Here is a 57,671-nt window from a genome sequence, read left to right on the forward strand (position 1 = left end):
ACTTGCGTGCCGGCGAAATCCTCGGCATCGCCGGCTTGATCGGCTCGGGCCGCACGGAATTGCTGCGCCTGATCTTTGGCGCCGACCGCGCCGACGCGGGTGACGTGTTCCTCGGCGACAGCGCAACGCCCGCCGCCTTGCACTCGCCGCAGGCCGCCGTGCAAGCGGGCATCGCCATGATCACGGAAGACCGCAAGGGCCAAGGCTTGCTGCTGCGCCAGTCGATCGCCGTCAACACGACCCTGGCCTCGCTTGACACCGTCAGCGGCGCTGGCTGGCTCAACGACGCGGCCGAAGCGACGGTGGCCGACGACTATATCCAGCGCCTGGGCATTCGCTCGCGCAACAGCGCGCAAACGGTGGCGGAATTGTCCGGCGGTAACCAGCAAAAGGTGGTGATCGCCCGCTGGCTGTACCGCGACTGCCCCGTCATGCTGTTCGACGAGCCCACGCGCGGCATCGATATCGGCGCCAAGTTTGATATTTATCAGGTGCTGGCCGAACAGGCGCGCCAGGGCAAGGGCCTCGTCATCGTGTCGAGCGACTTGCGCGAACTGATGCTGATCTGCGACCGCATCGCCGTCATGAGCGCCGGCAGCATCGTCGACACCTTCGAGCGCGGCGCCTGGAGCCAGGACGCGCTGCTGTCGGCCGCCTTCTCCGGCTATTTGACCCCCACTTCCACTCCAGCTGCGGCCTGATCCGCCGGAAAGATTCCCATGACCACCAACTCCTCTCCTTCGTATCTGCAGCGCAGCCTGGCCGACCTGAAAAACTATGCGGGCCTGATCGGCGCCCTGGTCGCCATGTGCGTACTGTTCTCGTTTGCCAGCGAAAACTTCTTCACGCTCGCCACCCTGAGCACCCTGTCGAACAACATCCCCACCCTGGTGGTGATGGCCGTCGGCATGACGTTTGTGCTGATCATCGGCGGCATCGATTTGTCCGTCGGTTCCGTGATGGCGTTGGCCGCGTCCGTGCTGTCGCTGGCCGTCGTGCACTGGGGCTGGCCCGTGTGGAGCGCGGCCCTGCTGGGCATGTTCGTCGCCGCCCTGTGCGGCGCCACCACGGGCCTCATTTCCGTCGGCTGGCGCATTCCCTCGTTCATCGTCTCGCTGGGCGTGCTGGAAATGGCGCGCGGCATGGCGTATCAAGTGACGAACTCGCGCACGGAATACATCGGCAGCGCCGTTGACGGCATCAGCTCGCCGATCGCGTTCGGCCTGTCGCCCGCCTTCATCGCCTCGATCGCCATCGTCGTCATCGGCCACCTGGTGCTCACGCGCACGGTGCTGGGCCGCCACTGGATCGGCATCGGCACGAATGAGGAAGCCGTACGTTTGTCCGGCATCAATACAAAACCGTCGAAGGTGCTGGTGTTCGCCCTGATGGGCTTTCTGGCCGGCGTGGGCGCGCTGTTCCAGGTGTCGCGCCTGGAAGCGGCCGACCCGAACGGCGGCGTGGGCATGGAATTGCAAGTGATCGCTGCCGTGGTGATCGGCGGCACGAGCCTGATGGGCGGCCGCGGTTCCGTCATCAGCACCTTTATCGGCGTGTTGATCATTTCCGTGCTGGAAGCGGGCCTGGCGCAAGTGGGCGTGTCGGAACCCGTGAAACGCATCGTCACGGGCCTGGTGATCGTCGCCGCCGTGGTGCTCGACACCTACCGCCGCCGCGGCGAACGCGCCTAAGCGCCACATCGCCCATGGCAACCATCAAGCAAGTGGCGCAGGCGGCGGGGGTGTCGTTTACCACCGTGTCGCACGTCCTCAACAATACCCGCCCCGTCAGCGACGAGGCGCGCCGCGCCGTGCTGGCGGCGGCGGAGCAATTGCATTACGTGCCCAGCGCGCTGGCGCGTTCCCTGCGCAGCCGCAGCACGGGCACCATCGGCCTGATCATTCCCAACAATACGAACCCGTATTTTTCGGAAGTGGCGCGCGGCATCGAGGACAGCTGCTACGCGGCCGGCTACAGCGTCATTTTGTGCAATTCCGATGACGACCCCGTCAAGCAGCGCGACTACCTGAACGTGCTGCTGACCAAGCGCTGCGACGGCCTGATCCTGTCCGCGCTGGCCGACAGCGACGGCGAATTGCTGCGCAAGATGAAGGTGCCGGCCGTGCTGCTCGACCGCGCGCCCAGCGACCTGTCCATCGATGCCGTGGCCGTCGACAACCGCGCCGGCGGCGTGCTGGCCGCGCGCCATTTGCTGGGCCTGGGACGCCGGCGCCTCGCCTGCATCGCCGGTCCCCGCGAAGTGAGCATTTCCAACGACCGCATCGCCGGCGTGCGCAGCGCCATGGCGGACGCCGGCGTGGTCCTGGCCGACGCCCTGTGCCGCCACAGCGATTTTACGAGCGCGGGCGGCTATGCGGCCGCGCTGGACTTGCTGGCGCTGCCGCCAGACCAGCGCCCCGATGCCTTGTTCTGCTGCAATGACCTGATGGCCTTCGGCGCCTTGCGCGCCGCCGCCGAGCGCGGCATCGCCGTGCCGTGCGAACTGGCCGTCGTCGGCTTCGACGATATCGACCTGGCCAGCTTCGTGCATCCGGCCCTGACCAGCGTGGCGCAAAATACGCGCGAACTGGGCCGCATCACGGCCGCCTGCCTGCTGGCGCGCATCGCCGACCCCGCCTTGCCGCGCCAGCAGCGCAGCATCGCCCCGGAATTGCACGTGCGCGGCTCCAGCGCGGCCGTCAGTTTACCTTCTTCCGCACCTACTTCTTCACCTGCAACTGAACTGATGGGAATGACATCATGATCGTGGTTATCGGCAGCATCAATATGGACCTGGTCTTGCGCGTGCCGCGCATGCCCCTCCCCGGCGAAACCCTGACGGGCGGCGCCTTTCGCACCATTCCTGGCGGCAAGGGCGCCAACCAGGCCGTGGCCTGCGCGCGCCTGAGCGGCAAAGTGGCGGGCGCCCAGCAAGTGGCCATGGTCGGCTGCGTGGGCGACGACGCGTTCGGTGCGACGTTGCGCGCGGCGCTGGTCGGCGACGGCATCATCGACAGCCACATCACCACCTTGCCGGGCGTGGCGTCCGGCATCGCCTCGATTCTCGTCGACGACAATGGCCAGAACAGCATCGTCATCGCCGGCGGCGCCAACGATCTGTTGAGCCCTGCACACATTGATGCGGCGCAAGGCTTGATCGAACAGGCCGATATCGTCGTGCTGCAGCTGGAAACGCCGATGGCCACCGTCGTGCATGCGATCAAGCTGGCCCGTTCGCTGGGCAAGACCGTGGTGCTGAACCCGGCCCCGGCGGCCAGCCTGCCGGACGGCGTGCTGGAACTGGTCGACTACCTGATACCGAATGAAATCGAAGCGGCCATGCTGGCCGGCGTCAGCCCGGATGGCGCGGATGCCAAGGCGCTGGCCGCCGCACTGCAAAAGCTGGGCAGCGACAACGTCATCATCACCCTCGGTTCCAAGGGCGTGCACGCGGCCCTGTACGGCGGCGACTTCACCTTCCCCGCCGAAGTGGTGCAAGCCGTCGACACGACGGCCGCCGGCGACACCTTCATCGGCGGTTTTGTGGCGGGCCTGGCGTCCGGCATGGACGAGGCGGAAGCGATCCAGCAAGGCCAGCGCGCGGCCGCCTGGAGCGTCACCAAGCCCGGCGCGCAAACCTCGATTCCCCACTTGCACGAGCTGTTCTAACGACACCACGCCCATGAAAAAATCACCGCTGCTCAATATCGCACTGTCGCAACTGATCGCTTCGCTCGGCCATGGCGACATGCTCGTCATCGGCGACGCGGGCTTGCCGTCGCAGCCGGGCGTGCCCCTGATCGACCTGGCCCTGACGCGCGGCATCCCCGGCTTCATCGATACCGTCAACACGGTATTGACTGAAATGCAGGTGGAATACCATTTGCTCGCCAGCGAGTTGCCGCAGCATAATCCGGCCATGGCGGCGCAGGTGGCGGCCTTGTCCCTGCCCGATGCGCGCCAGGTGACGCACGAGGAGTTCAAGCAATTGAGCAAGGGCGCGCGCGCCATCGTGCGCACGGGCGAGTGCAGTCCGTATGCCAACATCATTTTGGTGGCCGGCGTCGTGTTCTAGCGCAAACAATGGCGACATTGTTTGCCAAAAACATCAACGCTATTGTCCTCACTGAAATAGTTATCCATTGGCAAAAGGGGCGGCTACAATAGCCTTACCCCTGCCAGCTCGGCAGCTTCCTGTGGTGTTCCGCCATGCCGATGAAAGCCCGCGACGCTTTCCGCCTTGTCTTGCCGCTCGCCGGCAGGCTGGCGCGCGCCTGGCGTGGCTTTGTCTTCCTGCTGCTGTGCCTGGCCACACCAGCCCGGGCGCTGGAACCCGTTACCCTGCAGCTCAATTTCACGCACCAGTTCCAGTTTGCCGGTTATTACGCGGCCATCGAGCAAGGCTATTACCGCGAGGCGGGGCTGGAAGTCAGGCTGGTCGAAGGCGGCGGCGGGCCGCTGGCCGAGGCGGCCGTGCTGGCGGGCCAGGCCGACTATGGCGTGGGCAACAGCACCTTGTTGCTCAGCCGACTGGCCGGCAAGCCCCTGGTGGTGCTGGCCGTCGTGTTCCAGCATTCGCCCAGCGTGCTGCTGATGCGCCAGCAGGGCGGCGCGCCCGACGTGCGCAAGCTGGTGGGGGCGCCCGTGATGATCGGCGCGGCCGGCGACGTGGCCCTTGCCGCCGATGAAGTGTCGCTGTTCCTGGCGAAAATGGGCGTCGCGCAGCAGCAGATGCGCCACTTGCCGCCCAGCTACCGCATCGAGGATTTGATCGATGGCAAGGTCGACGCCATCGCCGCGTATTCCACCAACGAACCGGACTACCTGGACCGGGCGGGCTTTCCCTATTACCAGTTCACGCCGCGCACGGCCGGCATCGATTTCTACGGCGACAACCTGTTTACCAGCGAGCACGAACTGCGCCGCCATCCCGAGCGCGTGAAAGCGTTCCGCGCGGCCAGCTTGCGCGGCTGGCAATACGCGATGGCGCACCGCGAGGAAATGGCGCAACTGATCCACGTCAAATACAGCCAGCGCCACGACCGCGCGCACCTGCTGTACGAGGCGCAGCAGATGGAATTGCTGCTGCAGCCCGTGCTGGTGGAGCTTGGCTACATGAATCCCCAGCGCTGGCAGCACATCGCCGACACGTATGCCAGCATGGGCGTGCTGCCGCGCAATGCCACGGACAGCCGCGCCTACAAGGGTTTCCTGTATCGCCCCGTGCCGGGCGCCGACCTGGGCTGGCTATACCTGTCGCTGGGCCTGGCGGGCAGCTTGCTGGCCGTGTCGGCGGCCTTTCACTTCAACAACCTGGCCCGCGAGCGCCGCCGCACGGAGGAAACCATCCGCCAGGGGGAATTGCGCTTTCGCACCATGTTCGAGGAAGCGCCCATGGGCATCGCCCTGATCGATACCGTGAGCGGACAGTTTCTCGACATCAATCCGCGCTACCTGGCCATCAGCGGGCGCAGCCTGGAACACATGAAGCAAACGAGCTGGATGGAGATCAGCCATCCCGACGATGTGCCCGGCGAGCAGGAGCAGGTGGCGCAGTTGCTGGCGCGTAGCCTGCAGGGCTTTCGCCACGCCAAGCGGATCGTCCGGCCCGATGGCGGCGTGGTGTGGGTCGACGCCTCGGTGACGGCCATCGCCACGGCGCGCCATGGCGGCCCGCACCACCTGTGCATGCTGGAAGACGTGACGGACAAGCGGCAAACGGAAGCGCTGATCTGGCAGCAAGCCAACTTCGATACCCTGACGCAATTGCCGAACCGGCGCATGTTCCACGAACGCCTGCGCCAGGCGCTGGCTCAGGGGCGGCGCGATGCGAGCCGCGTGGCCATCCTGTTCATTGACCTCGACCATTTCAAGGAAGTCAACGACACCCTCGGCCACCACCAGGGCGATATCCTGCTGATCGAGGCGGCGCGGCGCATCCGCGTGGGCGTGCGCGAGACGGACACGGTGGCGCGCCTGGGCGGCGATGAATTCACGGTGATCCTGTCCGACCTCGATGATCTGCAGCAAGTCGACCGCATCGCGCGGCAGATACTCGACGGCTTGCTGGCGCCATTCCTGCTGGGGCAGGAGCAGGCGTTCGTTTCGGCCTCGATCGGCATCACCCTGTATCCGGACGACGCGGGCACCATCGAGGAATTGCTCAAGCACGCGGACCAGGCCATGTACGTGTCGAAAGGGGCGGGGCGCAATCGCTACAGCTACTTTACGCCCGCCATGCAGGTGGCGGCCGTCAACCGCATGCGCCTGGGGGCGGACTTGCGCACGGCCCTGCGCGAACAGCAGATGCAGCTGTATTACCAGCCCATCGTCGCGCTGCATGGCGGACGCATCGAGAAGGCGGAAGCCTTGCTGCGCTGGCACCATCCGCAGCGGGGCCTCGTGTGTCCGCCGGATTTCCTCGCGCTGGCCGAAAGCAGCGGCCTGATCGTGGAGATCGGCGACTGGGTGCTGTGCACGGCGGCGGCGCAACTGCTGCATTGGCGTGCGCAAGGTCATGCCATCGGCTTGCCGGGGCTGCAACTGTGCCTGAACCAGTCGTCGCTGGAATTGCAGCGCGAAGTCGAGGCGCCCGGCACCTGGCTGCGCCAGCTGGCGGCGCTCGGTGTGCCGGCCTCGGCCATCGTGCTCGACATGCGTGAAGATGTGCTTTTACCTGGCGGCACCAGCATGGCGCCACGCTTGCAGCACTTGCGTGAAGCGGGCTTGCAGATCGCCCTGGACGACTTCGGCAGCGGCCATGCTTCGCTGACGCAATTGCAGCAATGCGGTATCGATTACCTGAAGCTCGACGGCGTGCTGGTGCGCAAGCTGGCGCCCGGCGCCAGCGAGCTGGTGCTGTGCGAAGCCATCGTCACCATGGCCCACAAGCTGGGCTTGCGGGTGATTGCCGAAGGGGTGGAGACCGATGAGCAGCGCGCGCGGCTGCTGGAGATCGGCTGCGATTTTGCGCAAGGCGAGCTGTTTGCGCCGCCGCTGGCCATCGAAGCGTTCGATGCGCTGCTGCGCGCGCAGCGGCCCTTGCACCCTTGAAACAGGCATCGCCTGCCACCAGATGGCATGCACGCCTGCGGGACAGGGCTCCCGGCTTGAACGGGCTTATACTCGACGGGCTGGCGCCTGCGCCCGGCTTTGCTGTCACCGGTACCTACACCGGGAGCGCAGGCAGTATTTCTTCCATTCACTCAACTCGAGGTGACCTCATGGGCATTTTCAGCAATATCTACAACAAGATCTTCCACCATTCGTCCGACGCTGCCCCGGCAGCCACGCCAGCCGCCGCTACCGACGCGCCAGCTGCCGCCGCACCGGCCGCTGCACCAGCGGCTGCCGTGCCGGTGGTGGACGTGGAAGTGGTGCTGGTCGACCTGGCCAGCAAGAACGCGGAAAAACTCAATTGGCGCACGTCCATCGTTGACCTGATGAAACTGCTTCAACTGGACAGCAGCCTGGCTGCGCGCAAGGAACTGGCACAAGAGCTGCATTTCACGGGCGACACCAACGATTCGGCCAGCATGAATATCTGGCTGCACCGCCAGGTGATGATCAAGCTGGCGGAAAACGGCGGCAAGGTACCGGAAGAGCTGAAAAACTAAGAACTGAACACCTGGCGGCGGCAGGGGTATCCACTGTCACCGCTATCCAATCCCGTGGGAACTGCCTATCATGGAGTTCCCATGGCGTCATGATAGCTAAAACTAATTGAAACTATTGTGACAATCAATTTTGCATATGGGTTAAAACCCCTTACACTAGAGTCTTACTGATTCACCACACGAGAGGAAATGACTATGTCGCTGATCAATACCCAAGTTAAACCATTCAAGGCAACCGCTTACCACAATGGCAAATTCGTCGACCTGACGGAAGCGTCGCTGAAAGGCAAGTGGTCGGTATTCGTCTTCTACCCAGCCGACTTCACCTTCGTTTGCCCAACCGAACTGGAAGATCTGGCCGATCACCACGCTGAATTCCAGAAACTGGGCGTCGATGTCTACGGTATCTCGACCGATACCCACTTCGCGCACAAAGCCTGGCACGACACCTCGGACGCGATCAAGAAAGTGCAATACGCACTGATCGGCGACCCAACCGGCGCCCTGTCGCGCAACTTCGAAGTCATGATCGAAGAAGAAGGCCTGGCACTGCGCGGTACCTTCGTCATCAATCCTGACGGCTTCATCAAAGTGCTGGAAGTGCATGACAACGGCATCGGCCGTGACGCAGCGGAACTGTTGCGCAAAGTCAAAGCCGCTCAGTACGTGGCGAACCACCCAGGCGAAGTGTGCCCAGCCAAATGGACGGAAGGCGCAGCGACCCTGACCCCATCGCTGGACCTGGTTGGCAAGATCTAAGTCTTGAAACCTTGCAACATCTAGCAGCAAACAAGTAGTTACCGCGATGCCGGACCGGGTGTCCGGCCCGGCATTCGCCTAAATATTTGTAGAAAAGGAAAACATCATGTTAGACGCCACCCTCAAAACCCAACTGAAATCCTACCTGGAAAAAGTGGTGTATCCGCTTGAGTTGGTCGCTTCTCTCGATGACAGCGCAAAAGCCCGCGAGATGAAAGAATTGCTCCAGGAAATAGTCCTGTTGAGCGACAAGATCACGCTGGTCGAGCGCACTGACGCTGGCGTACGGACCCCGTCGTTCAGCATCAACCGCCCAGGCACCGATATCGGCGTGCGTTTCGCCGGCGTGCCGCTGGGCCATGAATTTACCTCGCTGGTGCTGGCGCTGCTGCAAGTGGGCGGCCACACCATCAAGTTCGACGATGCCGTGATCGAGCAGATCCGCAACCTTGACGGCGATTACGAGTTTGAAACGTTTATTTCGCTCTCCTGCCATAACTGCCCGGAAGTGGTGCAGGCATTGAATGCCATGGCCGTGATCAACCCGCGCATCAAGGTCACCACCATCGATGGCGGCGTGTTCCCGCAAGAAGTGGAAGCGCGCCAGATCATGGCCGTGCCGATGATGTTCCTGAACGGTGAACACTTCGGCCAGGGCCGCACGAATGTCGAGGAAATCCTCGCCAAGCTCGACACCAACGCCGGCGCGCGCCAGGCGGAGGCACTGAACAAGAAAGATGTCTTCGACGTGCTGATCGTCGGCGGCGGCCCTGCCGGCGCGGCAGCGGCCATCTACGCGGCCCGCAAAGGCATCAAGACGGGCGTGCTGGCCGAGCGTTTCGGCGGCCAGGTGCTCGACACCCTTGCCATCGAGAATTTTATTTCCGTCAAGGAAACGGATGGTCCGAAGTTCGCCATGGCGCTGGAACAGCACGTCAAGGAATACGAAGTCGACATCATGAACACCCAGCGCGCCGCGAAATTGACGCCGGGCAAATTGGTGCAGATCGAAACGGCGAATGGCGCGATCCTGAAAGCCAAGACCGTCATCCTGGCCACCGGCGCCCGCTGGCGCGAAATCAACGTGCCGGGCGAGAAGGAATACCGTAACCACGGTGTCGCCTACTGCCCGCACTGCGATGGCCCGCTGTTCAAGGGCAAGCGCGTGGCCGTGATCGGCGGCGGCAACTCGGGCGTGGAAGCGGCGATCGACTTGGCCGGCCTCGTGAAACACGTGACCCTGATCGAGTTCGGCGCGGAATTGCGCGCCGATGCGGTGCTGCAACGCAAGCTGCACAGCTTGCCTAACGTGACCGTGATCACCTCGGCGCAAACCACCGAGATCCACGGCGACGGCAAGATCGTCAATGGCCTGAGCTACACGGACCGGGTCAGCGGCGAATCGAAGAAGGTCGAGCTGGAAGGCGTCTTCGTGCAAATCGGCCTGGTGCCGAACACGGAATGGCTGAAAGGCACGGTAGCGTTGTCGCGCCACGGCGAAATCGAAGTGGACGCCCGCGGCCAGACCTCGATCCCCGGCGTGTTTGCGGCCGGCGACGTCACCACGGTGCCGTACAAGCAGATCATCATCGCCACCGGCGAAGGCGCCAAGGCAGCCCTGTCCGCCTTTGACCACCTGATCCGCTCGGACGACGAGGAAGTGGTCGAAGAGTCTGCCGCCAAGGAAGCACTGACGGCGTAACTATTGAGCCGTATCAAGAAAAAGCCGGAACTGCCGCAAGGGGGGTCCGGTTTTTTTTATGCATAGAAGAAACTTAGCTGCCCGCGTACAGCGGGTTGCCGGCCACATACACTTGAATCCCGTCGACGGGCATGTCCTTCGGCGCGATGTCGGCCAGGGCGAAGACGGTCCTGTTGTTGAAAGTGTGCACGTGCCACGTAAAACGCTGGCCGGCGCGCGCGATGGTGACGGTTTCGCCGTGCGTGACGTTGATGTGGCGGGCGTCGGCCTGCAGCTCGATGGTGCGCTGGGCAGCGGCGTGCGGGGCGCTGCTGCCATAGTCGGCGGCCGTGCCCGTGGGGCCGGCGGCGATGGCCGAGGTGGCGAAGGCGGCGCACAAAATCGCCAGGGCGCGGCGGTGGGTGTTCAACATAGTAATCTCCAAGAATAAGCCAGGCGCGGTGAATAAGCGCGCCGTGTTATGGGTAATGGCTGCACCGGGATCGCCGGTTTTTGCAACACGGCATCGTAAGCTGTCCTTGGTCGATCTGCAAAGCTGTATTTCCTGTCTATATTTCCAGTGTCGCCGCCAGCGGCACGTCCGGCGCCAAATGGCTGGTCAGCACGATGCATTGGCGCGCCAGGCGGGACGGCTCGGCCAGGCGCGCGCGCAGGTACGCCATGGCGGCCGCGTCGAGGCCGTTGAACGGTTCGTCGATCAGCAGCAGGCGCACGGGCAAGGCCAGGGCCAGGGCCAGTTGCAGTTTTTTATGCTGGCCCAGCGAGAGGGCGGTGATGCTTTGCTGCAAGGTTGATGTCATGGCAAAGGCGTGCAGTTCCGCGTTCAGCAGCGACTGGTCGCTGCCTGGGTACAGGGCCAGGTGCAGGTCGAGAAACTCGTGCACTTGCAGCCAGGGCAGGGCGGGCGTGTCGCCGCCGCAATAGAAGGTCTGGGCACGGTAGGCCAGCGGCATGGCGACGCTGTCGATGTCATCGAGGCGGATGGCGCCGCGCGCGGGCAGCAGGGCGCCGCCCGCCAGTTTCAGCAGGGTTGTCTTGCCGGCGCCGTTCGCGCCGCGCAGCCAGGTGACGCCGGGGCCGAATTGCTGGTTGTAGCCCTGGAAGACGCTGTGCGTGGGGAAGTGAAAATCGAGGTGCTCGAGGTGCAGCACGGGAGTGGGCAGGTTCAATTCCATAATTCGCTTCCGATGGCGCTCAAGGCAAGGATGGAGAAAACGACGAGGGCGACGCGCCCGCGCGGCGTGAGGCGGGGCAGGCCGACGATGGCCAGCAGGGCCGCGCTGGCGGTGAGGGCGTAGATGCCGGTCACGCGCCGCTGCAGGGCGGCGGGATCTATGCAATACAGCAAGATGCCAGCGCCCAGCAGCACGGCAAAGGCGGGGAGCAGGCTGGCGGCGCAGGCCAGGCGCGTCAAGGTCGTGCTGGCCAGGGGCCAGGCGTTCAATGCGGGGCGCAGCACGGCGATCTGTTCGCGCACGGCCTTGTCGCCCCGGTCCGTCACGATGACCAGGCTGGCGCTGGCCAACAAACCGAGCAGCGGCGCGGGCACGAGCGGCGCGCGCAGCAGCCAGGCCAGCATGCTGGCGCCAGCAGTGGCCAGCAGCACGCTTTGCTGCAGGCCGATCACGTTTTCATTGCGCCAGAACGGCAGCCAGAACAGCTGGCGCCACAGAAACATCGTGCGCCAGCGGGGCCGTTGCGGCACATACGCCGTCATCGTGGGCGCACGCGCCCTGTGTGCGGGCCGCGGCGCGCGCAGGCGTTGCGCCACGATGCGCGCCGTCAGCAGCCACGCCAGCAGCCAGACGGCGAGGGTGGCGGCCATGCCGGGCGCGGCAATGGGGCGCAGCCAGGGCGGCGACTGCAGCAGCCAGATGGTGGCCGAGACGGCATAGGCGAGGCCCAGCGGCAGCATCAGCAGGCCGGCGACGGCGATGTCGGCTTGCCAGCGCAGGTGGCGCGGCAAGGGCAGCTGGCGCAGCCACGCGGCGGTGGCGGCAGGCAACAATCGCTTGCGCAGCAGCCAGGCGGGCAGGCATGTCAGCAGCATTTGCGCCGCCAGCAAGCTCAGGGCCGCTGGCCAGGGCAGGTTCATGGCGAGAAATCCCGGCAGGGCGATGACGCTGAGCAGGCCCAGCAGGACGGGACCGGCCAGGAACACGAGAATTTCCATGGAACTGGCCAGGCTGGCGGCAAATTGCAGCAAAGCATGATGGGCCAGGCGCAAGCGCAGGGCGAGGTAGGGGGAAAAGCTGCGGGGCAGGCGCATCAGGCAGGAGCGGCGGAGTCGGCAAGAGCGCTGATTCTAGTGCATTTGCGCTCCCACAATGGGAAAAGCCCTTCGGTTCCAGGAACCAAAGGGCTTTTCTTTTATTGGCGGAGCGGACGGGACTCGAACCCGCGACCCCCGACGTGACAGGCCGGTATTCTAACCAACTGAACTACCACTCCAAGCTCGTATGATCTGTGTTGCTGATCCATGAAGCACTGGATAATTTTCTGTTTGGTGGTGGGTGCTGAGAGGCTCGAACTCCCGACCTACGCCTTGTAAGGGCGCCGCTCTACCAACTGAGCTAAGCACCCGCATACCCAGAAAACTATCCCGACGTTTGTCACCACGTCTGGAAGAGGCACTATTATAGGGGGCGCTATCGTGCTTGTGCAACTATTCTTGAGGGGGAATGGCAGTTTTTTTGCTGAAAAGCGCAAAAATGTTCAGGCGAGGGGGGATGGACGTGTTTTTGGCTTCTGAAATGGGAAAAGCCCTTCGGTTCCAGGAACCAAAGGGCTTTTCTTTTATTGGCGGAGCGGACGGGACTCGAACCCGCGACCCCCGACGTGACAGGCCGGTATTCTAACCAACTGAACTACCACTCCAAGCTCGTATGATCTGTATTGCTGATCCATGAAGCACTGGACAGTTTTCTGATTTGGTGGGTGCTGAGAGGCTCGAACTCCCGACCTACGCCTTGTAAGGGCGCCGCTCTACCAACTGAGCTAAGCACCCGTTGCTTGTCTCAGAAAACCATCCCGACGTTTGTCACCACGTCTGGAAGAGGCGCTATTATAGGACGGGTAAAATCCTTGTGCAAGCGCTTTTTTCACTTTACTCTGTAATGCCCCATTGCGACAGCATCCACGCCATATTGAACGCATTCTCGGCGATGGCGTTATAGCGGCCCGACGCGCCGCCGTGGCCGGCACCCATATTCGTTTTCAGCAGCAGGGGATTGCTGTCCGTTTTATAGGCGCGCAGTTTGGCCACATATTTTGCCGGTTCCCAGTACATGACCTGGCTGTCGTTCAGGCCCGTCGTCACCAGCATGGCGGGATAGTTCTTGCGCGCAATGTTGTCATACGGCGAGTAGCTGAGCATGTAGTCGTACGCGGCCTTCTGGTTCGGGTCGCCCCATTCCAGGTACTCGCCCGTGGTCAGGGGCAAGCTGGCGTCCATCATGGTGTTCATCACGTCGACAAACGGCACGGCCGCGTGCACGGCGTGGAACAGGTCGGGGCGCATGTTGACGACGGCGCCCATCAGCAAGCCGCCCGCGCTGCCGCCCTGGATGATGAGGCGGTTCGGGCTGGTCCATTTTTCGCGCACCAGGTAGTCGGCGCTGTCGATGAAGTCATTGAAGGTGTTTTTCTTCTTCATCAGCATGCCGTCTTCATGCCAGGCTTCGCCCATGTCGGTGCCGCCGCGGATATGCGCTTGCGCATAGATGACGCCCCGTTCCAGCAGGCTGATGCGGCTGATGGAAAAAGTGGCTTCCGTGGAAATGCCGTAGGAGCCGTACGAGTACAGCAGCAGCGGCGCTGAACCGTCGAGCTTGACGCCTTTCTTGTAGACGACCCACAGCGGCACTTGCACGCCATCGCGCGCCTTCACCCACAAGCGCTGCGTGGTGTAGCGGCTGCTGTCGAAGCCGCCGACGATTTCCTGCTGTTTCAGCACCGTGCGCTTGCCGTCCTGCATGCTGACGTCGATGACGGTGGGTGGCGTGACGGGCGACTGGTAGGACATGCGAAATTGCGTGGCGGAAAATTCCGGCGTGCCGGCCGCCGTGGCCAGGTAGACGGGGTCGTCGAACTGCACCGCCTTCCAGTTCTTTTGCGCAAAATCAAAGATGCGGGCGCGGTTCAGGGCGCGTGCTTTTTCCATCACCACCAGGTAGCCCTGGAAGACGTCGATGGACTGGATCACGGCATCCTTGTTGTGCGGCACGACCGGCTTCCAGTGCTTCGGCTGCGGCGCCGAGAATGGCGCGCTGACGACACGGAAATTCTTTGCCCCCTTGTTGGTCAGAATATACAGCTGGCCGTCGCGGTGCTCGATGCCGTAGCGGTGGCCTTTTTCACGTTTCAGCACGGATTGGAACGTGCCTTGCGGCTTGCTCGTTGGCAGCAGCAGCACTTCGCTCGTGTCCGTGCTGCCCGAGGTGAGCACGAAGAATTGCTTGTCGCGCGTGCGGCCCACGTTGATGGCGAACTGCTCCACCGGCTCGTGGTAGACCTGTTGCGGCGCACTGCCCAGGGCCAGGCGGAACAAGCGGTCCGAGCGCTTGGTGGTGGCGTCTTCCTGTGCCAGCATCAGGGTGGCGTTATCCGCCGCCCAGGCCAGCGATGTCACGCGCGGCATGCTGTCGCCCAGCAACTTGCCCGTTTTCAAATCCTTGACATGCAGCTCGTACTGGCGGAAACCCGTCGTGTCGGTGGTGTAGGCCAGCAACTGTTCATTCGGGCTGATGCTGAAGGCGCGCACGGCAAAGAATTTGTGGCCTTCGGCCAATTGATTCTGATCCAGCAAGACTTCCTCTGCCGCCTGCGCATCATAGGCGCCACTGGCGCCGACGGGGCGGCGGCAGTGAATCGGATATTGCTTGCCCGCTTCCATGCGCGTGTAATAGTAGAAATTGCCCTGGCGCGCAGGCACGGACAAGTCCACTTCCTGCATGCGTCCCTTGACTTCCGCCGTTACCTTGTCGGCCAGCGGCTGGATCGGCGCCGTGACGGCGGCCGTGTAGGCGTTTTCCGCATTCAGGTAGTCGATCACGGCAGGATCGGCTTTCTTTTGCAGCCAGCGATAGTCGTCCGTGACGACCGTGCCGTGGCGCGTTTCCTGCCAGGCTGTCTTGGCGGCGACGGGGGCGACGGCCGTGGCGATGGTGGTGGTGGCGTCGGCGGCCAGCGCGGATGGCGCCAGCGTGGACAGTAGCAGGGCCGGCAGGATGGATGACCAGACGGACCGGCGGCGCGAAGCATGATGTGCTGTGGACAAGGCAACTCCTTTGAATAGTTGTGTCAGGATTGTAATCTTGCTATTGAGAAAAGCAACCGCTGATCGTCGCCATCGGGTCCCGTGCGTTTCAACTTGCATCCGCGGTCATTTCCGGTAATACTGTATGCATGCACAGTATCTTGCCGCAATGAAGGCAAGCCGATCCGCCGCGAGGTGTTTTTTGATTCCATCTGCCCCCACACTTGCCGAAGCACCCGCCGCGCGCCGCTGGATCGCCCACCTGGACATGGACGCCTTCTTCGCCTCCGTGGAACTGTTGAAATATCCGGAATTGCGCGGCGAAGCCGTCGTCATCGGCGGCGGGCGCTTGCAGCAGCCCGTGCTGCAGATTGACGGCACGCGGCAGTTTGCGCGCATGCGCGATTATGTGGGGCGCGGCGTCGTCACCACGTCGACCTACGCGGCGCGCGCGTTTGGCGTGTTTTCCGCCATGGGCATCATGAAGGCGGCCAGGCTGGCGCCCGACAGCATCCTGCTGCCGGCCGATTTCGAGGCCTACCGCGAGTATTCGGCCCGCTTCAAGCAAGCCGTGGCCCAGTTGTGCCCCATCATCCAGAACGTGGGCATCGATGAAATCTATGTCGACCTGACGGAACACGGCGCGCAGGCGCCGGCCATGGCGGCGCGCCTGAAGGCGGCCGTGTTCGAGGCGACGGGCCTGTCGTGCTCGATTGGCCTGGCGCCTAACAAATTGCTGGCGAAAATCTGTTCCGACCTGGAAAAACCCGACGGACTCACCATTTTGTCGCCCGAGGATATCGCCACGCGCGTGTGGCCCTTGCCGGCGAAAAAGATCAACGGTATCGGCCCGAAGGCGACGGCCAAGCTGGAAGCCCTGGGCATAGTCACCATCGGCGAGCTGGCGCAAGCCGACCTGGCCATGCTGCGCACGCAGTTTGGCGACCTGTACACGGGCTGGCTGCACCAGGCGGCGCTGGGCATCGACGAGCGGCCCGTGCAGACGAGCCGGGAAACCAAGTCCGTCAGCCGCGAAACGACGTTCGAGCGCGACTTGCAGGTGGTGCGCGACCGCGCCACGCTGTCGGAAAAGCTGGAAAGCCTGTGCACGCGGGTGGCGGGCGACCTGGGTAAACAGTCGCTGGCGGGGCGCACGGTGGGCATCAAGCTGCGTTTCGAGGATTTCAGCACCGTCACGCGCGACATCACCTTGCCCAGCGCCACGGCGGACGCCGCCGCCATCCTGCGGGCCAGCCGCGATTGCTTGCGGCGCGTGCCATTTGAAAAGAAAATCCGCCTGCTGGGCGTGCGCATCTCGACCTTGTCCGATCCGGCCATCGTGATGCGGCAGGCGCCGGCCCAGGCGGAACTGTTTCCCGCCCTGTAGCGGCATTCCCCACGCATCAACAACACCGCGCCAGTCCGCGCTTTTGACGGCATTCCCGTGTCGAAAGTGTAGAATGGCGTTCCCCTGGCACTACTGAAACAAACGGAAGACAAAAACTATGTGGTTCAAGAATCTTCAGATTTACCGCCTGCCCGCACCATGGGCCTATACGCCAGAACAACTGGAAGAGGCCTTGTCCTCGAACAAATTTACGCCGGCGACCAGCATGGATCTGATGCGCCAGGGCTGGGATACGCCACGCCCGAACGGCGGCCTGGTCCACGTGGTCAACAAACAGATGCTGATCTTGCTGGGCACGGAAAAGAAACTGTTGCCAGCCACCGTCATCAACCAGGTGGCCAAGGCCCGCGCTGCCGAGATGGAAGAAGCGCAAGGCTTTGCACCAGGCAAGAAAGCCATGAAGGAATTGAAGGAACGCGTGGCCGACGAGCTGTTGCCGCGCGCCTTCAGCATCCGCAGCAATGTCTGGACGTGGATCGACCCCGTCAATGGCTGGCTGGTGGTCGATGCCGCCAGCCCGGCAAAGGCCGATGAAGTCATCAAGCTGCTGCTCAAGGCCGTGGATAAATTGCCGCTGGAAAGCCTGCGCGTGCAGCGCTCGCCCGTGGCGGTGATGACGGAATGGCTGCAGGCGGACGATGCGCCGGCCGGCTTCACGGTCGACATGGATACGGAATTGCGCGCCACGGGCGAGAGCAAGGCCACCGTGCGCTACGTGCGCCACACCCTGGAAGCGGACGACGTGCGCCGCCACATCGCGGCCGGCAAGCAGTGCACGCGCCTGGCCATGACGTGGAACGACAAGATTTCGTTCGTGCTGACGGAATCGCTGGCCATCAAGAGCGTCAAGCCGCTGGACGTGATCAAGGAAACGGAATCGAGCACGAAGAACGACGAAGAGCGTTTCGACGGCGACGTGATGCTGATGACGGGCGAGTTGAGCAAGCTGATGGCCGACGTGGTCGAAGCCCTGGGCGGCGAAGCGACGGCATAAGCGCAGTCATGCCGGTACGAAAAAGGAGCTGCGGCTCCTTTTTTTTCACCTGTGGATTGCGAAAAGATAAAAAAAGCGCCTTGCACGGTGAAGTGCAAGGCGCTTTCGGACAAGCTAATTCACAACGTCAAATTAGAACTTGTAGTTGCCGGTGATGTAGAACGAACGCATCATTGGATCGGCGTAGCGTGGGTCGAAACCAACCTGGTGGCCCGACGAAGCGCGCAGCGACAGCGGCGGTGCACGGTCGAACAGGTTTTTGATGCCTGCGCGGATCGTGGTTTGCTTGTCAAAGGCGAAACGTGCTTGCCAGTCGAACGTCGTGTACGACGGTACTTGCAGGCGGAAGTCGTCTATTTTGGTTTTGGTGTCCTCGTTGTACACGCTTGCTGCCGCATCGGTGTAGCCGTTACGGTAGTTGACCGTTACCGTGTTGCTCAGGCGGCCCGTATCCAGGGTCGTCGTCAGCTTCATCAGGTTGCGGAACGTGACTTCGTTGGTGTCGCCGAAGAAGTTCATGTTGCTGGTGAACACGTTGTTGCTGCCTGCCTTGGTGTAGTTCGCGTGCAACATGTGCGTACCGCTCAATTGGGCGGTCAGCTTACCGAAGGAAAACTTGTGGTTGGCCGACAGATCCCAGTCGATACCACGGTATTCCTTCTTGCCGACGTTGACCGACAGTTTCTTGAACGCGTAGTAGGTATTGCCGGTCGATGGCTCCTTGTAGTAATCGAAGCTTGTCGCATACTTGACCGGATCGCCAAATGCCTGATCTTCGGTGATTTCCGAGACGGCATTGCGCAGTTTCACATCCCACAGGTCGGCGCCGAACGAGAAGGCCGAGCTAGGCTCAACACGGAAGCCCAGGGTGAACTGTTTCGATTTTTCCGACTGCAGTTCTGGATTGCCTTCCGATACGGCGTTGTATTGAATTGGTTCGCCGCGGCAGAACTCGGTACCTGGGTATGGGCAGGTAAATTTCTTGGCGGTAAAGCCGGCATTGACCAGTGGCTGAGCGATGTCCAGCATGCTTGGCGCCTTGAAGCCCGTGCCGTAGGAGCCGCGGATCAGCACGGTTTGTACCGGCTGCCAGCGTGCCGATACCTTGTAGGTATTGGCGCTGTCTTTTTTACCGACAGTTTTGCTGTTCAGCTTGTCATCGATCGCCTTGACAGCATCGTAACGGCCACCGACGGTCATTTCGAACGACTTGGTCAGAGGAGCCAGCAACTCGACGAACGCGCCGTAGGTGTCGCGGCTCATGTCGTAGGCAGCTTTCGTGTTGAAGCTGTAGATATCGTCACCGGTGGCGCCTGGCGACTGCTCATAGCGGTAGGTGCGGTAGTCGCCGCCGATACCCAGGCTGGCCTTGCCGCCTGGCAAGGAGAACAGTTCACGCGAACCGTGCGTGTCGACGCCGCGCATCGTGGTCGATGCGGTACGCACGGAGCCGACGAACTGCGCGCCGGCGACTTGCGCTTGCACGGATGGCTTTTGGCCCAACGCGAACGCATCGAAATCCGGATTGGCCAGGATCGCATTGAAGCCCTGATTTGTCGCGTAGCCGCCCGTGTAACGCTCGTCGATCGAGTTTTGCGACCAGGTCAGGCCGCTTTCGAAGTTCCACGCGCCCAGTTCGCCTTCCACGCCAACCACCATGTGTTTGGTTTGGGTAACGGTCTGGCTTGCGCGCAAACCGAAGTCGGTGCTGCGGTAGTTGGCCGTGACCGATTTGAGATCGCCCTGTTGCGCTGGCGTCAGGTAAGGTTGCACGTATTTCGCGTAGGCAGCTGGATTGTTGAACACCAGCTCGTCAAGGTTGGTTTTAGGGTTCTTTACCGTTTGCGCGATCGAGATGGGGATCGGGTTGGCGGCGATACGCGCCGTCAGGTCGTAGCGCGAATAGGCCAGTTCGGCGAACGCGTTCAGGCTGTCATTGAGCTTGTACGTTGCTTTGGAAAACAGGCTGTCGCGTTTCGATTGTGGCACGATTTCCACGGTGGAACCCGTGTCGAAGCCGCAAGCGCGTGAATTGCCGGTCGTGACGTAGGAATCGTCAGGGCAATTTTGGTTTTGACGCAAGTAAGGCGTGAAGGAAGTCGATGCGCTGTTTTTCGTTTTGTAGGCTACGGTGGCGCCTGCTGGCGATGCCGAGGTGCTGGTGCGGTCCCAGATGTAGTTGTTGCCGCCGCGTTTGAATTTCAGGAAAGAGGTATTGGCGAAATCGCGATCGGTCGCGATCAGTTTCGACTGCTCATCGTGGCGGTACGATACCAGCACGTTGAAACGGTCTTCGTCCAGGTCGCCGAAACCATAGGTGACGCTGGTGTTCCAGGCGTTGCCGCCCTTGTCTTCCGGACCGCCGTAGGTGGCTTCCAGGGTGGCGCCTTGCTGGTTTTTCTTCAGGATGAAGTTCAGTACGCCGGCGATGGCGTCCGAGCCGTACAGGGCCGAAGCGCCGTCGGTCAGGATTTCGACGCGCTCAACGGCGCTCATCGGAATGGCGTTCAGGTTGACCGTGGTGCCGGAGCCTTGTGGCGCGATGCGGCGGCCATTCAGCAGTACCAGGGTGTAGGACTCGCCGATACCGTGCAGCGAAGCACTGGTATTGCCACCCGAGTCGGAACCTGCTGCGACTGCGCCGATGGTGAAGCCTTGCATGGCTGGCAGGGCCTGGATCAGGTCGGCTACCGAAGTGGCGCCCGATTTGGCGATCGCTTCTTGCGTCAGGCGCTGCACAGGCAAGGCGCCTTCGACAGCGATACGCTTGATACTCGAACCGGTAATTTCAACTTTTTGAATTGCTTCGTCCGCCATGGATTGGCCAGAGAACAAGACGCTACCTGCCAGAACGGTCAGGGCCAGGCGTACGCTGCGCACGCCAATTTTTTCTTTAAATGCCATTGTAACAATTACTCCGTAGTAGTTTTAATAACGACAAGCAGTACACGAGCACCGCTCTGGCCATCGGGTAGATGGCCAGCGGTGCTCGTGTACGGTAGGCGGAACCACGTCGGTGGGAGGTGGAAGACTACTTAGCGCAATATTGTTATAAATGCACTTTTGACTTGTCGAGGCGAACATTATGTCGTCTCAGCAAGAAAAAATGCATATCAACCGTGTCGGATTTGGCAATAAATTATGGATACAGAAGAATATTTAATTTAATTGTTAAATTGCAGTTTTATATTTAATAATATCGGTGTTTTTAAAAATGATCAATGGTGTTTTTTTACAACACAAAATTATTATATTGGCAATTTGATGTTTTACCTGCAATAATTCGACGAATTCTGTGGTTTCGCAGAATTTGTGAAAGGCAAAAAAACATAAAAAAAGCCCGTTGAAAACGGGCTGGTCGAATTGTGACAGAGGGCCAGTCAGGCCGTGGGCCGGTCTGCTTTTACCCCCTGTCCGGCCATCGGCTTACAAGGGCTGGAACACGCCGGCGGCGCGGTTCTTTTGCACATTGTCCCAGGCGAAGATCTGGCCATTCATGGCCACGTACACGCCGGTTGGCAAGGTTTGCGCCACGCCGCAGGCAAAGCCCAGGTTGAACAGGGCGTCGGAGTTGTCGATTTCGTAGGGAATCATGGCGCCCGTCAAAATGACCGTTTGCTGCAGGTTCGCCGCGCCCAGCACCTGCGCCGTTTCGCGCATGGTGTCGGTGCCGTGGATGATGACGATGGCTTTTTCCTGTGCCGCGCGGCACGAGGCCAGCACGCGCTGGCGGTCCGCATCCTGCATGTCGAGCGAATCGAGCAGGGGCAATTGCTCCAGCGCCACGGGCGCCGTCATGCGCGCGCGGGCAATCGCTGCCGGCAAATGACTGTCGGAAAAGCCCAGGGTACCGTTCAATTCGTTGTAGTGTTTGTCGAAAGTGCCGCCAGTGGCGAGTATGCGCAAAGTCATGATGTGGTCACGATGTCAGTGGAGAATGACGCGCATGATAGCGTGGATTGGCGGCGTTGCGTGAATGCTGCCGCAGATGGGTCAGCGTGCCTGCCGTCCCGCTACCGCGCCGCATCTGGAAAATTTGGCCATCTGTGAGTACACTGGTTTCTTTGTTTGCCTGCCACCCCGACTCCGTATGAAAGCGCTCGCTCCCGGCACCGTCATTTTTCACCGCCACCGCGGTTACGGGGTGATCACGTCCGTCAATTTGCTGACGGGCTGGATCGCCGCCCGTTTCGGCAGCGAAGCGCGGACCCTGGACCTGAACCTGTCGACCGACGACGTGCAGTTTGCCGATGGCGAAGCGATCCTGTTTCGCCGCGCGCCGCCGGACCGTATGCCGCATGCGCGCCTGATGGCCATGGTGCGCGAGCTGCACCAGGCCGGCTATCAGAAGCTGTATCTGTATTCCTGGCCCAAGCCGTCCGGCCTGCACTGGCGCTGGCATTTGTTTACGGGGCCGCGCGACTGGATGCAGCGGCCCTGGCGCGAAGGCTGGTACGGTTCGGGCGCCGATTACAACGTCAACCCGGTGATGGGCTGGGGCGATACGCCGGGCGCCACCACGGGCGAGCTGATCGATGCCCTGGCCCGTTTCGACCCGCAGGGCCTGGCGCAGGCGCTGGGACGCGACGACGACCATAGCGACTGGTTTGGCCGCGTCTGCGATGCTTTATTACCCAATTACATGTACAGCCTGGACATGCAGCGCACGCCAGGCGAGCCCTTGCCCGACATGCCGCCCGTGCCGGTCGTTGCCGTGCGCGCCGGCGTGGCGCCGTACGCCGGACCGGATATCGCCTGGCCGCCCGGCTGGGCCGGCCTGTGGCGCGGCCGCCACGTGCTGCCGGCACCCGCCATCCGCATCACGGGCGAACCGGACCTGTTGAAGGGCTTTCAGCGTTCCTGAGGAGCTTGCCGCGCATGCGCCAGCGCCTCGGGATTGAGCAGGCGCGTGCATTGACCTTGCGCAAAATCAACGATGTTTTGCAAGGCGTAGCGGAAATACAGTTCATAGCTGTCACGCTCGACGTAGCCCAGGTGTGGCGTGGCCAGCACGTTCGGCAGCGGCAGCAATGGCGAGCCTGGCGGCAGCGGCTCGTCCGTAAATACGTCCAGCGCGGCGGCGCCCGGGCGCCCCTGCGGCAGCGCCGCTTCCAGCGCGCCCTCCATCACCAGCTCGGCGCGGCTCGTGTTGACGAGCAGGGACGTCGGCTTCATGCGCGCTAGGTCCTCGGCTGTTACCAGGCCGCGCGTCGCATCGGATAGGCGCAGGTGCAGGGTCAAGACGTCGGCCTGTTCAAAGAACGCTTCCCGCGATGTGGCGGCCGTATCGCCGGCCGCCACGGCCGCCGCGCGGCTCGCTTCGCTGCCCCACACGAGGATGGTCATGCCGAAGGCGCGGCCATAGCCGGCGATCAATTGCCCGATCTTGCCGTAGCCCCAGATCGCCAGGGTGCGCCCTTTCAATACCGTGCCAAGCGTATTGCGCGCCGGCTCCAGCGACGACGTCTGCCACAGCCCTTCCTGTAAATGTTGCGCGTACGGCACGATCTTGCGCTGCGCCGCCATGATCAGCGCCCACGTCAGTTCGGCCGGCGCCGTGGGCGAGCCGATGCCTTCCGCGATGGCGATGCCCAGCTCGGTGGCGGCCGGCACGTCGATGTGCCCGCTGACCTTGCCCGTTTGCGAAATCAGTTTCAGGTTCGGCAATTTCGACAGCAAGGCGCGGTTGAAACTGCTGCGTTCGCGGATCAGCACCAGCGCGTCGTATGGCGCCAGGCGGATCGCCAGCTGGCCCAGGCCCCGCGCCGTGTTGCTGAAGACCTTGACCTCGTGGCCATCGAGCAACTGGAAGCAATCGAGGCCGCGCACGGCATCCTGGTAATCATCGAGTATGGCAATTTTCATGGTGGATGGCCGATTTGAGTGAGGATTTGGTAGGGAAATAACAGGATACGGGAAATGCTGAATAGCCTACTACATTAGTCAAGCTATTCTCCTACATTTTTGCGAGAATAGCCGTTACGCGGGTGTACAATCGCCGGCACTTTTGAAGCTTCCTGATTATAGTTATAGCGCAAACTGTTCCTGCAGCCTGGGTGCATGATCCAGGTAAACGACACCAGAGCCCTGCCCGCGTGAGCACACCGCCCGCAGTGAGCCGCAGCCACCTCTCAACGATGCTGCCTGTCTTGCCGGAATGACCAGAATTTCTTTTATTGGTATTGGAGGTAATATGAATCAGCCCGTCATGGGTGGCGTCGCCGCACTCAACGTCCCAGCTTATATTAAACAACAGAAACTGATCAACTGGGTGGCCGACATTGCTGCGCTGACCAAGCCAGAGCGTATTTACTGGTGCGATGGTTCGCAAGAAGAGTACGAGCGCTTGTGCGCTGAAATGGTTGCCAGCGGCACCATGAAAAAATTGAATGCGCAAAAGCGCCCGAATTCCTACCTGGCCTGCTCCGATCCGAGCGACGTGGCCCGCGTCGAAGACCGCACGTATATCTGCTCGGCAACGAAAGAAGCGGCCGGCCCGACGAATAACTGGACCGAGCCCGGCGAAATGCGCCATACCTTGAACGGCCTGTTCGATGGCTGCATGCGCGGCCGCACCATGTACGTCGTGCCCTTCTCGATGGGCCCGCTGGGTTCGCCGATCGCGCACATCGGCGTGGAACTGTCCGATTCGCCCTATGTCGCCGTCAACATGAAGATCATGACCCGCATGGGCCGTGCCGTGTACGACGTGCTGGGTACGGATGGCGAGTTCGTGCCGTGCGTACACAGCGTGGGCGCACCGCTGGCCGCCGGCCAGGCCGACGTGAAATGGCCGTGCAACAGCACCAAATACATCGTGCATTTCCCGGAAACGCGCGAAATCTGGTCCTTCGGTTCGGGTTACGGCGGCAACGCCTTGCTGGGCAAGAAATGTTTCGCCCTGCGCATCGCTTCGAACATGGGTTACCAGGAAGCGCAAGCATCGGACAGCAACCCGGGCTGGCTGGCCGAACACATGCTGATCCTCGGCGTGGAATCGCCGGAAGGCAAGAAACACTACGTGGCGGCAGCGTTCCCGTCCGCTTGCGGCAAGACCAACTTCGCCATGCTGATTCCGCCGGCAAGTTTTAACGGCTGGAAAGTGACCACCATCGGCGACGATATCGCCTGGATCAAGCCGGGCGCCGACGGCCGTTTGTACGCCATCAACCCGGAAGCCGGTTATTTTGGCGTGGCGCCGGGCACCAACGAAAAAACCAATTACAACTGCATGGCGTCCATGCGCGACAACACGATCTTCACCAACGTGGCGCTGACGGACGACGGCGACGTCTGGTGGGAAGGCTTGACGAAAGAAGCACCAAGCCACCTGATCGACTGGCAGGGCAAGGACTGGACGCCAGCGTCCGGCACCAAGGCGGCGCACCCGAACGCGCGCTTCACGGTTGCGGCAACGCAAAACCCAGTGATCGACGCTGCCTGGGACGATCCTGCCGGCGTGCCGATCTCGGCCTTCATCTTCGGCGGCCGCCGCTCCACCACCGTGCCGCTCGTCACCGAAGCGCGCAACTGGGTCGAGGGCGTTTACATGGCGGCCACCATGGGCTCGGAAACGACGGCCGCGGCCGTGGGCCAGATGGGCGTCGTGCGCCGCGATCCATTTGCCATGTTGCCGTTTATCGGCTATAACATGAGCGATTACTTCCAGCACTGGCTGGACATGGGCGTCAAGGTGGGCAAGGTCAACCCGGCTGCCCTGCCGAAGATCTATTGCGTCAACTGGTTCCGTACGGACGAGGCTGGCAAATTCGTCTGGCCTGGCTTTGGCGACAACATGCGCGTGCTCAAATGGATGCTCGAGCGTATCGAAGGCAAGGCGGGCGGCGTGGAAAACCTGTTCGGCACGACGCCGCAGTATGGCGACCTGAACTGGGATGGCTTGCCATTCACGCAAGAACAGTTCGACACCATCACCTCGATCGACAAGGCCGCGTGGGTGGAAGAATTGAAATTGCATACGGAGTTGTTTGAAAAACTCGCGTATCATCTGCCGCAGGAATTGGCAGGTCACAAGGCGGCGCTGGAAAAGCGGCTGGGTGCGTAAGTTAGCGTCAAGCGGCACCTGACAAGCTTGTCAGGTGTGAAGAGTTGTAGTGGGGGAGAAACACGCTGGCAAAGACTGGCGTGAGATAAATGACACGCCGGCAATGACTGGGGTGCTAGCAAAAAGAGAAACGGCGCGGATTGCATGAGCAATCCGCGCCGTTTTTTATGGCGCGTTCGAGGCGTCTAGCCTGTCTGGGCCGGCACGAAATAAATCGGATAGACCTCGTCCATCATTGCTGGACATTCATCCGGCTTTGCCCTTGGAAATGTGACGGACAGGGGCGCTGTCTCATGCAAGCGGTCCTCCACTTCCAGCACGCCTGCGTAGGCCTTGACCTCGCGTGCGGCAGGCGCCTGGCAATCGCCGACCGCCAGTTCGCGGCCATTGCCATGAAAGCTGCTGCCATGGGCGATGTCGGTACACAGGGACGGCCAGTATTGGAATGAAAAAAAGCGTCCTGGCGGCGCGGTTTGCTGCCTGTCTTCCTGATGTAATTTGTGCCGCATGAAGTACATCACAAGCGACTCATACGCGTCGTAGGCTGGTGGCCAAGCCAGTTGCAAGGGCTGGCTGGCCAGCTTGGCGGTCCTGGAGCAAGTGCCACCCTGCGCCATCTGCAAACGCTCACGCCGCGGTGCGCCGTCTGTGCGAATGGAAAACTGGCCTGGGGCATTGATGCGCAAGGGCGTGGTGCCCATGCGCAGCACCGCTGTTAGCTTGCGCTCTGTAGAGCGATAGCTGATGTCGTACAGCTTGCCAGGCTTGAAGCCTTCGCGCGCCTCGATCCTGTATAAGCCATAGGAGGCATCGATTTCCTCGCTGACCTCACGCAAGCCCTGCTGCATGGCGAAGCGCTTGACGGCATCGCTCGGCCCCTCCGGTTCCGGTTTGTCCCAGCTCCGTTCCATGGCTTTCACTCTGCGGCATATCGGCATGGACGCGTTCTTCTCTTCGGCGCATTGCTGCATTTCCGGGCTGGCCAGATAGTAAATGTAGGGCTGTACTCCCACCTGTTTTTCCACGCGCAATCGTACCGCCACCGGTGTCAGCTTGCGCCCCGTACCGCGCTCGATAATACGAAACCGCTTGCTGGAAAGGGGGACTGGCGGGCCGACAAGGATATGGCCATCCTGATCCCTGAGCAGGAAATCGGGAGATTGATTTGGAAGAAACAGGATGCCGCGTGCATTGGCAGGCACCGTGACCACGGCCGGCTTGCCGGATGCGGCCGGTGCCGCATGGAGGAACTCGCCGGATATCCCCTGCATGCAGGAACACGCCACCGCCACGCTGGACGACAGCAACCATGACGTGGTTATGCAATGGCGAACCCAGCTGGATAAACGTGAAGGGAAGTGCGGCATGTTTTCTCTGAAAGCCGGTGCTGTGACCAGAGAAAATAGTTTCCCATAGAAAAATCCCCCGGGCAAGATCATTCGCCGGGGGATCGAGCGGGAGGCGCGGCTTATTGCTTGAGCAGCGGCCCCAGGTATTTACCCGTCACGCTGGCCGGATTCAGGGCCACGTCTTCCGGCGTGCCCGTGGCGATGATCTGGCCGCCGCCGGCGCCGCCTTCCGGGCCCAGGTCGACGATCCAGTCGGCCGTCTTGATGACGTCCAGGTTGTGCTCGATGATGACGAGGGTGTTGCCCTGGTCGCGCAGGCGGTGGATGACCTTTAACAGTAAATCGATGTCGTGGAAGTGCAAGCCCGTCGTCGGTTCATCGAGGATGTACAGGGTGCGGCCCGTGTCGCGCTTGGACAATTCCAGCGACAGTTTCACGCGCTGCGCCTCGCCGCCGGACAGGGTGGTGGCGCTTTGTCCCAGCTTGATGTAGCCCAGGCCCACGTCGAGCAGGGTTTGCAGCTTGCGCGCGATCAAGGGGACCGGTTTGAAGAATTCATGCGCCTCTTCCACCGTCATGCCCAGCACTTCGGTGATGTTCTTGCCCTTGTATTGCACTTCCAGCGTTTCGCGGTTGTAGCGCTTGCCGTGGCACACGTCGCATGGCACGTAGACGTCGGGCAAGAAATGCATTTCGACCTTGATGACGCCATCGCCCTGGCACGCTTCGCAGCGTCCGCCCTTCACGTTGAACGAGAAGCGGCCCGCGCTGTAACCGCGTTCCTTGGCCGTCGGCACGGTGGAGAACAGGTCGCGGATCGGCGTAAACAAGCCCGTGTAGGTGGCGGGATTCGAGCGCGGCGTGCGGCCGATCGGCGCCTGGTCGACGGAAATGACCTTGTCGAAGTGTTCCAGGCCGCTGATCGAGTCGTGCGGCGCCGGTTCCGTCTGCGAACCATACAAATGGCGCGACAGGGCAGGATACAAGGTATCGTTGACGAGCGACGACTTGCCCGAGCCGGACACGCCCGTGACGCACGTCATCAAGCCCACCGGCAAGCTCAGCGACACTTTCTTCAGGTTGTTGCCCGTTGCGCCAGTAATGAGCAACTGCTTTTCCGGATTGCTGGCGTGGCGCTTGGCCGGCACGGCGATTTTCAGCTTGCCGTTCAGGTACTGCGCCGTCAGCGATTTCTTGTTCTTCAGAATCTCGGGCAAGGTGCCTTCGGCGATGATTTCGCCGCCGTGTACGCCCGCGCCGATGCCCATGTCGACGATGTAGTCGGCCGTGCGGATGGCGTCTTCGTCATGCTCGACCACCAGCACGCTGTTGCCGATGTCGCGCAAGTGTTTCAAGGTTTCGATCAAGCGGTCATTATCGCGCTGATGCAAGCCGATCGACGGTTCATCGAGCACATACATGACGCCCGTCAAACCGGAGCCGATCTGCGACGCCAGGCGGATGCGTTGTGCTTCGCCGCCGGACAGCGTGTCGGCGCTGCGGTCCAGCGACAGGTAATCGAGGCCCACATTGTTGAGGAATTTCAGGCGAGAAATGATTTCCTTGACCACGCGGTCGGCGATCTCTTTCTTGGCGCCCGTCAGTTTCAGTTTTTCAAAGAATTCCAGCGTCTCGCGCAGCGGTTTTTCCGCCACTTCATAGATGGCGCGCTGCTGCTTGCCCGTGCCGACCTTGACGAAGCGGGCCTCCACGCGCAGACGCGCGCCATCGCATGAGGGGCAGCATTTTTCATTGATGAACTTGGCCAGCTCTTCCTTGACGGCCATCGAATCCGTTTCGCGGTAGCGGCGCTGCAGATTGTTGACCACGCCTTCGAACGTGTGTTCCTTGATGACGGTGCGGCCCCGTTCATTGACATAGGTAAACGGAATCACTTGCTTGCCGGAACCGTACAGCACGGCTTGCTGGGCATTCAGTGCCAGCTGTTCGAACGGCATGTCCAGGTCGAACTCGTAATACGCGGCCAGGTTCGACAACATCTGGAAGTAAAACTGGTTGCGGCGGTCCCAGCCCTTGACGGCGCCCGAGGCGAGCGACAGGTTCGGGAACGCGACGATGCGTTTCGGGTCAAAGAATTCAATGTGTCCCAGGCCGTCGCATTCGGGGCAGGCGCCCATGGGGTTGTTGAACGAGAACAGCCGCGGTTCCAGTTCCTGCAGGGAATAGCCACACACATTGCAGGCGAACTTGTTGGAGTACACGTGTTCCTGGGCCGTATCCATTTCGTAGGCAATGGCGCGGCCGTCGGCCAGGCGCAGGGCTGTTTCGAAACTTTCTGCCAGGCGTTGCTTGATCTCCTGGTTCACCTTGACGCGGTCGATGACGACGTCGATCGTGTGTTTTTCCGTTTTCTTTAATTTCGGGAGGTCATCGACTTCATAGATCTTGGCCGCGTGCGTGCCGCTTTGCACGCGAAAACGCACGAAGCCCTGCGCCTGCATCTGCTCGAACAGGTCCACGTGTTCGCCCTTGCGGTTGGCGACGACGGGCGCCAGGATCATCAGCTTGGTGTCTTCCGGCATGGCCAGCACGGCGTCGACCATTTGCGAGACGGACTGGGCGGCCAGCGCGTTTTCCGGGTGGTCGGGGCAGTAGGGCGTGCCGACGCGCGCATACAGCAGGCGCAAATAATCGTGGATTTCCGTCACGGTACCCACCGTCGAGCGCGGATTGTGCGACGTTGCCTTCTGTTCGATGGAGATGGCGGGAGATAATCCCTCGATCAGGTCGACGTCCGGTTTTTCCATCAGCTGCAGGAACTGGCGCGCATACGCCGACAGCGACTCGACATAGCGGCGCTGGCCTTCTGCGTACAGGGTGTCGAAGGCCAGCGAAGACTTGCCGGAGCCGGACAGGCCGGTAATCACGATCAGTTTATTGCGCGGCAAATCGAGATTGATATTCTTGAGGTTATGCGTGCGAGCGCCGCGAATGCGGATCTGTTCCATGTGATTGCCTTGCTTTCAGTGAGTGGTGCGGCCGGCGCATTGTGCCTGGGTGCAGATGAGGAGCCACAACGGGTCAACCTGTTACTATAGCCGGGTTTTGCTCTGCATGCCTGAGGCAGCCACGGGCGGATTGCGCCGCCAGGCGAACGTGCCCTGACAAAGTTTGATACAGATGCGTGCAGACGTTCAAACACTGTATATAATACCAGTATTCAAGTTTCTTGTTTTCACCTGCCGTGAAAAAAACGTGCTGCCGCACGGGAGAGTGCGTCCGCCAGAAAGCGGGTGCTTTGCGCCGCGTGGTCGCTTATAATCCTCGTTTAGTACACTAAACTAACGCGCGGGACACCGGCTCCCGCTGCAGTTCATCAGGAGTTATTCATGGCATCAGTCAACAAAGTCATCATCGTCGGCAATCTGGGCCGTGACCCGGAAATCCGCTACATGCCTAGCGGCGACGCGATCGCCAACATCGCCGTGGCCACTTCGTACAAATCGAAGGACCGCAACACGGGCGAACAAAAAGAATTGACAGAGTGGCACCGTATCTCGTTCTTCGGCCGCCTGGCGGAAATCGTCGGCCAATACCTGAAAAAAGGTTCGTCCGTCTACGTGGAAGGCCGTCTGCAAACCCGTAAATACACGGACAAGGACGGCGTCGAGAAGTACGCAACCGACATCATCGCGGAACAGATGCAAATGCTGGGCGGCCGTTCCGGCATGGGCGGCGACGCCGGCGGTGGCGATGACAGCTACGGCGGTGGCGGCGGCTACGAAGCCCCGGCCCCACGCCAGGCACCGGCCCCGCGTCCGGCACCAGCCCCGGCGCCACGTCCGGCACCGAAGCCGGCGCCGAACTTCTCGGACATGGATGACGATATTCCGTTCTAGGTCTTACCATCGTTGTTTTTTGTTGATACAAGCCCGCTCTCCAATAGGAGAGCGGGCTTTTTTCTTTACCAACATCTCGTTTTGTGATCTAGTTGATATTAATTCAATCCATTACTACGAAGAGGTCTGGTATATGGCAGAATTCCTGGCTCAGCGCATCCGCTTTCAGAATGGTGAGCGCCATTCTGTTCTGCAGGTTCCTTATGGGCTTCCGGTGCATGAGGTTACGGTGTACCTCGACAAGTACCGAAAAAAAGGGCGTGCGGCGAATACGATCCATGTTGTTTGCAGCGCCATAGCACTGTTGTATCGAGAGCTAGCCCTAGCGAAGGTGGATTTGCTTGACCGACTTTCCAAAGGTCAATTCCTCTCAATCGCTGAGCTTGACCGTTTGGTGTCGGCGACTCAATATCGAGTCCAAGACTTAGACGAAGTAGCTAGTGACGGAAGCAAGTCAAAAGTCATCAGCTTCAACCGGATCGTTATGCGTAGAAGAAAAACGCAGCCGGAGCGTCGGCCCGTCGATGTGCAAACTCATGCCTCGCGGTTGCGTTACATCGCGGACTACCTTGACTTCATTTCTAATTACTTTGGAGAGGGCCTTGCTCGCACTGATCGGCTGTACCTTAAAGCTGAGGCAGAGCGCGCTCTCACAGCGTTTCGAGAACACATTCCCGCAGTATCCAAACGAGCTAAGCTTGGCGCAAGGATAGGGCTCAGCCTGGAAGAACAGGGGCGTGTAGTAGCTGCAGTGCACCCTGACTCCCCAAACAACCCCTGGAAGCGCCGAGTGATCCGGCAGCGTAATTGGCTCATCATCGTTCTTCTGTTGGCTACAGGTATCCGGCGTGGCGAACTTCTCGGCTTGCAGATCGGCGATATTTCCTCGAATCAGCCGAAGCTGCGCATTGTGCGTCGTGCTGATGCAAAAGACGACACCCGTACGAATCAGCCGAACACGAAGACACATGACCGGGAAATAGAACTACTGCCTACCATCTTGCGCGCGCTGCAGGCATATCTGGTTGAGCGCAGAAACATCAAAGCTGCGCGGAGTATTCCGCAGATCTTTGTTTCGGAGGACGGAAATGCTTTGTCGACCCAGAGCATTGATAAGCTATTTAGACAATTGAGGGAAGCCTGTCCTGGTTTGCCGGTGTCACTGACTAGCCATGTGATGCGTCATACCTGGAACGAGAGATTCTCCGAAGCCGCGGAGGCGATGCAATTGCCTGAGATTGCCGAGGAACGAGCCCGGAATAGTCAACAAGGCTGGAGTGACAATTCCAAGACTTCGGTTATTTACACCAGGCGTTACACCTCAAAAAAAGGGAATGAAATCTCAATGAAACTGCAGGAAAAACTCGATGAACAAATCGCCAAAACTAGATGATAAAGTGGCGCTTAATTCTGAGCACCGTTTGCCGGATCTAGCCTTTACGCTTAGCGGTGTGGGGTTTCGACCCAACGATGACGTATGGCTTTGGCTAGATGGTCCTTTTAAAGTGAAGTTGGACTTCTGCCGATTTGATTTACCAACGACGATTCCAGTTTTCTCTCTCAAGTATACATTGTATGTTTTCGCGAAGACAAATGCACCGAGTTACGTCTGTAATCTGTTCGCAGCATTTGTGCATTTTCTAGCGCAACGCGGAGGCACTGCAGCCTTGACGAGCATCACTGCGATGGAGGTTTCAAACTATTTTGCACGACTTGGAGAGCATGAGAAATGGCGCATTGGTACCTTAAATGTACTACTCCAGAAGTGGCAGGCACTAGGCCTTGTTGGCGTTGATTCTGAGTGTACTCAATACCTGAGAGAGCGGCGTAAGCCGGGGAATACCAAAGGAGCTGCTGTCCGACAGCGAGACCCTTTCGCAGGCCCGTTCTGTGAGGAGGAATATACCGCGCTTTATAAAGCTGTGGATACCGCGTATGGTACGGGTGACATCCCACGGTGGGCCGCAGTTTTAGTACGTCTATTGTTCGCTTGCGGTGGGCGAATCTCACAGTATGCTTCACTTAAGGGGAGCGACTTTAACGTTAAGGAAAGCACATTCGTTCTCAATCTTCCACAAGCCAAGACAGGTTCGGTGCACGGGCGAGTTTCCTTCATTGAATTTTTTCTAAGTCCGCAAACTGGTCGGCTGGTTCTGGAGCACATTGATAGTCACCGGGCTCAGGGGCTTGGCGACGAAGCTCCGTTGTTTCTTGAAAGTGAGGTTATGGCACGAGGCCCGCGCGAGCAACTACGTGCTAAGGAGGACTTGTTTTTCGGTCATTGTACGCAATTGGTATTGTCTAAAGCATTGACTTCAGTGGTAAGCGCAATTGCACCACCGACTTCGCGCTTGGACTTTGCTCCTATCCCGGTTAACGCAAAGCGGTTCCGCTCGACATTTGGTACTCGTCTTGCGGAGGAGGGGGCGAGCAGGGCGCAAATCGCTGAAAGACTTGGACATGCGGACTTACAAAACGTGGACGTCTACTTTGAAGGATCGCCTACTATTATTGAGAATATTGATAATGCCCTTAGCCATCAATTAGCACCGTTAGCTCGAGCATTCAAGGGACGGGTGGTCGAGGACGAGGAGCACTCTACACACAAGGGTGCGTCTGGAAGCAGGATCATTGATTTTCGAATTTCGGCCAAGCCGCTTGCAAGCTGCGCTGGCAAAGGCAAAGAATGTTTTTTCGATAAACCCGTTGCTTGTTACACCTGCTTTAGATTCGAGCCGTGGCTTGATGGTCCTCACGAGCAGGTACTTGAACGTCTTCAGAAAGAGCGCGAGAAGTGGATCGCAGACGAGCGTATAGCAGCCATTAACGATGATGCCATAGTAGCTATACGCGAGGTAATGGCTGAGTGTGATCAGATAAATGCGCAACAGAAGACCGGAGGAATTGCGTGAGCGAAAACATTTTTCACTTTACGCCAAAGGCGGAACTTACTCCTCAAGCGAACCTCGAAGCTTTTATCGACGTTTGTCGGAAGTCCGAGGTCCTGAATGCGTTTCGTCAGTTTGAAGCGAACGTTTGGGATATTGGTCACTTGAAAGGGCAAAACAAGATGCATCGAGCGGTGTTTAGCACGATGGAGGCCGCATGTGAAAACTCCCAAGAGCCGTGTCTACCGCAACCTTTCTTGAATTTCAGCAAATCCATCCTCGTTTATCTCCATGACCGTCGACCAGTGATCTCTCAGGCGCCGCGCATCTCCGCCCTTCGATATCTTGAGGCAGCATTGCGTGAATGGAGCAAGGGGCCGCGACCAACGGCTGTAAATGTTGAAGTCCTGGATACCGCAGTTGAGCTGGCTCGGAACGGTGTCTCCGCTGGAGTCGCTTACCGCATTGCAGGTCAGCTTGAACTTATTGCCGAACTGATGCATACGAAAGGCCTTATCTCGCTTCGGCAGAAGTGGCTTCACGGCATGACGAAGCCTCAAGAGCTTGGCTCCAGAATTTCGGCGGCAGCGCTGAACGCAAGACAGGAGAAGCTGCCCTCAGCTGCTGCATTGCGTGCACTCGCTGGTATTTTTCAGGAGGCTATCAAACCTGCTGACGTCTTGGTTTCAAGCTATGCGGCAATCATGGCATGCGCGCCTGAGCGTATCAACGAGGTACTAAGGCTCAAACGAAACTGCATTATCAAAGGTGACGGGCGCTTTCTTGCTTCTGTTGGACTCAGGTGGGCAGGGTCAAAAGGAGCTGACGACACAGTTAAGTGGCTTCCTACGGAGATGGTTCCAGTTGCCGAACAAGCCATTGCGCAATTGCTGGATATTACTGCGCCTGCCCAAGAACTTGCCGCTTGGTATACCCAGAACCCAACCAAGTTATACCTGCATCAGGCTGCTGTTCATCTACGAGATAACGCTGTTTTAACCCTTGCGGAAATAGGGCTTATCCTTTGGGGGGATGAGATGGCAAGGACAAGCGCGAATGTATGGGCTCAGCAGACTAACAAGCTGAAGAAGGTCTCTTTAGGTGGGAGAAATATTGGTTTTCGGTACAAGGACGTGGAGGCTGCAATCTTGTCCATGCTGCCTCCTTGCTTTCCCCATATGCTTGGTGCTCCAAACTTACTCTGCAACGAGGCGATTGCGGTCGCCAGGGTCAACGAGATGCACGCTACACGTGCAACATACCTCTGCATGTTTACCTGCGTTGACTACAGCAGTATTACAACCCTCTTGTCGCGCCACAGCGGAAATCCAAGTATTTTCGACCGTTTCAGCTATACCGAGGATGATGGTTCGCCAATCGAGATGAATACTCATAGCCTGCGTCACTACCTCAATATGCTTGCGCAGATGGGTGGAATGAGCAGTGCTGAGATAGCTATCTTTTCTGGACGGAAGGACGCTTCACAGAACCGTGCCTATGACCATATGACGTCTAATCAGGTGCAGGAGCCAATTAGTCGAGCCCTGAAGACAGGTATGACTGTCGGATTGGTTGAGAAGGTTCCGCGGTCATTAATCTGTCGGAACGATTTTCCTCTGGCAAAGCCACTGGCAGCTCATTCAACTGAGTATGGGTGGTGCAGGCATGATTTTGCGAGTGAGCCTTGTCAGATATATCGCGATTGCATCAACTGCGAAGAGCAGGACTGCATCAAGGGTGATGAGCATAAGGAGCGCAACCTACGTAGTCTGAAGTCCGAGACCGTATTGCTCCTCAGTGTAGCAAAGGATGCCCTCAGTGAACAAGAATATGGGGCGGACACTTGGGTTGCCCATCAAACCAAGACACTTGAGCGCACTAATGCTTTACTTAAGATTTTGGAGGACCCGACGATTCCTGCCGGAGCACGGGTCCGCCTAAACGTAACCAATGCGGCGCTCATCGTTGATGAGGGGAACCGACCTATCTACCTAACAACGTCCGCTCATTAAAAACTGCCAATATGAAGAAGACACGTGCTCCTGATCTTACCACTGAGCGAATCCAGGTTGTACTGGAAACGCTCGATGGTTGGAAGGGTAAGTTGACATGGGATATGCTGATAACAGTAGTTGAGAAGAACTTGGGTATTGTGTATTCGCGTTTTACCCTTTCCGAGTACCCAGAGATTGCCAACGCTTTCTCGCTTAAGAAGGACTCCTTGCGAGGAGGTAGGCAGGGCGGAGCAGCGGTCCCTCGTGATGACCGAGTGCGCGCGGCGTTGGAGCAGGTGGATCGTCTGCAAGTCACGGTCGCTCGTCTCAAACAAGAAAATATGCTGCTCAAAGAGCAGTTCGTAACCTGGGCTCACAATGCGGAGCGCAAAGGGGTCACTATCACAATGCTCAATGAACCGCTTCTTAAGCCTCAACGTGACCGGAGCAAACTGAAGTGACTACTGTGGCGTCAAAAGCTGATGGGGGGCAACGCCCAGAGCATTGGCTATTTTTTCCAAGTTATCAATCGAAATATTTCTGACTTGACGTTCGACATGTGCGATGAAAGTTCGATGCAGTCCTGATTCGAACCCAAGCATTTCTTGTGACCATTTCTTCTCCCCTCGCAACCTTACAACGTTTGTTGCCAAGATGGCTCGCGCTGACCGATTTGCAGTGTTGGAAGGTGAGGGTATAGGCATCACCTTCAGTTTCACAAAATGACGCTTTTAAGTCAGCCGCGTTTAAGTCACAATAACTATGTTTATTAGGAATGGATTTGCAAGCAGGGGTGGCTATGACAACGGAGTCATGCTGCAATGAAAAATGTACTATTGATAATGGTAAATTTATGCTAAAGCGCTATTTTGTTGCTCATGATGATTCGATTACCGAATGGGAACCCGTTTTTGTACATGCAACGTCAGCCGACGCTGCCATAGAACAATATATGCTGCAAATTTACTCTAAGGATCTCTATTTCCGCCAGCACGTTCAAGAACTTCATGATGTCGAATCTTTTGTTGGTAGTTTAGTTTTCTCAACAGGAGACGAAAAAATTCAGTTTATGAATGGAGACTGCACTAGGACGCCAGAATTCATTCAGCTTAGGATCAGAAATTTTTTTGAGGATGCCCCTGAACTTGGCGAAAAATTTTGGAAATATGTTGAAACTGAAGATGTAAAAATGATTAATGAAGCAATATTTGAATTCATTGCCAAGAGGGATACGGATGGAATTGTGGCTATCGAGGAAGAACAGATTCGTGTTCTAGTACCACGGTAATGATAGTCGTGTGATCTGCAAGTTATGTAACAGTCGAAGTTAGGGGCAACCGATACCGACTTCCTCTAGGTCAACTTGATCGGATTGTCGCTTGGATCTATCTTTCTCGAGCATGATAGAGAGTCTTTGTCCCTTAGATGGAACAAACTACAGCGAGCAGAGTGATAATTTGTGTATTTTGCATGTGGGTAAAATGATATTCTCTTAGCCAACTGTTAATAACGGTTTTAAATTGCCACATAAGAAATGTTGTCTTAATGAAATATTCTCACGTGCAGTTGGCAGTGTGCATTCCAACGATCTATTGAATTTGAAGGCATCATGCAAAGCGAGTACAAGCACTCATCTGTTCAGGGACTTCCGAGGTCACTATTGATTGCCGAAGGAAACACTGCGGCAGTTATCTCCCTAATGCAACGCAGAGCTGGACTCAATCGTAAGCGTAAGCGGGACCTACAGTCTGGTACTAAGTCCGTTTGGGAATCCGGTCAAAGTGTGACTGCTTCAATGTCCAAAACTGATCAAAACGTACTTACTTACTATATGAGTGCCAATGATCGCTGGGGAAGCTTTTGGAGCGTTGTCCGGATGAGGTTGCGGCGGCGATCTGCCATGGGGACAAAAATATATGCTTTGGCCGTCGATATCCAGTTGCTTGATTCTTACGCACCTGAATGGCAGGACTTACCATTCGAAAGCGGAATGCTGGTAGGGGTATGCCCAGAATGGGAGCGTATTCAGGAGGCACTTCAGCGATTTTGGAAAGGGAGTGAAAAAGAGCCGCTGCCACTCGGCGTTTTTATGCTTTGGCCGCGCCTGGTTGAGGATTTGCAGCGTTGGACAACTTTGGATGCTGAACTTCAGACCCGGATTGGCCATGCAGTTTTTTCCCTGTCATCTATTGGATGGACCCGTTGGTTTATCGATGAAGCGCTTTCAATTTGTCCAGCCTTAGAGCACGAGCTTGGCGAACTAAGCGGCAAATCGCCAGAGCCTGACGAGCGGCCACGAACGTCAGACGAGCTTCCAGTGTCCCTGAGTGAAGAACTGATTGTCGAAAACGAGAAAAACGAATCGACTTTAAACATCGAGGCGGAGTGGGTCACGATTGGGGCGGAGCTTAAGCGCATTGAGAGCCAATGGCTGACTGTGCCAACGCGTGAGCTGCTTAGCAAGTTGGTTTTGCTTGGAATTGACGCTTCTAGATTACTAGATGCCATTCCGGACTGCATGATGCCGCCACGAATTTTGCTTGAAAATCGGCTAGGTGCTTTGCGTATTCACTTGGACGAACTTGCTAGTGGCACAGAGTTGTCTTGGCTAAGTGAAGAAGACTTGAATGGCATCATGTTGCGCTGGAGCCTCGCCATGGATGATGCTTCAAGCGATGATTTGTTTCTCGAGCTTGCCGATGATGTAGAGCTTGCTATGGATAGACTTGTTGTCGCTATCGGTGAAGTGCGATCCGCCCAAGAAGGTGTTGACCGAGCGAATCAAACATTGCTGGCTCTTGACGGCGAAGTAAGTTGTCAAATGTCTGTCATCCGTCGCATCGAGCTGACAAATCGTCAGCTTCAGGCTAAGGGAGAAGTGATTGCTGCTGAGCGTAAGCAGACAGATGCTATGTTATTCACGCTAGCCTCTGCGTCGCCTCGAGGTGAAAAATTTGATCCAATGATCGACTACTCTATCTTGCTTGCGGGGCGATCTAACGATAATGGTGTGAAGTCGGAATCACAAGTGGTTGTTGATCATGAGATCGAGCATCCAATAAACACCGTGCAAATAGACATGGCGATTGATTGTGATGAGATTGAGCCAGTCAAGCAGGAAATCATCGAACCATCTGTTTTAGTTGAAAACTCTAATGCAACAGCAATAATTGAGGGGATCGATGCGAATGCCAAATTTTCAGAAACTTTGGCTATACGGGACACTGCAGTAAATCAAAGTCCTGGAATCTCAGAACCGTTAATGCCCGCCATTAACACAGCTGAGTTCAGCCAAGTAGGAGAATTTGAGGAGGTCATATGCCAAACAGACTTCACAGCTTCCGCAGGCGATCAGTGTCGGCCTATATGGTCTTTGCTGGAAAAAGGGCATCCTTCTCTTGCGTATCAGTTCACAAGTGCGTTGCAGGCAAACTTTCCGCAATTGCATGTTCCCCCAGTCGCACTGTTGCGATCAACGGCTCTAGCGCCTGGACTGATTGCAAGTGACGGACCACTGGCATTGTCAATTGGTGAAGCATTCGCCGAAATTGACCGGGCCTGGTTTGAACCAAACGATACACCATCAAACTGGCATATTGCACTCAATCTTCTGCTAATTGCAGCAACTCTTAGGCCTATGGTTTTGGCCCCCGCGATGGGCGCCGCAGCTATCGCCAGCTACCGTCACTTGAATGGTCGCTATTCGGCTTTATTGGAATTAGTACGTTTGGTTGGGGAAGTAAGTGAGCCCTTGACTGGATTCGCGATCGGCCCAACTGTTTTGCGATCAGTTGCGGACGAAGCGTCACAAACGGCCCAGCTGGCCAAACTCGTGAAGGATGCTGATGACTGGCTTGTTGATCGAGCACCGAGTAAGAAAATTCGGTATGCACCAGCTTCCAAAGTGTGGCAACACTGGTTAAAGCCTGGAGAAGCGATCTACAAGTTGATTTCGCCAGTGGCGCGAGGTGCTGCAGAAGAACGGAGCATCGTGCGGGCAACTCTAGAGGAGTTGGCTGATTACAACGCTTTCATTGCCCTTGTGAGGGATACCGATAGGCGCCAGCTGAATCGGCGTGGCCAAGATATCGAAGCAGGCGCTTTAGAACATTTGTGGGTGGCCACCTGTGAAGCTGTCGCGTTGGCAAAAGAGTGGCTAAGTGCTGAAAGTTTATTGTCGGATGCCGGCGGGAGATTACGTGCGTTGGTGCGGCAACTGCAATTGGCATTTGATACTTACGCCAAACAGGCATGTGTCGAGTTGAGCGAAAGCTTGGACGACGAATGGGGGCAGGTCAGTGCGGCCAGTCGAGTGCTTCGTACAGAAATCGAAGCTATTTCGAAAATGTTCAGGCAAAGTGACGCCATACCGTTGGCCGAAATCCAGGCAAAGGAACTGCTTGCACGCGATCTTCTCTTGGTTCCTAGCACTTCGATTGCTCAGGATTGGGTTGTGGAATCTAACGCTACCGAACTTCTGAGTGGGTTAACGTCTTGGCTTGACTCCCCAATAAACGCAGCTGTTGCCTTCGCCGAACGCGTGCATAAGGGAGACATCGCTGGCGCAAGGTTGTTATTGAGGGATTTGCCTGAAGAGAATGAAAGTAGTAGTAGTCGGAAACAACTGATCGATAAGACAAGAGATTCTTGGGTTAAGGATCTTGAACGAAATATTCTAGATGCGCGTCGCGCGTCTGAAGTTGGGCTTGCATATGGGTATCTGAGCGATGCTGAGCGTGCGGCATGCGAGGGGGAACTTAGCGCTGTCGAACTGCGTAATCGTGACACAGATCGTTTTGATCAAGCCATGTTGCGAGTCGATGCTGTATTAAAAAAAATTGAAGAGCAAAAGGATCTGCGGATTCAAGAGGCTTGGAGTGTATTTGAGCGTGAGAAACTGAGCTTGAATGATGAGGTAGCTAAGCAGGTAGAAGTGCCCTTGGCGCGCTCAGATATCCATACCTTTAACGAATTGATGCAGCGGGTACGCTTAGGTATGGATCCTTGGCCCGAAAGGGACTTGCGTCGAGATTCATTTCGAGAATTTTTCCCCGGCGTACAGGCTGAGTTGCTTAGTCAACTAGTAAGGCAAGATGCTGTGGAGGTGGATAAACTCATTCGATTGGGTGGTTCAGTAGGTCAGGTTTCATTTGACCTGGAAGGAGATACACAAGCGCGACAAGATGCTGAGGAGGTCTATCGGGCGTGGGCGTCATCTGTCGGTCGGCGAAGCATGGCTCGCGATAATCTTAGGAAAATCCTTGATGCCTTAGGGTTGCCAGTACGAGCGCTAGAACAGGATAGAACTGGTTCTGGATGGTCACTTCAGACGACGCCCATCCTAGATCGTGATATCTGTCCGGTTCCCCATTTTGGCTCTCGGGCCCAAGGGCGCTATCGGATAGCAGTTTTAGCCGACCGCCTGACTTCTGAGGATCTTTTGCAGCGAATCGGTGAAACAAGCCAGCAGATTGCAACAATAGTATTTATTCTTTCGCGGAGTCCGGCCCGGTTTTGGCCTGATCTTGCCCGACTTTCCAAAGAACGTCAGCGGTCCTTCCTAGTGCTAGACGAGTCGATTCTTCTTCTGTTGCTTTCCCAGCGTGGATCGCGGCTCGGGACATGGTTCGACGTGGCACTGCCTTTTACATATAGCGAGCCCTACGATGCTAGCGCGGGCTTTGTTCCGCCGGAGATGTTTTACGGTCGGACCTCTGAACTCGAAGCCGTCAAAGCTCAAGGTGGATGTTATTTTATCTATGGAGGACGTCAGCTGGGCAAGACCGCGCTACTTCGGCGAGCCGAGAGAACATTCCAAGACCCGTCGGTCGAGCATTATGCAGTGTGGATTGACTTACTCGCGCAAGGGATTGGTGAGCGCCGGCCCGCTGCCGACGTTTGGCTATCTGTATCGGACAAGTTGAAGGAGCTTAAGATCCCTGGATTAGATATGCCAAGCGTTAACCCCACTAGGCAGGTCTCCATCGACACATTTTTGGCCTCGATAAAAGCGTTCTTGATGGAGGCGCCAGGTAGACGAATCTTGCTGTTGCTGGATGAGGCAGACCATTTCTTTGAGCAGGATGCACGTCATGGAGGAAGTTACGCTGAAACTCGACGATTGAAGCAACTCATGGATGAGACCGATCGGCGATTTAAGGTTGTTTTTGCTGGGCTTCATAATGTACTGAGGACGGCGAGTACTTCGAATCAGCCGCTGGGGCATCTGAACGAGGCTGTTCGGATTGGACCCTTAATGGATGAGCGAGAAATTCGTGCAGCAGAAGAATTGATCACTCGCCCAATTGAGGCTGCAGGGTTCGAATTTGACGATCGTAGTCTAGTTATGCGTGTACTAGCTCAGACAAATTACTATCCGAGCCTGATTCAGCTTTACTGCACACAATTGCTCCGCCATTTGCGTGAAACTAAACTGCGTCGTCGTGATATTTTGGGACCACGATTCAAGATTTATGAATCCGATATTGAGTCGGTCTTTTCTGGGCGCCCACTTCGCGATGCTATTCGTTCTAAATTCCGACTGACCCTCCAGTTGGATGACCGCTACGAGGTAATTGCATACGCGATTGGTTTGGAGGCGCTGTCTCTTGGCTATGATCACTCACAAGGTATAAATTGGAGAACTATTCGGCAAGACTGTGCGACGTTATGGTGGCCTGAAGGATTTGCCAATACCACTGAGCGTGACTTTCTCGCTCTGCTGGAAGAAATGGTTCAACTTGGCGTACTCGGCCAAGCTAAGACTCTTGAACGCTTTAGCCTTCGCAATCCTAATGTGCTACTTCTGCTGGGTAGTAAGCAGGAAATTGAGAGTACGCTGCAGGCTGAGCGCGAACCAAAAATTGAGTTCGAGTCTACCATTTTCCGCCCGACGCTTGGTGGCCGGGTGGAAAATCCTGCTCGTAATCCACTGACGTACCGTCAACTGGACGAAGTAGTCCAAATGCGAAGTTCGGTGTCGCTCGTTGCCGCGAGTTCGGCATCCGGAATCGGAAATCTATTGTCAGGGCTTCGTGACCAGCCAGGCATGACTGATAGTCGTCTCTTTGTGCAGTTCGGGCGATCTACGGATAGGAAGAGCTTTGAGCAAGAACTCGAAAAAGAGATCAAAAAACGCGTCTCAGATGGCATCACTATGATGCTTGTGCCATCGTCAGTGCCATGGACTATTGAATGGGTAGAAAAAGCACAAGCAAAAGTGAAAGCGTTGAAATCGATATCGAGTTTTGTGTCCGTAGTTTTTGTTGCCGACCCTGAGCGCTTGTGGGCTCTTGCGGCGAATTTACCTGAAAAGGATGAGTGGTCTGAGCCATGGCTCTCAGTTTTGCCTTGGGCCCGCGGATTTGTTCGCAAATGGCTAGAAGAGCTGCAAATACCAACAGATAACATTGATCGGCTTGAAGTGCTGACGGGCTTCTGGGGAGGACTACTTGAATCTGCTGCGCATGTAAAAGGAACCGTTGATTTTGTAAGCAATCTAGATCGAGTGGGTAAGCTTCTCGCCGACACTGAATGGAGAGCTGAAAATCGTCATCGTTTGACTGGCGGTATTGAAGAAGCTGAGGCCGTTCTTACAGTGCTTCAAGGCTTGGGTGATGGGGTCACTGAAAGTGATCTCATCGATTATAGCGACGTGCCAAGGGTAGTCGTTAGGCGTGCGCTTCGTTGGGCGGAGCCGCTGGGCTTGATAGTCCGTCAGCCAGGTGGTACTTGGGCTCTTGACTCGTTCGCGAAGAAAATTTTCGGGAATATTGACTGATGAAATGGCAAGCTTTGCCAGGCCCGGCGAGATACATTGAGGAGGTTGTTCGACATCTTCGTGAAGGTACCCATGTTATTGTTGCCGCCTCCGAACTTGCTCCATCCTTGGCGCAAACGTTTGTCGAGCATCTTGCTCATGATCGGTGGTATCAACTTCGAGTGTCTGTTGATCTCTCCGACGAGCCTTTAAGGTGTCTGACGGAAAACCTTTACCTCGAGCCAGAGCAGTGGGTTGGATGGAGTGTCGAAAAACTCTTCAGCAATATGCCCACTAACCACGTTATTGTGATTGATGGTGTGACCGCTGCTAGTTGGGATAAATGGCGTATATTCCTACAAGACTTTGAAGCTATTAGCCGGCAAAGAGCATCAGACGAGCGTTCAGTATTGCTTGTGTTTGTTCGTGGTGTCACACAAAAGCGACTACAAAAACAGAGCGCTGCACTTGCGACAATTATTTGGAGTGATGTATTAGGTGAGCTAGACACGCTAACCTATGTAGATCAGCGTCTGAGGAACAAACAAAAGCCGACTCGACATCATAAACTAATTGTTCGTCAGATCGCGGCTTTGGCGCTCTGGGATCTAGAACTAGCCGATTATCTTGTGGATCAGCCAGATCGAGATGTGTTTGATATACAAGCTGTATTGACGTCGGCAAGAATCGCAATTGGCCAAAATGGGAAGGTTATGGGCGGTCGCTGGGAAGACGGTGGGATGGATTATTTCGATGGTATCGAACTATCGCATCCATTTTCACTGATGGATGCGGGGGATCCGAGTGGGGAATTGGCTCGACGGGTCTGGGCCGCACAAGCATCTGAATTGCTTCCGTTGATTGAAGTTCGCAGGCGAGAGTTGGTTCGAAGTTTGGAGCGTTACATATCGTGTCCGTTTTGGATCGATAGTAAACGCCAAGTTCGGTCTCTCGAGGAACTAGAGATTGGTTCATTGGCTTACGCCACGCAGACTCACAAATTACAAGGTGAGCTTAGGGACCGAGCTGAGTGGCTTGCACGTTGCCGGAACACGCTGGCACATCTTAGATTGCTACAGGATGCTGACGCTTTGGACTCGAGGTTGCATGGATAGCACACGTTAGTGAGGTAAGCTAGAAATGGCTGGATAAGCTGTAGTGGCTCAGAATTGACTACACAGTTGCCGCCAGGTGCGGTAAGTTCCTCCTATTGTGTATTATCTTAGACTTTAACTGATAGTAAGCGCCCAATGCGTTCAAACCATCGGTGTTGAATTACTTTCGATACGCTACCGCTTCTCAGCCACCTTGGTCGAAATTTCTCCATTGTTCAAACTAACAGCAACATCGTTCTCCGCCAGGATGCGATGCCCCAGGGCTATGGCTAGGCAGATCAACGCAGAGATCAAAAATCTCCCTGCAATTCGAAGTGGACGCGACTTTTTGGCAATCGAGTGGCAAATTACGAAATGCTGTTTCAGCGTCTCTTGCGCAAGCTGCTCGTAGTCTAGACCAGAAACATATCGCTCAAATTTTTTGAAGTCGCTGGTTTCGTATTGGGAGGCGACGTAGCCATAAAAACTGACAGGGCGGTTAGACTCATCCCATCGTATCTTCTTGCCAAATATTTCCTGCAAAGTCTCTCTAGGCAAGACAACTAAGATTGCCGCCAACAACGAGATCAAAGCAAGGACAGTTGACGATAGCGTAAGCCAGCGCGTCAGGCCTTCAAAGCTAAAGAGCTTTGCCCCAGTCCACAAGAAACCAAGAAGGCCGAGATTTAAAGCAGCGATAAAGCCCGCTTTAGTATCCATAACCGTAACCCATTTCCTGCTGATTTCCGCGAATGCTGTATAGGCTTTGTAGCGTTCCTCATGAGTCATAGATTTGGGGATAGCAGTCGCCGTGATGTTAAGTGTGTCGCGCAAAGCTATTCTCCAGTGAAAATTAAGAAAAAATTAAGTTAGTGGTGTGTCGAGTTGCTGTGCTAGAGGACATTCGTCGCAGGTACCGCAGCATTTGCTGCCTTGCAGTTCTTCCCAGAATTGCCGATCTGCTTCGCCCCAGCGGATTAATGCTTCTGCAAGGACTACGGCAGCAGCATGGTGATTCTCACAGCGGCCGATACGCTTTGGTTGGCGTGAATCACTCATCCCACAAAAGCATTTTTTTCGACGATTGACGACCATCCGACGCGACTGCCAAATCGAAAATAGATGTACACCATCCTGTTGCACCTCTGCGATGGATTCAGCGTTGCGTCCGCGGCTGGGCCAGATCTTGATTGATAGAGAGCCTTCTTCAAGTTTGGCGAAGAACGATTTTCCGAGCGCGGTCGCTGCCTGCATTGCTTGCAACTGATACTTCGCAGCGCTACCGTGGGCCCAAGATTTGAGTGACGGCCATCGCCTAATTTTTGCAGCGCGCTCTTGTAGGCGTAGGAACTGGATGAGCGTTTCCATCCAAGCTCGTGCGGATATCTCGTCTACTACATCGAACTGTTCGCCACCTTCCCAGTAGAGGCAAAATGATCCGTCCGGATTTATATGGCGTTCTGGGCAGAAGGAGGGGAGATGTTGGCTGCCGGACTCTCTTGCTCGGAGTTTATTACCCTCGCACCTTACTTGAACACGATAGTCGGTCGCACGGCCATCTATTCGTTCGAGCGTGATGTTAAGCTCTGCAACGGTTTCGCCGGTGAACTCACCTGTCGAGTTAAATTCTCCGGCGAGTGCAAGGATCAGGTGCAGCGGACTAGGCATCATTTTTTGCAGTAAGGACGGATTTCGCGCTGAGTGGCGGCGAGGATAGCTGGCGTTTTCGCATACGTTTCCTGCCGAACGGCAGAAGCGCGCGCGTCGCCAGCGTCAGACAGCGCCTCGGCTGCTTCATTGAAGTCCAGGTTCTTGACTTTTCGCTGAGAGCCGAATAGCGTTTTTACTGCATCCGATGCCACCTTCAAGGCATTTTCACCGATTGCTGTTTCAACACCGGTGCAGCGCTTTTGCTGCTTCTCAGATTCAAGTACTCCGCGACTGACAGAGCAACGAACCCGGTCGCTTTTCAGCCCCAAGCGCGTGATAGTCATCGGTCCGTATTCGAACCCGATCGCCAAACCCAGTTCGCCGGTTTCATAGTCTTCTGCCTTAAGCCTTTCGAGTGCAAGATCAAAGCTGCTGCGGAAGGCGCCGGCAAGGAGCGTGGCGGCGCTGATCGTCTCTTTTTCATCAGTGGTTGGCGCTGTACCTTCGCAGATGAGTCCGTGAACGCAGTCTCCGATAAACCGCACTCGTCGTCCTTGGAATTCCTTGCTCAAAACGCGTTCGAGCTCGGCTCGGACTACATGGAGAACACGTACCACGTCTTCCGGGGAGTCCTCGATGTGTTGGCCCACGTAGTTGGTGAAGCCATCAATGTCTGCATAAATACTAACGGCTTCCTGACGGCGCGAGTTACCTGGCGTAAGCTTTTGAATGTCGATATTGCAGAAAGGCGGTGTGTGTCGCGTAAATTCGAACGTGGCAATTGGATTCTTTATGAGATCGGCCTTCCAGTCTTTGACAATGTCGTCTTTCGAGATATCGAGGTTAGCTTTCTCGATGCATTCGTCAACTTGAGCAACCGTGAGCGGAGACTGCGCCGGCTTTTCAGCGCTAGGGAGGCCGATTACAGAACGAGCGTCGTTCGTCAGATAAATCCCTGACGGTTTTGCATTTGATGCCAGCTTTGCAGCGTGATTGGCCGGCTCACCCAAGAACAGAGGCTCACGATTTCCGCTGCGGCCGTTGTTTACTGCGAGAGCTTTACCGGTGTCGATGCCAACGCGTACCTTTGCTGTTGGAATGTGTTCGTCTTCCTCGCCTGTCTCAGCTAGAACATCGATGATGATTTGTGCGATTGCCACGGCTTTGCGCACGCGGGTAGCTTCCGCATTATCTTCAGTGTTGTAAGGTTTCGTAATCAAAGCGTGCAGACGTTGATTGTGGAAGTCCACACGTTTTGTTTCCGTCTGGTTGAGGATGCGGTCAACGGCCCTGTAATGCAAGTTCAGGAAGCGAAGTGCGCGTTTGTGGCATGTCTCGCCTTCAGTTTGGGTAACGTTGAGGATATCCTCCAGGTTCGTTATGTCAGCATAGAGATGGACACCATCAACGCGGTACGCCGTATTGGTAGGAATGTTCTCGAGCGACATGTCGCGTTTGTATTCCTTGATATTGATACTCCGTACCTCTTCAATCTTGCTGTCAATGTGTTCTGCTGCTCGATTGTAGTTCCATGCGTTTGCCATGATCTTTCTCCACGTTAATGCGTGGACAAAGGGCTTGCCAACGCGTATAGTTTCATTATGGGTATGAAAACTGTACGTGTCAAGTAACTATACTGGTTTATATGAAAATTATTCCGCAAAAAATGCGTTGGGGGGCCGAGCGGCGCCTGGAGTTCATCGAGTTCCGGGCGTTCTGGGAAGGGGGGGTAAATCGCAGCGATCTTAAAGAGCAGTTTGGAATCTCGGTTCCGCAGGCGTCCGCTGACCTGAGTGCATATCAAGAATTGGCTCCTGGAAATATTGAATACAATTCGAGCCAGAAGCAGTACGTGCCAACAGAAAACTTCGTACCTCGTCTAATTACACCTAAGGCAGAGGACTATCTAAGGCATTTGACGAATCCGGAAATTGAGAGCGATTCATCTACATCAGTTGCGCAGGTTCCTGTAATTGATGTCATTCCAGTACTACGGAGACGGATGGATCCGATAGTGTTGCGTGAAATGCTTAAGGCGATGAAGGCCGGCGCGTCCATTTCGGTTCTTTATCAATCTATGAATGTCTCAACTCCAGATGTTGCTTGGAGAGTGATTACGCCTCATGCCTTAGCATCGGACGGCGCACGATGGCACGTTAGAGCGTTTTGTCACAAAGATCGGATATTCAAAGATTTTCTATTGTCACGGTGTCAGGATGTCGGAGCGTTAGGCGACCCAGGAGCTACTCCGGAGATGGATAGACATTGGTCTAGCTACTTCGAGGTAGTGTTACAGCCCAACCCGAACTTGAGTAACAGTCAGCGTGAAGCTATTGCTAGGGACTATGAAATGTCCGATGAAAAACTTGTTCTTACTGTTCGTCGAGCGTTGTTATTTTATTTAAACAAACAATGGCGCTTAGACTATTTTTCTTTTAATGAAAAACCTGCAAACAATCCGCTAGTCGTTGTGAATCGTCAGGAATTTGACGATGCGATTAAGGCGGCAAGTTTTAATTAGTGATAGTGGGGAAAATTATGATGAAGCGTTTTGAGGGGCAAAATGGCCGCCGTCTTCTAATTAATGCATTGAGAATTCAAAAACTGATTGCTTGTCAACCGACAATCGCAGATGAATTGTCGAACATTGTAGAGTTAATCGAAGTAAATAAAGGGTCTTCGATTATTCATCAGGATGAATATACGAATGAAATCTATTTCATTCTTCTTGGATCTTTTTCGGTAATTGTCAATGGTCGTGAGGTGGCAAAGCGAGGTCCCGGAGATCATGTTGGTGAGATGGGGGCGATTGAACCCACCCAGAAACGAGCAGCGACTGTCACGGCATCACAAGATTCATTAGTTGCAAAAATAAGTGAGTCTGCCTTCACCGATCTCGGAGAGAGATATCCGATACTTTATAAAACGATTGCGCAAGAGCTTGCCCGGAGGTTGCTTCAGCGTAACCAATTTGTCCGGCCTACTCATGACAAAGTGCGTGTGTTCATTATTTGCTCTGCAGAGGCATTGCCAGTCGCACGTTTGATTCATAGTGGTCTGCAGCATGACAACTTTGACGTCATTTTGTGGAGTGAGGGGGTTTTTAAAGTTACAAATTACACGCTACAAACCCTAGAAGACGAAGTAAATCAGGCGGACTTTGCAATTGCCGTAGCTTATGGGGATGATATTACCTCTCAGCGAGGTACTGATTGGCCTGTACCTCGTGACAACGTAATTTTTGAGCTGGGCCTTTTCATGGGGCGACTTGGGCGAGCTCGTGCCATTTTGATGGAACCGCGAGAGGAACGTGTAAAACTTCCGAGTGACTTAGCAGGGGTTACCACGATTGGGTATAGGTATGTTCCTGGTAAGGACGAAAGTTCTCATATTGCGCCGGCCGTTAATGCTCTTCGTACTCATATTCAAACATTAGGGCCACAGTAAGGTTGGTAAAAAATTTATAATTATATTTTAAATAAAATAATACTGCAGATGCTTATTGCTTAGGAATTCGGTATTGGCGAGCAATTAGTACATAGAATTATTAAGAATTTTAAAATATGTCCATCCTAAGTCGGGGGCGTGGCAGTGGAAAGAAGCTGGAAAAAATAACAGAGAGCATACAAATGTCAAAAATCAAGCTACGATTTATTAAGCCGAGCCGAGAAACCGATAGCTCACCTATATTGACACCGCAGCGTGTTATTGACAATAAAAGGCGAAATACAGAAACATCGCTCTTTCTTGATCTCAATATCCTGATTAGAATGGAGGAGGTATTTCTCAAAAATGTAAATCCAGTGGATGTCGGCCTCATGGAGCTAGTCAACTTCATCAATCAATGCCCACCACAAAGTCTCTGCTTGTCTCCTGGATTTGCATTAAGCGAAGTTCATCCAAAGTATAAGAAGCGATGCTTTGAACTCTTTGAGGTTTTTCTATCGGCCTTCTGCCCTCAAATGATAGATCACCCGACGGCTACTAGAAATTCAGAAGTCGATTTGGATGATACACGAAAAGTAAGATTTGAAGAACTTGATGTTAGTGAGCAATATTTTCATAGTGTTTCTTTTTATTCTTTGTTGCAAATTCATATCATTGACAAAACTATGCAGGATCTGCAGCCACATGAAAAATTTAACGCTTATTTAGATAACGTAAGTAAAAATATCAACATGCTGAGCGCAGTAGAGGCTGAAATCGCCAAGTATTGCTTCTGCGCAAAAAGTGGAAATTACAGCCAAGAATTAAAGGATAAAATTCAGGCAATTAAGGATAATTTTCTAGATCGTAATGAGAAGCCAATACAAAGAAAAAGAAATATATTTAATGCTGTACAGGATTTGAAATATGGAAAGGCTGCCCTTGAGCTTTCCGAAGTGGAATTCGGTGGAAAAAATCAGGAAACGTGGATCGCCACGTTGGATTCTAAGCTTTATTGGCTTAGTGAATCCATTCATCATCACCCCGTCCCAGGCGAGCCGGATGGGAAATATTACTGGGTGGTAAGAAATGACGAGCAAAAAAAATGTCCCTACTGGAATGCTGTAGATTCGATGCTTAAAAGAAAGCAACAACAGCGCATAAATGATGGCAGTGCAACTACACCACTGGGAGAAGATGGCCTAGAGAAAATTAATAAAATATTAATCACAAAAGGATTCGATGATTTTTATTCTACATTTGGAAATATATAAATTGTCACCTCGCATAACTGGATAGTGCTATTTTTGCCACTGGATTCAGTTGCTATGGACACCGGCCTCGTCCTGTGGGTAGGTAACTCAAGTACCTATTGTTGTGTCCGAAATTACTTGACTGCCGCAAAGCGCTATACGGATGATCTGGCGCGCTGGCTGGCCGAGGTACTGGAATGTCTCCCGACGTGCCCCAACAATCGGATCGACTCGCTGTTGCCATTCCAGGACTTTATCCAAACCTAAGCACGCTACACAGGTGGGGCGGCTGGACGCTTACCAGTTGCCAGCTCGTGCCACCAAGATGCTTTGGGGATACTGATTGACAGAGTAGAATGTATCCTTCGGCAACTTTTGAGCAAATGAGGGTTTGATGCGGCTGTTTTATAAAGCTCCAGTGACGACGCATAAGTCGACTGCGGCTCGACCTATGTCAATGTTCGTGAGCTGTAACTCTGAGCAAGGTGCCGAAGATGTTGACGTGGCTGCGTTAGCACGTGCATGCTATGCGACAGTTGTGTCGAGCACTGAAGATTCTCGACGAGTGCTCATCGAAGCAAACGCAGAGCAAAAGCAAGAGATTGAGAGCCAAGCAAACGTTACTCTGCACGTGAATAATCAATATTCCGTGGCTGCCATGCACAGCGCGATTCTGTCAGCTGCGGAGGCAACAAACGATAAAGCAGCCGGGCCACATCCATACAAATTTTTGGTGGAGAGTCCTGAAGGTGCACCGATAAGTGGCGCCACCGTCATCGTTTCGCTTAGCGAAGACCTCAAGGCCAAGGCCCAAACGGACGAATTTGGAATAGCTCACCTGTATCTGAAAACTGAGAAGACTGGTCAAGTAGCAGCTCTTCCACGACAAAATTACTGGTGCACAAGCGTTAACGATGCGAGCACCTCTGAAACTCCTCGTAAGTTAATTGTTGAGCCGCTAGTGTTGCCATATGAAGATTCACTTGCCTACTTCCGCAACAAGGGAAAGTCTAATAGCAAGAATGGAAAGGGCATCAAGGTAGCGGTCATTGACACTGGCGTCGACCAACACGACGACCTGCCCCAACTGACTATTAAACGCACTGTCGTTGATGGAATTTCAACAGAAGGCGCATGTGATGACAATCACTTATCGCATGGTACGCACGTTGCAGGAATTATTGCTGGCAGCCGGTACGGCATAGCGCCTGCAGCAGAGCTCATGGGCTATTCGGTTTTTCCGAAAGATGGAATCCGCGGAACCGCGGAGAGTCTCGATATTTCGACAGCAATTGACTTTGCCGTAGACGATGGAGCACACGTTATCAATCTTAGTCTTGGGTGGCAGAATCCAGGAGAGCGAGACATTCCTGTGGTTGAATCGATTCAACGCGCAGTGGAGGCAGGCGTCTTCGTCGTAGCTGCGACCGGTAACGATGGTGTAAATTGCGTTATGTTCCCGGCAAGCCTTGACGAAGTTTGCGCAGTCGGTGCGGTTGGCGCTAATAACAAATTCCCAGGCTCTTGCACGCACCGCTTCTATAAGGACCGGGCAGCTAATGAGGAGGGACACTTCGTTGCACATTTCTCTAACTTTGAAGAAGGCAAGGTCCAAACTGCAGCTCCGGGACTAGCGATCGTTTCCACGACACAAACGTCTGGCTACGTTGCAATGTCTGGTACATCAATGGCAACACCAGTGTTGGCTGGCCTCGCTGCGCGACTCCTCTCTGACGAACCGAGCTTGCTCATGAAACACGGTCCAGCTCGAGTCAGTGCGCTGAAGGAGTTGCTATACAATAGGTGCGACAACCTTGGTTTTGGCAGTGACCTTGTTGGCGCTGGTGTCCCTAACTACTAGGAGCGGGAAAATGGGTAGATTTCATCTCTTTTGGGCGGGCTCAGGCTTGAAACCAGTTGAGGACATTGCTCGGGTACGCGACATGCCTGGTGTGAAAATCGTCAACGAGTCGCTGCCACGTAGTGTTGTTGTAGATGTGTTCGGTGAGCTAGCCGAAGAGCGTCTGAAACGACTTCCCTCATGGACACTAAGACAGTCTCACCCCGTGAGCATTGGTTCCGCACCTGCGGAGTCAAGCTTAAACAGAGCGGTACCTGGTCTTAGGTTGTTGGTCAAAAAGTAATTATTTTCTATCTCCGTACTCGAGCAAGCATAAGCGCTAACTGAATCGCCACGAGGTCTCGCTACCCACAAATTACGCCTCAAAACTATGTTTTTCCAAGAAAAGCCTGTTTCATGCTCCCGTACCAACATTTCGCTAACGAACTTTTTTCTAAAAGCGTTTTTTCCTGTCACACATCGCATGCTATCAACACATTTTGGTGTGCATAACCATTTTAAGACGCACTACGGCTCATTGCTGCATAACGCCTCGCAAATCCTGGATTTGCGAGGCGTTTTTATTTGTTGTTGCGGGTTTCTTTTTTTTGCAGGTCTCTTTCAGGTGCTACGGGCGTTCAGCTCAAGCAGATAACCGCTCCCTTCCTTGATATATGTTGGTTATCGCCATCGTGGCTCCCCCTATAATTTAATCACTGCTTTCAGCACTCCATCTGTTATGCCACACCAGAATCGGGAGAAAATGGTGGCTATTTCGACCAAAGCGCCCCTGGTTGTCGATCTTGACGGAACGCTGACGCCAACCGATACCCTGCTGGAATCCGTCATCCAGGTGGTGAAGCACTCCCCGCTCAATGTGCTCCGCATGCCGTTCTGGCTCATGCGAGGGCGGGCGGGCTTCAAGGAAGCCATTGCGGCGCATGCCGGCATCTCGGGCGAACATCTCCCTTACCGCGCGTCCCTGCTGGACTACCTGAGCGAGGAAAAGCGCAAGGGCCGCATGATTGTCCTGGCGACGGCGGCCCACCATTCGATTGCCCGCAACGTGGCCGGGCACCTGGGCCTGTTCGACAAGGTGCTGGCGACGCAGGACGGTCGCAACCTCAAGGGCAAGGCCAAGCTGCAAGCCATCCGGGAGCAGGTCGGGCCATGCTTTGTGTATGCCGGCGACAGCAAGGCAGATATTCCCATCTGGCAAGCCGCCGAGGCGGCGGTGCTGGTGGATGTCGCCTGGAATACGGCCCAAGCCGTGCGGCGGCACGTCCCGATCGAACGCGAGTTTCCCGGGGAGAGCGGCGGGCTTGGCGTGTGGCTCAAAGCCTTGCGCGTCCACCAGTGGTTAAAGAATCTGCTGCTGTTCGTGCCCCTGCTGACGGCATTTTCCTTCCTCGACCTGGGCAAGATGGGCACCATGGCCGTGGCCTTCCTGGCGTTCTCCTTGGCGGCTTCCGCCACCTACATGGTCAACGACCTGTGGGACCTGGAAAGCGACAGGGCGCACCCCCGCAAGCGGCTTCGCCCTTTTGCCAGCGGCCGCCTGCCGATTCTGAAGGGCCTGGTCGTGGCTGCGGGGGCCTTGCTCCTGGCCCTCGTTCTGGCCTGGTCCGTGTCGAATGCCTTTCTCCTGATGCTCGTGCTTTACCTGGTGCTGACCAGTGCGTATAGCTGGGTGCTCAAGGAATACGTGCTGATCGACGTGCTCATGCTGTCCCTGCTGTATACCTTGCGCATCCTGGCCGGTTCCGTTGCCATTGGCACTGCCACGAGTTCCTGGTTGCTGGCTTTCTCGGTCTTCATGTTCCTCAGCCTCGCCCTCGTGAAGCGCTGTGCGGAGCTGGTCACGCTGGAAGGAAATGGCAAGGCAGCCACGCGTGGACGGGATTACCGGGTGAGCGACCTGGCCGTGTTGTGGCCTCTGGGGGGCGGGGCGGCACTCTCCGCCGTGGTGGTGTTCGGACTGTTCATCAGTGCGCCGGAAACGCAGGGGCGCTACGGCACCCCGCAGATGCTGTGGCTGGTTGCCCTGGGATTGATTTACTGGCTTGCGCGCCTGTGGGTGAAAACTTCCCGAGGTGAAATGCACGATGATCCGGTGATTTACGCCCTCAAGGACCACGGCAGCCGCATGACCGTCTGCGCCATGGTGGCCATCATGCTGGGGGCGCATTTTCTGGTGTTGGGTACTTACCCATGAACACGTTCTGCATTGCCATCCTGAGCATCGCGCTATCCGTCATGGCGCAGTTCTCATTGAAGACCGGCATGTCCGGTGCCGGGGTGCAGGCGATGATGGCGCAGCCCAAGTCCTTCATGACCCTCATGCATATCCTCACGGACAAGTATGTGCTGGGGGGATTCCTCCTGTATGGCCTGGGAGCGGTGGCCTGGCTAGGCGTGCTGTCGCAATGGGAGGTGAGCAAGGCCTATCCCCTGGCAGGCCTGGGATTCGTGCTCACCCTGCCAATCGCCTGCCTGCTGGGCGAGCAGGTCAGCCTGCCCCGTGTGATGGGCGTGGCGCTGATTTGTGCCGGGGTGTTTTTGGTGGGGAGGAGTTGATGAAGGACAAGCATGATGCCCAACAACAGCGAGATTGGCTGTGGCTGGCAATCATCGCCGGCATCGGCCTTGCCCTGAGGGCGGCGGCGATTGCGGGCTTCCAGCATGTGCCGGAAGGCGATGAACTTGCTTACCGGAGCATGGCGCTCAACTTGCTTGGCGGGAATGGCATCGTCGACAGCATGGGCAACCGCGCGATGTATAACGTGGGCTATCCCCTGTTGATACTCGCGCCTGTCTTTTTTCTTTTTGGCGACGATCTCCTGGCGGTTCGCCTGGTGAACATGTGCCTGGGAGGCGCGGCAATCGTGCTGTGCTACCTGGTGGCCAGAGAGGCTGGCGCAGGCCGGTCGGGGCGTTTCATCGCCGCGGCTGCCTGGGCGCTCTATCTGCCAGGCGGTATCTACGGGATCTACCTGGCGAAGGAAAACCTGATGATTCCCCTGATGCTGGGTGTCATGTGGTGTGCGCTGAGACTGGCACGCCAGCCCTCGAAGAGCGTGGCGATCGGGTGCGGAGTACTCTTCGGTCTGTTGGCATTGACGGGCAATGCCGCCTTGTCACTGCTTGCAGTCCTTGCATGGGCGTTGCTGCTGTCTCCCGCATCGACGGCCCGGCGGGCAAGCTTGGCCATGCTCGCGCTGTCAGCGGCGCTGGTGATTTCCAGCCCATGGCTGCTCCGGAACATGCAAGTGATAGGCGCACCTGTCTTGAACACCAATGGCGGCTTCAATCTGTATTTGGGTAACAATCCCGCCGCGACAGGCATGTTCATTTCCATCTCGGAAACACCACGCGGCCCCACCTGGGATGCCCTTCGGAAAACGGGGGAAGTCCAGGCTTCCGAGACCTTGAAACAAGAGGCCATTTCCTGGGCGAAGGCCCACCCGGCAGCGTTCCTGGCATTGGCGGTGAAAAAAGCGGCGTACTTCTGGACGCCTCCCCTGCATGCGGGAAAAGGCAACCAGTCGCCGGCAGAAAAGCTTGTACGTCTGCTGTGGGCGATACAGTTCCTGCTCCTGATTGCCGGTGCTATCGGGACTGTGCTGATGCCCAGGCTCAGGAATCGGCAGGTCGCCCTGCTCTGGCTGGCGCTTGCGTGCTACACGGGCGTTCACATGCTGTTTTACGTGATCTTCCGATACCGTGAGCCCATGATGCCGGTCCTGACAGTGATGACGGGCCTGGTGCTGGAATCGCTCGTGGCCGCCCGGCGCCAGGCCGCGCATCCGGCCAGATAAGACAGGGGCGACGCTCCCGCATCTTATTGGCCCCTTGCAATAACATGGGGGAGCATGTGGTGGCGAACGCGCTTCTTGCGCTGTCATGGCCGCGGAGACTCAATTGCGCAGCCGCATCTCCAGGCTGTAGCTGGCTACCGCATTCCTGCGCGCCGCATTGCGCATCAAATACACTTGCACCGTGTACTCGCCATCGGCCGGCAGCGCTGCCTCGTAACTGTTGCCGCCGCTCGAGCCGATGAACAGGGCGTCCTGTTGTCCGGCTTGACGGAGGTTGAAATAATTCGACGGTTGATTGGTCTTGAGCTTGACGCCGAGAGTCTGACCCGCCTTGCCTGCCAGCGTGTATTCGGCCGTGGCGTAGCCCTTGATCTTGCCTTTCACACTGAGCGCAGCCTGGCCTGCCGTCAGTTCTACTGTTTCCTTGTGGACAGCATCGGCGCTCCAGGCGGGCGCCGTGAAAACGAGGGCCGCCAGCAGCAGGCTGGCGCGGATGGGCAGGTGACGATGCAGCATAAGCAATTCCCCTTGAACGTGGTGCCGGCGCACTCGCCGACGATACCGTCCATCTTACGCCAGGCTTTGCCTGTACCGCAGCGCCATCCGCATTTCCATCGCATGGTGCGGATTGCGCTTCTCTTCAAGCCCCGGTTTGAATAAGACGAAATGCAAATATTCTTATGATATTTTCGCATAAGGAGAATAATCGCTTTGCCATTGTTTATTTCGCCAATAAAGTTATTTTGGTGATTGTTTGTGCGGTGGTATATTGTTTGCAATGTTTCTATGAATAAATTTTATCGGAGGGATGCATTGCATGTAATTCAAGCATGCGATGAATACGAATCTGATGGAAAGCATGCTATTTACCGATATCGTGTTTTCTGCAGACGTGGCGCATGGACATTTTCCATGCTGATGTAATTACTGGAGTAAGAA

General features: G+C 56.5%; 44 protein-coding genes and 4 tRNA genes (2 of these 48 running past the window's edge). 30 read left to right on the top strand and 18 right to left on the bottom strand.

What is annotated here, in order from left to right; all coding sequences use genetic code 11:
* The 9 genes from O3299_RS24635 to ahpF all read left to right on the top strand — a co-directional run.
* Positions 1-701: the 3' portion of a sugar ABC transporter ATP-binding protein gene (locus O3299_RS24635; protein ID WP_305063393.1), read on the top strand. Its footprint begins 850 nt before the window's first position; the window shows 701 of its 1,551 coding nt (coding positions 851-1,551); its start codon lies off the left edge, out of view; the stop codon is at positions 699-701.
* Positions 702-719: 18 nt separating this feature from the next.
* On the top strand, positions 720-1,691 hold the full coding sequence (locus O3299_RS24640) for an ABC transporter permease (protein ID WP_099666105.1): 972 nt from the start codon (positions 720-722) through the stop codon (positions 1,689-1,691).
* A gap of 14 nt (positions 1,692-1,705) precedes the next feature.
* A complete protein-coding gene (locus O3299_RS24645) occupies positions 1,706-2,764 on the top strand; it encodes a LacI family DNA-binding transcriptional regulator (RefSeq protein WP_305054688.1) in 1,059 nt (352 codons plus the stop codon).
* Positions 2,761-3,669, top strand: a complete 909-nt coding sequence (rbsK, locus tag O3299_RS24650) for a ribokinase (RefSeq protein WP_251351564.1) — start codon at positions 2,761-2,763, stop codon at positions 3,667-3,669. Before O3299_RS24645 ends, rbsK begins: the two co-directional genes overlap by 4 nt.
* A 13-nt stretch (positions 3,670-3,682) precedes the next feature.
* A complete protein-coding gene (rbsD, locus tag O3299_RS24655) occupies positions 3,683-4,075 on the top strand; it encodes a D-ribose pyranase (RefSeq protein ID WP_099666108.1) in 393 nt (130 codons plus the stop codon).
* Between the two features lie 134 nt (positions 4,076-4,209).
* The gene (locus O3299_RS24660; RefSeq protein WP_305063394.1) at positions 4,210-7,053 is read left to right on the top strand and encodes an EAL domain-containing protein; all 2,844 of its coding nucleotides are present in this window, start codon (positions 4,210-4,212) and stop codon (positions 7,051-7,053) included.
* A gap of 170 nt (positions 7,054-7,223) precedes the next feature.
* Complete coding sequence (locus O3299_RS24665) at positions 7,224-7,616, top strand: DUF3597 domain-containing protein (protein WP_305063395.1); 393 nt, start codon at positions 7,224-7,226, stop codon at positions 7,614-7,616.
* 195 nt (positions 7,617-7,811) lie between these two features.
* Positions 7,812-8,375, top strand: a complete 564-nt coding sequence (ahpC, locus tag O3299_RS24670) for an alkyl hydroperoxide reductase subunit C (RefSeq protein WP_077398190.1) — start codon at positions 7,812-7,814, stop codon at positions 8,373-8,375.
* A gap of 106 nt (positions 8,376-8,481) precedes the next feature.
* Complete coding sequence (gene ahpF, locus O3299_RS24675; protein ID WP_099666110.1) at positions 8,482-10,077, top strand: alkyl hydroperoxide reductase subunit F; 1,596 nt, start codon at positions 8,482-8,484, stop codon at positions 10,075-10,077.
* A 73-nt stretch (positions 10,078-10,150) separates the two neighbouring features.
* On the opposite strand, the gene O3299_RS24680 is transcribed toward ahpF, so the two are convergent.
* The 8 genes from O3299_RS24680 to O3299_RS24715 form a co-directional block, all read right to left on the bottom strand.
* On the bottom strand, positions 10,151-10,489 hold the full coding sequence (locus tag O3299_RS24680) for a CzcE family metal-binding protein (RefSeq protein WP_305063396.1): 339 nt from the start codon (positions 10,487-10,489) through the stop codon (positions 10,151-10,153).
* 136 nt (positions 10,490-10,625) lie between these two features.
* Positions 10,626-11,252 carry an ATP-binding cassette domain-containing protein gene (locus O3299_RS24685; RefSeq protein ID WP_305063397.1) on the bottom strand — a complete coding sequence of 209 codons (627 nt, stop codon included), beginning with the start codon at positions 11,250-11,252 and terminating at the stop codon, positions 10,626-10,628.
* Entirely contained in the window at positions 11,243-12,346 is a 1,104-nt protein-coding gene (locus tag O3299_RS24690; protein WP_305063398.1) for a hypothetical protein, read from the bottom strand. The genes O3299_RS24685 and O3299_RS24690 overlap by 10 nt, the downstream gene beginning before the upstream one ends.
* Before the next feature lie 105 nt (positions 12,347-12,451).
* Positions 12,452-12,528 (bottom strand) — tRNA-Asp (locus O3299_RS24695).
* Between the two features lie 56 nt (positions 12,529-12,584).
* Positions 12,585-12,660, bottom strand: a tRNA-Val gene (locus tag O3299_RS24700).
* A 217-nt stretch (positions 12,661-12,877) separates the two neighbouring features.
* Positions 12,878-12,954 (bottom strand) — tRNA-Asp (locus tag O3299_RS24705).
* A gap of 54 nt (positions 12,955-13,008) precedes the next feature.
* A tRNA-Val gene (locus tag O3299_RS24710) sits at positions 13,009-13,084 on the bottom strand.
* A 99-nt stretch (positions 13,085-13,183) separates the two neighbouring features.
* Positions 13,184-15,355 carry a S9 family peptidase gene (locus O3299_RS24715; RefSeq protein ID WP_305063399.1) on the bottom strand — a complete coding sequence of 724 codons (2,172 nt, stop codon included), beginning with the start codon at positions 15,353-15,355 and terminating at the stop codon, positions 13,184-13,186.
* Positions 15,356-15,536: 181 nt separating this feature from the next.
* Here O3299_RS24715 and dinB point away from each other — a divergent pair, with 181 nt between their 5' ends.
* Positions 15,537-16,721, top strand: a complete 1,185-nt coding sequence (dinB, locus tag O3299_RS24720; RefSeq protein ID WP_305063400.1) for a DNA polymerase IV — start codon at positions 15,537-15,539, stop codon at positions 16,719-16,721.
* Positions 16,722-16,839: 118 nt separating this feature from the next.
* Positions 16,840-17,736, top strand: coding sequence for a recombination-associated protein RdgC (locus tag O3299_RS24725; protein ID WP_034754435.1), 897 nt, complete (start codon positions 16,840-16,842; stop codon positions 17,734-17,736).
* A gap of 132 nt (positions 17,737-17,868) precedes the next feature.
* Here the strand turns inward: O3299_RS24725 and O3299_RS24730 are convergent, their stop codons facing one another.
* Positions 17,869-20,553, bottom strand: a complete 2,685-nt coding sequence (locus O3299_RS24730; protein ID WP_305063401.1) for a TonB-dependent receptor — start codon at positions 20,551-20,553, stop codon at positions 17,869-17,871.
* Positions 20,554-21,162: 609 nt separating this feature from the next.
* Complete coding sequence (locus tag O3299_RS24735) at positions 21,163-21,648, bottom strand: asparaginase domain-containing protein (protein ID WP_305063402.1); 486 nt, start codon at positions 21,646-21,648, stop codon at positions 21,163-21,165.
* A 178-nt stretch (positions 21,649-21,826) separates the two neighbouring features.
* On the opposite strand from O3299_RS24735, the gene O3299_RS24740 reads away from it, so the two are divergent.
* On the top strand, positions 21,827-22,600 hold the full coding sequence (locus O3299_RS24740; protein ID WP_305057669.1) for an L-asparaginase: 774 nt from the start codon (positions 21,827-21,829) through the stop codon (positions 22,598-22,600).
* Here O3299_RS24740 and O3299_RS24745 read toward each other — a convergent pair.
* Positions 22,588-23,601, bottom strand: a complete 1,014-nt coding sequence (locus O3299_RS24745; RefSeq protein WP_305063403.1) for a D-2-hydroxyacid dehydrogenase family protein — start codon at positions 23,599-23,601, stop codon at positions 22,588-22,590. The two genes, O3299_RS24740 and O3299_RS24745, sit on opposite strands and share 13 nt — an antisense overlap.
* A gap of 328 nt (positions 23,602-23,929) precedes the next feature.
* On the opposite strand from O3299_RS24745, the gene O3299_RS24750 reads away from it, so the two are divergent.
* Complete coding sequence (locus tag O3299_RS24750; protein WP_251351699.1) at positions 23,930-25,801, top strand: phosphoenolpyruvate carboxykinase (GTP); 1,872 nt, start codon at positions 23,930-23,932, stop codon at positions 25,799-25,801.
* A 185-nt stretch (positions 25,802-25,986) separates the two neighbouring features.
* On the opposite strand, the gene O3299_RS24755 is transcribed toward O3299_RS24750, so the two are convergent.
* Positions 25,987-27,072, bottom strand: a complete 1,086-nt coding sequence (locus O3299_RS24755; RefSeq protein ID WP_305063404.1) for a hypothetical protein — start codon at positions 27,070-27,072, stop codon at positions 25,987-25,989.
* Between O3299_RS24755 and O3299_RS24760 the strand changes: the two genes are divergently transcribed.
* A complete protein-coding gene (locus O3299_RS24760) occupies positions 27,071-27,217 on the top strand; it encodes a hypothetical protein (protein WP_305063405.1) in 147 nt (48 codons plus the stop codon). The two genes, O3299_RS24755 and O3299_RS24760, sit on opposite strands and share 2 nt — an antisense overlap.
* Before the next feature lie 52 nt (positions 27,218-27,269).
* Here O3299_RS24760 and uvrA read toward each other — a convergent pair whose 3' ends face one another.
* Positions 27,270-30,119 (bottom strand): excinuclease ABC subunit UvrA, encoded by a 2,850-nt coding sequence (gene uvrA, locus O3299_RS24765; protein WP_251351697.1) that lies wholly within the window; start codon positions 30,117-30,119, stop codon positions 27,270-27,272.
* A gap of 381 nt (positions 30,120-30,500) precedes the next feature.
* Here uvrA and ssb point away from each other — a divergent pair, with 381 nt between their 5' ends.
* The 5 genes from ssb to O3299_RS24790 all read left to right on the top strand — a co-directional run bounded on the left by ssb (position 30,501) and on the right by O3299_RS24790 (position 36,353).
* On the top strand, positions 30,501-31,010 hold the full coding sequence (gene ssb / locus O3299_RS24770; protein ID WP_034781209.1) for a single-stranded DNA-binding protein: 510 nt from the start codon (positions 30,501-30,503) through the stop codon (positions 31,008-31,010).
* 133 nt (positions 31,011-31,143) lie between these two features.
* Entirely contained in the window at positions 31,144-32,403 is a 1,260-nt protein-coding gene (locus O3299_RS24775) for a site-specific integrase (RefSeq protein ID WP_305063406.1), read from the top strand.
* A complete protein-coding gene (locus tag O3299_RS24780) occupies positions 32,378-33,922 on the top strand; it encodes a site-specific integrase (protein WP_305063407.1) in 1,545 nt (514 codons plus the stop codon). The genes O3299_RS24775 and O3299_RS24780 overlap by 26 nt, the downstream gene beginning before the upstream one ends.
* Positions 33,919-35,910, top strand: coding sequence for an integrase (locus O3299_RS24785; protein WP_305063408.1), 1,992 nt, complete (start codon positions 33,919-33,921; stop codon positions 35,908-35,910). The genes O3299_RS24780 and O3299_RS24785 overlap by 4 nt, the downstream gene beginning before the upstream one ends.
* An 11-nt stretch (positions 35,911-35,921) precedes the next feature.
* A complete protein-coding gene (locus O3299_RS24790; protein WP_305063409.1) occupies positions 35,922-36,353 on the top strand; it encodes a hypothetical protein in 432 nt (143 codons plus the stop codon).
* On the opposite strand, the gene O3299_RS24795 is transcribed toward O3299_RS24790, so the two are convergent.
* The gene (locus O3299_RS24795; RefSeq protein WP_305063469.1) at positions 36,354-36,596 is read right to left on the bottom strand and encodes a helix-turn-helix domain-containing protein; all 243 of its coding nucleotides are present in this window, start codon (positions 36,594-36,596) and stop codon (positions 36,354-36,356) included.
* A 71-nt stretch (positions 36,597-36,667) separates the two neighbouring features.
* Between O3299_RS24795 and O3299_RS24800 the strand changes: the two genes are divergently transcribed.
* The 3 genes from O3299_RS24800 to O3299_RS24810 all read left to right on the top strand — a co-directional run bounded on the left by O3299_RS24800 (position 36,668) and on the right by O3299_RS24810 (position 44,766).
* A complete protein-coding gene (locus tag O3299_RS24800) occupies positions 36,668-37,180 on the top strand; it encodes a hypothetical protein (RefSeq protein WP_305063410.1) in 513 nt (170 codons plus the stop codon).
* A 507-nt stretch (positions 37,181-37,687) separates the two neighbouring features.
* Entirely contained in the window at positions 37,688-43,672 is a 5,985-nt protein-coding gene (locus O3299_RS24805; protein ID WP_305063411.1) for a hypothetical protein, read from the top strand.
* Positions 43,672-44,766 carry a hypothetical protein gene (locus tag O3299_RS24810; RefSeq protein ID WP_305063412.1) on the top strand — a complete coding sequence of 365 codons (1,095 nt, stop codon included), beginning with the start codon at positions 43,672-43,674 and terminating at the stop codon, positions 44,764-44,766. The genes O3299_RS24805 and O3299_RS24810 overlap by 1 nt, the downstream gene beginning before the upstream one ends.
* Before the next feature lie 174 nt (positions 44,767-44,940).
* Here O3299_RS24810 and O3299_RS24815 read toward each other — a convergent pair whose 3' ends face one another.
* The 3 genes from O3299_RS24815 to O3299_RS24825 are packed head-to-tail and all read right to left on the bottom strand — an operon-like array spanning position 44,941 to position 47,939.
* Positions 44,941-45,579, bottom strand: coding sequence for a hypothetical protein (locus O3299_RS24815; protein ID WP_305063413.1), 639 nt, complete (start codon positions 45,577-45,579; stop codon positions 44,941-44,943).
* 30 nt (positions 45,580-45,609) lie between these two features.
* The gene (locus O3299_RS24820; RefSeq protein WP_305063414.1) at positions 45,610-46,413 is read right to left on the bottom strand and encodes an E2 domain-containing protein; all 804 of its coding nucleotides are present in this window, start codon (positions 46,411-46,413) and stop codon (positions 45,610-45,612) included.
* A complete protein-coding gene (locus O3299_RS24825) occupies positions 46,413-47,939 on the bottom strand; it encodes an adenylate/guanylate cyclase domain-containing protein (RefSeq protein ID WP_305063415.1) in 1,527 nt (508 codons plus the stop codon). Before O3299_RS24825 ends, O3299_RS24820 begins: the two co-directional genes overlap by 1 nt.
* Before the next feature lie 101 nt (positions 47,940-48,040).
* On the opposite strand from O3299_RS24825, the gene O3299_RS24830 reads away from it, so the two are divergent.
* The 7 genes from O3299_RS24830 (at position 48,041) to O3299_RS24860 (ending at position 56,732) form a co-directional block, all read left to right on the top strand.
* Positions 48,041-48,916: a WYL domain-containing protein gene (locus O3299_RS24830; protein ID WP_305063416.1), complete on the top strand. Its 876-nt coding sequence runs from the start codon at positions 48,041-48,043 to the stop codon at positions 48,914-48,916.
* A 17-nt stretch (positions 48,917-48,933) separates the two neighbouring features.
* On the top strand, positions 48,934-49,842 hold the full coding sequence (locus tag O3299_RS24835; protein ID WP_305063417.1) for a TIR domain-containing protein: 909 nt from the start codon (positions 48,934-48,936) through the stop codon (positions 49,840-49,842).
* A gap of 116 nt (positions 49,843-49,958) precedes the next feature.
* Positions 49,959-51,095 (top strand): hypothetical protein, encoded by a 1,137-nt coding sequence (locus O3299_RS24840; protein WP_305063418.1) that lies wholly within the window; start codon positions 49,959-49,961, stop codon positions 51,093-51,095.
* A gap of 430 nt (positions 51,096-51,525) precedes the next feature.
* Positions 51,526-52,935, top strand: coding sequence for a S8 family serine peptidase (locus O3299_RS24845; protein WP_305063419.1), 1,410 nt, complete (start codon positions 51,526-51,528; stop codon positions 52,933-52,935).
* A gap of 745 nt (positions 52,936-53,680) precedes the next feature.
* Positions 53,681-55,129 (top strand): UbiA family prenyltransferase, encoded by a 1,449-nt coding sequence (locus O3299_RS24850; RefSeq protein WP_370385310.1) that lies wholly within the window; start codon positions 53,681-53,683, stop codon positions 55,127-55,129.
* A complete protein-coding gene (locus O3299_RS24855) occupies positions 55,126-55,491 on the top strand; it encodes a hypothetical protein (RefSeq protein ID WP_305063421.1) in 366 nt (121 codons plus the stop codon). Before O3299_RS24850 ends, O3299_RS24855 begins: the two co-directional genes overlap by 4 nt.
* The gene (locus tag O3299_RS24860) at positions 55,491-56,732 is read left to right on the top strand and encodes a glycosyltransferase family 39 protein (protein ID WP_305063422.1); all 1,242 of its coding nucleotides are present in this window, start codon (positions 55,491-55,493) and stop codon (positions 56,730-56,732) included. The genes O3299_RS24855 and O3299_RS24860 overlap by 1 nt, the downstream gene beginning before the upstream one ends.
* A gap of 99 nt (positions 56,733-56,831) precedes the next feature.
* On the opposite strand, the gene O3299_RS24865 is transcribed toward O3299_RS24860, so the two are convergent.
* Positions 56,832-57,248 carry a hypothetical protein gene (locus O3299_RS24865; RefSeq protein ID WP_305063423.1) on the bottom strand — a complete coding sequence of 139 codons (417 nt, stop codon included), beginning with the start codon at positions 57,246-57,248 and terminating at the stop codon, positions 56,832-56,834.
* Between the two features lie 383 nt (positions 57,249-57,631).
* On the opposite strand from O3299_RS24865, the gene O3299_RS24870 reads away from it, so the two are divergent.
* Positions 57,632-57,671 carry the beginning of a hypothetical protein gene (locus O3299_RS24870; RefSeq protein WP_289900520.1) on the top strand. 224 nt of this gene lie beyond the right edge of the window, so 40 of the gene's 264 nt are visible here — the first part of the coding sequence; the start codon lies at positions 57,632-57,634; its stop codon lies beyond the right edge, outside the window.

This window comes from Janthinobacterium sp. SUN176, from assembly GCF_030587335.1.
GTDB lineage: Bacteria > Pseudomonadota > Gammaproteobacteria > Burkholderiales > Burkholderiaceae_D > Janthinobacterium > Janthinobacterium kumbetense.

Excerpts from the sequence above, each read along its gene's own strand:
- O3299_RS24865 (WP_305063423.1), bottom strand. The coding sequence starts at position 57,248 with ATGCTGCATCGTCACCTGCCCATCCGCGCCAGCCTGCTGCTGGCGGCC.
- O3299_RS24690 (WP_305063398.1), bottom strand. The coding sequence starts at position 12,346 with ATGCGCCTGCCCCGCAGCTTTTCCCCCTACCTCGCCCTGCGCTTGCGC.
- O3299_RS24750 (WP_251351699.1), top strand. The coding sequence starts at position 23,930 with ATGAATCAGCCCGTCATGGGTGGCGTCGCCGCACTCAACGTCCCAGCT.
- O3299_RS24825 (WP_305063415.1), bottom strand. The coding sequence starts at position 47,939 with ATGGCAAACGCATGGAACTACAATCGAGCAGCAGAACACATTGACAGC.
- O3299_RS24795 (WP_305063469.1), bottom strand. The coding sequence starts at position 36,596 with ATGCCTATACCCTCACCTTCCAACACTGCAAATCGGTCAGCGCGAGCC.
- O3299_RS24845 (WP_305063419.1), top strand. The coding sequence starts at position 51,526 with ATGTCAATGTTCGTGAGCTGTAACTCTGAGCAAGGTGCCGAAGATGTT.
- O3299_RS24745 (WP_305063403.1), bottom strand. The coding sequence starts at position 23,601 with ATGAAAATTGCCATACTCGATGATTACCAGGATGCCGTGCGCGGCCTC.
- ahpF (WP_099666110.1), top strand. The coding sequence starts at position 8,482 with ATGTTAGACGCCACCCTCAAAACCCAACTGAAATCCTACCTGGAAAAA.
- O3299_RS24820 (WP_305063414.1), bottom strand. The coding sequence starts at position 46,413 with ATGCCTAGTCCGCTGCACCTGATCCTTGCACTCGCCGGAGAATTTAAC.
- O3299_RS24780 (WP_305063407.1), top strand. The coding sequence starts at position 32,378 with ATGAACAAATCGCCAAAACTAGATGATAAAGTGGCGCTTAATTCTGAG.
- O3299_RS24830 (WP_305063416.1), top strand. The coding sequence starts at position 48,041 with ATGAAAATTATTCCGCAAAAAATGCGTTGGGGGGCCGAGCGGCGCCTG.
- O3299_RS24645 (WP_305054688.1), top strand. The coding sequence starts at position 1,706 with ATGGCAACCATCAAGCAAGTGGCGCAGGCGGCGGGGGTGTCGTTTACC.
- O3299_RS24740 (WP_305057669.1), top strand. The coding sequence starts at position 21,827 with ATGAAAGCGCTCGCTCCCGGCACCGTCATTTTTCACCGCCACCGCGGT.
- O3299_RS24755 (WP_305063404.1), bottom strand. The coding sequence starts at position 27,072 with ATGCAGGGGATATCCGGCGAGTTCCTCCATGCGGCACCGGCCGCATCC.
- O3299_RS24660 (WP_305063394.1), top strand. The coding sequence starts at position 4,210 with ATGCCGATGAAAGCCCGCGACGCTTTCCGCCTTGTCTTGCCGCTCGCC.
- O3299_RS24805 (WP_305063411.1), top strand. The coding sequence starts at position 37,688 with ATGTCCAAAACTGATCAAAACGTACTTACTTACTATATGAGTGCCAAT.
- O3299_RS24680 (WP_305063396.1), bottom strand. The coding sequence starts at position 10,489 with ATGTTGAACACCCACCGCCGCGCCCTGGCGATTTTGTGCGCCGCCTTC.
- O3299_RS24835 (WP_305063417.1), top strand. The coding sequence starts at position 48,934 with ATGATGAAGCGTTTTGAGGGGCAAAATGGCCGCCGTCTTCTAATTAAT.
- ssb (WP_034781209.1), top strand. The coding sequence starts at position 30,501 with ATGGCATCAGTCAACAAAGTCATCATCGTCGGCAATCTGGGCCGTGAC.
- O3299_RS24790 (WP_305063409.1), top strand. The coding sequence starts at position 35,922 with ATGAAGAAGACACGTGCTCCTGATCTTACCACTGAGCGAATCCAGGTT.
- O3299_RS24725 (WP_034754435.1), top strand. The coding sequence starts at position 16,840 with ATGTGGTTCAAGAATCTTCAGATTTACCGCCTGCCCGCACCATGGGCC.
- O3299_RS24665 (WP_305063395.1), top strand. The coding sequence starts at position 7,224 with ATGGGCATTTTCAGCAATATCTACAACAAGATCTTCCACCATTCGTCC.
- rbsK (WP_251351564.1), top strand. The coding sequence starts at position 2,761 with ATGATCGTGGTTATCGGCAGCATCAATATGGACCTGGTCTTGCGCGTG.
- rbsD (WP_099666108.1), top strand. The coding sequence starts at position 3,683 with ATGAAAAAATCACCGCTGCTCAATATCGCACTGTCGCAACTGATCGCT.
- O3299_RS24800 (WP_305063410.1), top strand. The coding sequence starts at position 36,668 with ATGGATTTGCAAGCAGGGGTGGCTATGACAACGGAGTCATGCTGCAAT.
- O3299_RS24730 (WP_305063401.1), bottom strand. The coding sequence starts at position 20,553 with ATGGCGGACGAAGCAATTCAAAAAGTTGAAATTACCGGTTCGAGTATC.
- O3299_RS24735 (WP_305063402.1), bottom strand. The coding sequence starts at position 21,648 with ATGACTTTGCGCATACTCGCCACTGGCGGCACTTTCGACAAACACTAC.
- O3299_RS24840 (WP_305063418.1), top strand. The coding sequence starts at position 49,959 with ATGTCCATCCTAAGTCGGGGGCGTGGCAGTGGAAAGAAGCTGGAAAAA.
- O3299_RS24685 (WP_305063397.1), bottom strand. The coding sequence starts at position 11,252 with ATGGAATTGAACCTGCCCACTCCCGTGCTGCACCTCGAGCACCTCGAT.
- O3299_RS24855 (WP_305063421.1), top strand. The coding sequence starts at position 55,126 with ATGAACACGTTCTGCATTGCCATCCTGAGCATCGCGCTATCCGTCATG.
- O3299_RS24760 (WP_305063405.1), top strand. The coding sequence starts at position 27,071 with ATGCAGGAACACGCCACCGCCACGCTGGACGACAGCAACCATGACGTG.
- O3299_RS24775 (WP_305063406.1), top strand. The coding sequence starts at position 31,144 with ATGGCAGAATTCCTGGCTCAGCGCATCCGCTTTCAGAATGGTGAGCGC.
- O3299_RS24640 (WP_099666105.1), top strand. The coding sequence starts at position 720 with ATGACCACCAACTCCTCTCCTTCGTATCTGCAGCGCAGCCTGGCCGAC.
- ahpC (WP_077398190.1), top strand. The coding sequence starts at position 7,812 with ATGTCGCTGATCAATACCCAAGTTAAACCATTCAAGGCAACCGCTTAC.
- O3299_RS24860 (WP_305063422.1), top strand. The coding sequence starts at position 55,491 with ATGAAGGACAAGCATGATGCCCAACAACAGCGAGATTGGCTGTGGCTG.
- uvrA (WP_251351697.1), bottom strand. The coding sequence starts at position 30,119 with ATGGAACAGATCCGCATTCGCGGCGCTCGCACGCATAACCTCAAGAAT.
- O3299_RS24810 (WP_305063412.1), top strand. The coding sequence starts at position 43,672 with ATGAAATGGCAAGCTTTGCCAGGCCCGGCGAGATACATTGAGGAGGTT.